At 60.8% G+C, this 56611-nt stretch carries 54 protein-coding genes and 1 riboswitch (1 of these 55 cut by a window edge); of the genes, 22 read left to right on the forward strand and 32 right to left on the reverse strand.

Annotated features, from left to right (window positions below; genetic code table 11):
- The 11 genes from ugpC to A6U98_RS25780 all read right to left on the reverse strand — a co-directional run.
- Positions 1–720, reverse strand: the 5' portion of a protein-coding gene (gene ugpC / locus A6U98_RS25730; RefSeq protein ID WP_064653832.1) for a sn-glycerol-3-phosphate ABC transporter ATP-binding protein UgpC. Its footprint begins 369 nt before the window's first position; only the first 720 of its 1089 coding nucleotides appear in the window; its start codon is at positions 718–720; its stop codon lies off the left edge, out of view.
- Positions 721–941: 221 nt separating this feature from the next.
- Positions 942–2396, reverse strand: coding sequence for an extracellular solute-binding protein (locus tag A6U98_RS25735; protein WP_064653833.1), 1455 nt, complete (start codon positions 2394–2396; stop codon positions 942–944).
- 44 nt (positions 2397–2440) lie between these two features.
- A complete protein-coding gene (locus A6U98_RS25740) occupies positions 2441–3469 on the reverse strand; it encodes a carbohydrate ABC transporter permease (protein WP_064653834.1) in 1029 nt (342 codons plus the stop codon).
- Positions 3466–4341 (reverse strand): sugar ABC transporter permease, encoded by an 876-nt coding sequence (locus A6U98_RS25745; protein WP_064653835.1) that lies wholly within the window; start codon positions 4339–4341, stop codon positions 3466–3468. The genes A6U98_RS25740 and A6U98_RS25745 overlap by 4 nt, the downstream gene beginning before the upstream one ends.
- On the reverse strand, positions 4338–5270 hold the full coding sequence (gene rbsK, locus A6U98_RS25750; RefSeq protein WP_064653836.1) for a ribokinase: 933 nt from the start codon (positions 5268–5270) through the stop codon (positions 4338–4340). The genes A6U98_RS25745 and rbsK overlap by 4 nt, the downstream gene beginning before the upstream one ends.
- 11 nt (positions 5271–5281) lie before the next feature.
- The gene (locus tag A6U98_RS25755; RefSeq protein WP_064653837.1) at positions 5282–5737 is read right to left on the reverse strand and encodes an RbsD/FucU family protein; all 456 of its coding nucleotides are present in this window, start codon (positions 5735–5737) and stop codon (positions 5282–5284) included.
- A 159-nt stretch (positions 5738–5896) separates the two neighbouring features.
- Positions 5897–8284 carry an aldehyde dehydrogenase family protein gene (locus A6U98_RS25760; protein ID WP_064653838.1) on the reverse strand — a complete coding sequence of 796 codons (2388 nt, stop codon included), beginning with the start codon at positions 8282–8284 and terminating at the stop codon, positions 5897–5899.
- Between the two features lie 5 nt (positions 8285–8289).
- Positions 8290–9318 carry a deoxyribose-phosphate aldolase gene (gene deoC / locus A6U98_RS25765; protein WP_064653839.1) on the reverse strand — a complete coding sequence of 343 codons (1029 nt, stop codon included), beginning with the start codon at positions 9316–9318 and terminating at the stop codon, positions 8290–8292.
- Positions 9319–9476: 158 nt separating this feature from the next.
- Positions 9477–10199 carry a DeoR family transcriptional regulator gene (locus A6U98_RS25770; RefSeq protein ID WP_064653840.1) on the reverse strand — a complete coding sequence of 241 codons (723 nt, stop codon included), beginning with the start codon at positions 10197–10199 and terminating at the stop codon, positions 9477–9479.
- Positions 10200–10581: 382 nt separating this feature from the next.
- Positions 10582–11340 (reverse strand): alpha/beta hydrolase, encoded by a 759-nt coding sequence (locus A6U98_RS25775; RefSeq protein WP_064653841.1) that lies wholly within the window; start codon positions 11338–11340, stop codon positions 10582–10584.
- 54 nt (positions 11341–11394) lie between these two features.
- Positions 11395–13170: a cytochrome c biogenesis protein DipZ gene (locus tag A6U98_RS25780; RefSeq protein WP_064653842.1), complete on the reverse strand. Its 1776-nt coding sequence runs from the start codon at positions 13168–13170 to the stop codon at positions 11395–11397.
- 350 nt (positions 13171–13520) lie between these two features.
- Between A6U98_RS25780 and A6U98_RS25785 the strand changes: the two genes are divergently transcribed.
- The 5 genes from A6U98_RS25785 (at position 13521) to maiA (ending at position 18247) form a co-directional block, all read left to right on the forward strand.
- Complete coding sequence (locus tag A6U98_RS25785; RefSeq protein ID WP_064653843.1) at positions 13521–14570, forward strand: alpha/beta hydrolase; 1050 nt, start codon at positions 13521–13523, stop codon at positions 14568–14570.
- Between the two features lie 126 nt (positions 14571–14696).
- Positions 14697–15437, forward strand: coding sequence for a response regulator (locus A6U98_RS25790; RefSeq protein ID WP_064653844.1), 741 nt, complete (start codon positions 14697–14699; stop codon positions 15435–15437).
- Positions 15434–16756, forward strand: a complete 1323-nt coding sequence (locus A6U98_RS25795) for a HAMP domain-containing sensor histidine kinase (RefSeq protein WP_064653845.1) — start codon at positions 15434–15436, stop codon at positions 16754–16756. Before A6U98_RS25790 ends, A6U98_RS25795 begins: the two co-directional genes overlap by 4 nt.
- 189 nt (positions 16757–16945) lie before the next feature.
- Complete coding sequence (locus tag A6U98_RS25800; protein WP_064653846.1) at positions 16946–17362, forward strand: organic hydroperoxide resistance protein; 417 nt, start codon at positions 16946–16948, stop codon at positions 17360–17362.
- A gap of 249 nt (positions 17363–17611) precedes the next feature.
- Positions 17612–18247 (forward strand): maleylacetoacetate isomerase, encoded by a 636-nt coding sequence (maiA, locus tag A6U98_RS25805; RefSeq protein WP_064653847.1) that lies wholly within the window; start codon positions 17612–17614, stop codon positions 18245–18247.
- A 92-nt stretch (positions 18248–18339) separates the two neighbouring features.
- Here the strand turns inward: maiA and A6U98_RS25810 are convergent, their stop codons facing one another.
- The gene (locus tag A6U98_RS25810; protein WP_064653848.1) at positions 18340–19329 is read right to left on the reverse strand and encodes an aldo/keto reductase; all 990 of its coding nucleotides are present in this window, start codon (positions 19327–19329) and stop codon (positions 18340–18342) included.
- 14 nt (positions 19330–19343) lie between these two features.
- On the reverse strand, positions 19344–19739 hold the full coding sequence (locus A6U98_RS25815) for a cupin domain-containing protein (RefSeq protein ID WP_064653849.1): 396 nt from the start codon (positions 19737–19739) through the stop codon (positions 19344–19346).
- A gap of 134 nt (positions 19740–19873) precedes the next feature.
- Here A6U98_RS25815 and A6U98_RS25820 point away from each other — a divergent pair, with 134 nt between their 5' ends.
- The 3 genes from A6U98_RS25820 (at position 19874) to A6U98_RS25830 (ending at position 24564) form a co-directional block, all read left to right on the forward strand.
- Positions 19874–20767 (forward strand): LysR family transcriptional regulator, encoded by an 894-nt coding sequence (locus tag A6U98_RS25820; RefSeq protein WP_064653850.1) that lies wholly within the window; start codon positions 19874–19876, stop codon positions 20765–20767.
- Positions 20768–20912: 145 nt separating this feature from the next.
- A complete protein-coding gene (locus A6U98_RS25825; protein ID WP_064653851.1) occupies positions 20913–22424 on the forward strand; it encodes an ATPase domain-containing protein in 1512 nt (503 codons plus the stop codon).
- A complete protein-coding gene (locus A6U98_RS25830; protein WP_082933989.1) occupies positions 22399–24564 on the forward strand; it encodes an ATP-binding protein in 2166 nt (721 codons plus the stop codon). The genes A6U98_RS25825 and A6U98_RS25830 overlap by 26 nt, the downstream gene beginning before the upstream one ends.
- On the opposite strand, the gene mobB is transcribed toward A6U98_RS25830, so the two are convergent.
- The 4 genes from mobB to A6U98_RS36935 form a co-directional block, all read right to left on the reverse strand.
- On the reverse strand, positions 24496–25017 hold the full coding sequence (mobB, locus tag A6U98_RS25835; protein ID WP_064653852.1) for a molybdopterin-guanine dinucleotide biosynthesis protein B: 522 nt from the start codon (positions 25015–25017) through the stop codon (positions 24496–24498). The two genes, A6U98_RS25830 and mobB, sit on opposite strands and share 69 nt — an antisense overlap.
- Positions 25014–25643 (reverse strand): molybdenum cofactor guanylyltransferase MobA, encoded by a 630-nt coding sequence (gene mobA / locus A6U98_RS25840; protein ID WP_064653853.1) that lies wholly within the window; start codon positions 25641–25643, stop codon positions 25014–25016. Before mobA ends, mobB begins: the two co-directional genes overlap by 4 nt.
- A 26-nt stretch (positions 25644–25669) precedes the next feature.
- Positions 25670–26578: a DMT family transporter gene (locus A6U98_RS25845; protein WP_064653854.1), complete on the reverse strand. Its 909-nt coding sequence runs from the start codon at positions 26576–26578 to the stop codon at positions 25670–25672.
- A gap of 67 nt (positions 26579–26645) precedes the next feature.
- Positions 26646–26870, reverse strand: coding sequence for a hypothetical protein (locus A6U98_RS36935; protein WP_156667897.1), 225 nt, complete (start codon positions 26868–26870; stop codon positions 26646–26648).
- Between the two features lie 33 nt (positions 26871–26903).
- Here A6U98_RS36935 and A6U98_RS25850 point away from each other — a divergent pair, with 33 nt between their 5' ends.
- Positions 26904–27671: an SDR family oxidoreductase gene (locus A6U98_RS25850; protein ID WP_064653883.1), complete on the forward strand. Its 768-nt coding sequence runs from the start codon at positions 26904–26906 to the stop codon at positions 27669–27671.
- A gap of 84 nt (positions 27672–27755) precedes the next feature.
- Here A6U98_RS25850 and ribB read toward each other — a convergent pair whose 3' ends face one another.
- The 7 genes from ribB to A6U98_RS25880 all read right to left on the reverse strand — a co-directional run bounded on the left by ribB (position 27756) and on the right by A6U98_RS25880 (position 34317).
- Positions 27756–28391 (reverse strand): 3,4-dihydroxy-2-butanone-4-phosphate synthase, encoded by a 636-nt coding sequence (gene ribB, locus A6U98_RS25855; RefSeq protein ID WP_064653855.1) that lies wholly within the window; start codon positions 28389–28391, stop codon positions 27756–27758.
- A gap of 126 nt (positions 28392–28517) precedes the next feature.
- Positions 28518–28717, reverse strand: a riboswitch (FMN riboswitch).
- 192 nt (positions 28718–28909) lie between these two features.
- Complete coding sequence (locus tag A6U98_RS25860) at positions 28910–29692, reverse strand: glucose 1-dehydrogenase (RefSeq protein WP_018242301.1); 783 nt, start codon at positions 29690–29692, stop codon at positions 28910–28912.
- Positions 29693–29796: 104 nt separating this feature from the next.
- Positions 29797–29937, reverse strand: coding sequence for a hypothetical protein (locus A6U98_RS37305; RefSeq protein WP_245304574.1), 141 nt, complete (start codon positions 29935–29937; stop codon positions 29797–29799).
- 34 nt (positions 29938–29971) lie between these two features.
- The gene (locus A6U98_RS25865) at positions 29972–30760 is read right to left on the reverse strand and encodes an SDR family oxidoreductase (RefSeq protein ID WP_064653856.1); all 789 of its coding nucleotides are present in this window, start codon (positions 30758–30760) and stop codon (positions 29972–29974) included.
- A 22-nt stretch (positions 30761–30782) separates the two neighbouring features.
- Positions 30783–32261 carry a sugar ABC transporter ATP-binding protein gene (locus tag A6U98_RS25870; protein ID WP_064653857.1) on the reverse strand — a complete coding sequence of 493 codons (1479 nt, stop codon included), beginning with the start codon at positions 32259–32261 and terminating at the stop codon, positions 30783–30785.
- 28 nt (positions 32262–32289) lie between these two features.
- Entirely contained in the window at positions 32290–33219 is a 930-nt protein-coding gene (locus A6U98_RS25875; RefSeq protein ID WP_003540275.1) for a sugar ABC transporter substrate-binding protein, read from the reverse strand.
- 117 nt (positions 33220–33336) lie between these two features.
- The gene (locus tag A6U98_RS25880; RefSeq protein WP_064653858.1) at positions 33337–34317 is read right to left on the reverse strand and encodes an ABC transporter permease; all 981 of its coding nucleotides are present in this window, start codon (positions 34315–34317) and stop codon (positions 33337–33339) included.
- Positions 34318–34523: 206 nt separating this feature from the next.
- Here A6U98_RS25880 and A6U98_RS25885 point away from each other — a divergent pair, with 206 nt between their 5' ends.
- From A6U98_RS25885 to A6U98_RS25900, 4 genes are all read left to right on the forward strand, one after another.
- Complete coding sequence (locus A6U98_RS25885) at positions 34524–35333, forward strand: transketolase (RefSeq protein ID WP_027684440.1); 810 nt, start codon at positions 34524–34526, stop codon at positions 35331–35333.
- Positions 35333–36289 carry a transketolase family protein gene (locus A6U98_RS25890; protein WP_033182315.1) on the forward strand — a complete coding sequence of 319 codons (957 nt, stop codon included), beginning with the start codon at positions 35333–35335 and terminating at the stop codon, positions 36287–36289. The genes A6U98_RS25885 and A6U98_RS25890 overlap by 1 nt, the downstream gene beginning before the upstream one ends.
- Positions 36290–36357: 68 nt before the next feature.
- Positions 36358–37824: an FGGY-family carbohydrate kinase gene (locus A6U98_RS25895; RefSeq protein WP_064653859.1), complete on the forward strand. Its 1467-nt coding sequence runs from the start codon at positions 36358–36360 to the stop codon at positions 37822–37824.
- 21 nt (positions 37825–37845) lie between these two features.
- The gene (locus A6U98_RS25900) at positions 37846–38796 is read left to right on the forward strand and encodes a sugar-binding transcriptional regulator (RefSeq protein WP_064653860.1); all 951 of its coding nucleotides are present in this window, start codon (positions 37846–37848) and stop codon (positions 38794–38796) included.
- A 21-nt stretch (positions 38797–38817) separates the two neighbouring features.
- On the opposite strand, the gene A6U98_RS25905 is transcribed toward A6U98_RS25900, so the two are convergent.
- Genes A6U98_RS25905 through A6U98_RS25915 form a run of 3 tightly spaced genes read right to left on the reverse strand, consistent with a single transcriptional unit; the run spans position 38818 to position 41777 of the window.
- Positions 38818–39570 carry an ABC transporter ATP-binding protein gene (locus A6U98_RS25905; RefSeq protein WP_064653861.1) on the reverse strand — a complete coding sequence of 251 codons (753 nt, stop codon included), beginning with the start codon at positions 39568–39570 and terminating at the stop codon, positions 38818–38820.
- On the reverse strand, positions 39564–40634 hold the full coding sequence (locus A6U98_RS25910; protein WP_064653862.1) for an iron ABC transporter permease: 1071 nt from the start codon (positions 40632–40634) through the stop codon (positions 39564–39566). The genes A6U98_RS25905 and A6U98_RS25910 overlap by 7 nt, the downstream gene beginning before the upstream one ends.
- 6 nt (positions 40635–40640) lie before the next feature.
- Positions 40641–41777: an ABC transporter substrate-binding protein gene (locus A6U98_RS25915; protein WP_064653863.1), complete on the reverse strand. Its 1137-nt coding sequence runs from the start codon at positions 41775–41777 to the stop codon at positions 40641–40643.
- 115 nt (positions 41778–41892) lie between these two features.
- Here A6U98_RS25915 and A6U98_RS25920 point away from each other — a divergent pair, with 115 nt between their 5' ends.
- A complete protein-coding gene (locus A6U98_RS25920; RefSeq protein ID WP_064653864.1) occupies positions 41893–42678 on the forward strand; it encodes a methyltransferase domain-containing protein in 786 nt (261 codons plus the stop codon).
- Positions 42679–43037: 359 nt separating this feature from the next.
- Here A6U98_RS25920 and moaA read toward each other — a convergent pair whose 3' ends face one another.
- Positions 43038–44084, reverse strand: a complete 1047-nt coding sequence (gene moaA / locus A6U98_RS25925; RefSeq protein WP_064653865.1) for a GTP 3',8-cyclase MoaA — start codon at positions 44082–44084, stop codon at positions 43038–43040.
- Between the two features lie 136 nt (positions 44085–44220).
- On the opposite strand from moaA, the gene A6U98_RS25930 reads away from it, so the two are divergent.
- Both A6U98_RS25930 and A6U98_RS25935 read left to right on the forward strand, forming a co-directional pair.
- Positions 44221–44595, forward strand: a complete 375-nt coding sequence (locus tag A6U98_RS25930) for a DUF971 domain-containing protein (RefSeq protein WP_064653884.1) — start codon at positions 44221–44223, stop codon at positions 44593–44595.
- Positions 44596–44657: 62 nt separating this feature from the next.
- Complete coding sequence (locus tag A6U98_RS25935) at positions 44658–45827, forward strand: low temperature requirement protein A (protein ID WP_064653866.1); 1170 nt, start codon at positions 44658–44660, stop codon at positions 45825–45827.
- A 24-nt stretch (positions 45828–45851) separates the two neighbouring features.
- Here the strand turns inward: A6U98_RS25935 and A6U98_RS25940 are convergent, their stop codons facing one another.
- Positions 45852–46319, reverse strand: a complete 468-nt coding sequence (locus tag A6U98_RS25940; RefSeq protein WP_064653867.1) for a MarR family transcriptional regulator — start codon at positions 46317–46319, stop codon at positions 45852–45854.
- A gap of 47 nt (positions 46320–46366) precedes the next feature.
- Between A6U98_RS25940 and A6U98_RS25945 the strand changes: the two genes are divergently transcribed.
- Both A6U98_RS25945 and A6U98_RS25950 read left to right on the forward strand, forming a co-directional pair.
- On the forward strand, positions 46367–47347 hold the full coding sequence (locus A6U98_RS25945) for an alpha/beta fold hydrolase (RefSeq protein ID WP_064653868.1): 981 nt from the start codon (positions 46367–46369) through the stop codon (positions 47345–47347).
- 37 nt (positions 47348–47384) lie between these two features.
- Complete coding sequence (locus tag A6U98_RS25950; protein ID WP_064653869.1) at positions 47385–47996, forward strand: pyridoxamine 5'-phosphate oxidase family protein; 612 nt, start codon at positions 47385–47387, stop codon at positions 47994–47996.
- 239 nt (positions 47997–48235) lie between these two features.
- Here the strand turns inward: A6U98_RS25950 and A6U98_RS25955 are convergent, their stop codons facing one another.
- Positions 48236–49303, reverse strand: coding sequence for a GGDEF domain-containing protein (locus A6U98_RS25955; RefSeq protein WP_027684452.1), 1068 nt, complete (start codon positions 49301–49303; stop codon positions 48236–48238).
- Between the two features lie 347 nt (positions 49304–49650).
- Here A6U98_RS25955 and A6U98_RS25960 point away from each other — a divergent pair, with 347 nt between their 5' ends.
- A complete protein-coding gene (locus tag A6U98_RS25960) occupies positions 49651–49857 on the forward strand; it encodes a hypothetical protein (protein ID WP_064653885.1) in 207 nt (68 codons plus the stop codon).
- Between the two features lie 26 nt (positions 49858–49883).
- Here the strand turns inward: A6U98_RS25960 and A6U98_RS25965 are convergent, their stop codons facing one another.
- On the reverse strand, positions 49884–51491 hold the full coding sequence (locus A6U98_RS25965) for a fumarate hydratase (RefSeq protein ID WP_064653870.1): 1608 nt from the start codon (positions 51489–51491) through the stop codon (positions 49884–49886).
- Positions 51492–51684: 193 nt separating this feature from the next.
- Here A6U98_RS25965 and A6U98_RS25970 point away from each other — a divergent pair, with 193 nt between their 5' ends.
- Positions 51685–52518 (forward strand): VCBS domain-containing protein, encoded by an 834-nt coding sequence (locus tag A6U98_RS25970; RefSeq protein ID WP_064653871.1) that lies wholly within the window; start codon positions 51685–51687, stop codon positions 52516–52518.
- A gap of 132 nt (positions 52519–52650) precedes the next feature.
- Here A6U98_RS25970 and fumC read toward each other — a convergent pair whose 3' ends face one another.
- Positions 52651–54042 (reverse strand): class II fumarate hydratase, encoded by a 1392-nt coding sequence (gene fumC, locus A6U98_RS25975; protein ID WP_064653872.1) that lies wholly within the window; start codon positions 54040–54042, stop codon positions 52651–52653.
- Positions 54043–54103: 61 nt separating this feature from the next.
- Here fumC and A6U98_RS36940 point away from each other — a divergent pair, with 61 nt between their 5' ends.
- Positions 54104–54370: a hypothetical protein gene (locus tag A6U98_RS36940; protein WP_156667898.1), complete on the forward strand. Its 267-nt coding sequence runs from the start codon at positions 54104–54106 to the stop codon at positions 54368–54370.
- A 94-nt stretch (positions 54371–54464) separates the two neighbouring features.
- Positions 54465–56378, forward strand: a complete 1914-nt coding sequence (locus A6U98_RS25980; RefSeq protein ID WP_064653873.1) for a murein L,D-transpeptidase — start codon at positions 54465–54467, stop codon at positions 56376–56378.
- Positions 56379–56611: the final 233 nt, after the last annotated feature.

Here is a 56611-nt window from a genome sequence, read left to right on the forward strand (position 1 = left end):
ATTCATGCTTGGCGAGCCGATGAAGGCAGCGACAAACAGATTCTTCGGGGATTCATAAAGGGTGATCGGATCAGCGGCCTGCTCGATCCGCCCTTGATTCATAACCACGACCCGATCTGCCATCGTCATCGCCTCTACCTGATCGTGTGTAACGTACACGATCGTGGTTTTGAGCCTGCGGTGTAACAGCTTGATTTCTGTTCGCATTTCAATGCGCAATTTAGCGTCGAGGTTGGACAGTGGTTCGTCGAACAGGAACACATCCGGCTGACGAACGATCGCCCGGCCAATCGCCACACGTTGGCGTTGGCCACCTGAGAGCGCATTCGGCTTGCGTTTCAAATAGGCACCGAGATTGAGAATGCGCGCCGCATTTGCAACGGCGGCATCGATGTCCTGCTTCGGCGTTCCGCGCACCTTCATGCCGTAGCCGATGTTTTCGGCGACTGTCATATGCGGATAGAGCGCGTAATTCTGAAACACCATCGAGCAGTTGCGCAAACCCGGGCGCAGCGTAGTTACGTCCCGCTCGCCGATACGGATTTCCCCTGATGTCGTCTGTTCCAGACCCGCGATCATCCGCAGGGTGGTTGTCTTCCCGCAGCCGGAAGGCCCGACAAGAACCACGAATTCCTTGTCGGCAATTGCCAAATCGAGCGGAGGAATGACCTCAACGCTACCAAAGGATTTGGTGACCTGATCCAAACGCACCTGGGACATGCTGTAACCTTTTCATGAGAATTCCATCGCCTGGCCCAGCGCATCGGCCCGAAAATCGGAATCGAATTTTCGGAAAACACGATGCGTAGATTCAAAGTGTTAGAGCGTCCTTTGTGCGTCCGAAAGGATGCATGGCGCTCTAAGCGGCGATGGTTTGCTTCTTCTTCGAACGATGTCTAATCCCATCCCGGCACCGCCGGGATGGGATGTTGAGGACAGGTTTACTTCGCAGGCAAACCCATCGACGAACGATAGGCTGCCAGTTGCTTGTCGCGGCCGAACTCGTCCGTCAGCTTGTTCCATCCGGCAGCCACGGTATCCAGCGCCTGCTGCGGCGTCACCTCTCCAGCCAATGCCTTGGAAAGCTCGATTTCGAGAATTTCCGTATAGGAGAAATAGCCCGGCAGGCGCATGTCGAGCGCCGTGTTCTTGGCGGTCACCGCGTCCTTCTGGCTTCCAAGATATTCCTTGGCCTCACGCTCGGAAAAGATCTTCGACCACAACGCTGTATTTGTCGTATGCGAAAGACGATAAGGATTGACGCCTGTGCCGCCGGTGATCGCCGCCTGACCGGAAACCGCCGGGCTGGTCAGGAACTGGATATAGTTCCAGGCCGCCTCCTGGTTCTTGGAAGACGACGGAACAGCCGCCTGCCAACCGCCGAAGGCCATGAAGGAAGTCTGGACGACCTCGGGCTGCTTGTCCCATTTTTTGGTCTTGTAGTTCCAGATCTCATCCGAGCCCGGCAGCGATGCCGAACCGACATTGCCGGCGACCTTGGACTGCTTCGGGTCGGCAGCGATGACGCCGGTATCGCCCCAGCCGATCGATTCCGCGACCTGGCCACCGGCAAAGGCCGCGTTCACTTCGCCGAACGAGAAGTTCAGCGCATTTGGCGGTGCGAGCTTGGAGGCGCGGATATATTCCTCAAGGCCGCGCACCCAGCCCGGATTGTTGACCTGCGCATCCATCGTATCCGGATCGAAGAACATGCCGCCCGGATTGTCGGGATGGCTGGTGTAGCCGGCAACATGGCTGAACAGGAACCAGAATTGCTGGCCACCACGGCGGAAGGCTTCCGCCGTGCCCCAGAGGCCCTTGTCCGGCTGCTGGAAGAATTCAGCGATGTCGAGATACTGCTTCCATGTCTTCGGCGGGGCCAGATCGTAGCCATACTTCGCCTTGAAGGCGCTCTGGTTTTCCGCGTTTTCAAACAGATCAATGCGGTAGGTATAGGTGTGGGCATCACCGTCCATGGTCTGCGACAGGACCTTGCCGTTCCAGACCATCAGTTGCTCGCGGTAAACCGGGGCGATGTCCTCCCAGTCGGCACCCGATTGCATATTCTTCGGCATTTCCGAAAGAAAGTCGGTGAAGTCCGGTGCCCAGGCTGGTGCGAAGGCGACCACGTCGAACGTGTCTTCGCCCGAGGTCAGCGAGGTTACGATCTTGGGATAGAGTTCCGACCACGGAAATTCCACCACATTCACCTTGCCGCAGGTCTTTTCCTCCCAGCCCTTGGCCGCGAGTTGCAGCGCAGAAGCGATGTAAGGCCCCGTCTGCGTCGTGGCAGTGAGCGTGACACCGGTGTAATCAGGTTCGCACGCGAGCGCCGATGTGACGCCCGCCGCAGCAAGCAGTCCTGCGGCCGTTGAACTCAATAGCAATCTTCTCATGTTTTCCTCCCCGGAATTGAACAATGACTAGGCTTGTCGAACGGTCACTTTATTGCTCCTAAAAGCAGGCCAGACCGCATCAGCCTGCTCAAAATGCCCGCCATGACGACCATGGGTATGATCGCGACCAGGGCGGCTGCCGATATCGACCACCACTCGTCGCCGCGCTGGCTGTTTTGGCCTGCGACGAGAATGGGAAGGGTCTGCCATTTGGAACTGGTCAGGAAGAGTGCGAACAGGAACTCGTTCCAGACGAAGGCGAGCGTGATCATGAATGTCGCGATCAAGCCCGGCTTGGACATGGGCAGGACGATACCGAAGAAAATTCTCCACGACGGCACATTGTCGACCATCGCCGCCTCTTCGACTTCAACCGGCAGTGCCGCAAAGAAATCGCGCATCAGCCAGATCACGATCGGCAGCGAGAAGGCGACATAGGCGAAGGTGAGGCCTGTATAGGTGTCAACCAGCTTGAACCCCAACTTGCCCATTTCCGAATACATCAGGAACAAGGCAAAGGCGGCGACGATCGGCGGAAACATGCGCTGGCTCACAAACCAGAATACGATATCGTCATTGCCGAGGAGTGGCCCTGGAAGCTTCATTCGGCTGGAGCCGATGGCGAGCGCAAGCGCTGCAACAAAGGCAAAGATCAGCGAAATAGCCTGCCCGTAGCCCAGCACATGACGGCCGAGCAGATATCCGCCGAAGGCAACAACGACGAAAATCACACCGGACAGCAACTTGACCTCGAAGGTGAAGCGCACCAGCGCATAGGCTGCCATGGATCCAATGAAGGTGGCCAGCACCGATGCGGAAAGCCCGATGATCGTCGAGGCGATGAAGGTGTTGTAGAACTGGCCGCGCGCGCCCGACAGAAGCTCGCTCCAGGCTGTCAGCGTCGGGTCGAAGTCGACAAATGGAATATAGGTCGGCCCGCCGACGACCCCAAGCGGCGACTTGAACGAGGTGATCGCGACCCAGTAAAGCGGAAAGAAGGTGAAGGCCAGCCAGAGCAGGCAGCCTGCGAGCGCCCACCAGCGGCCGGATCCTTTGAGGTCACGCACGCTCATTTGTGCTTCTCCAGATAGGGCTTCAGGATGGCGAGATAGACGAGCCCGATCACGGTGATGACGATCAAGAACAGGAAGGATAGGGCGGAGGTGTAGCCAAGGTTGAACTTCTTGAAGCCCTCCTGATACGCGAACAAGGTGAGCGTTTCGGTCGAAATGCCAGGCCCTCCGCCTGTCATGACGAACACCGTGTCGATGATCTTGTAGCTCTCGATGAGGCGGATGAAGACCACAGCCACCGAAATCGGAAGCATCATCGGGAAAGTGATCCCCCAGAACTGCTGCCAGGGGCTGGCATTTTCAAGCGCGGCAGCCTCGTAGACGTCCTCCGGCAGGGTTTGCAGCCCGGCAAGGAGCATCAGGATGACGAAGGGTGTCCACTGCCACACTTCGACAGAAATGATGGCGCCGATAGCCCATCTGGTCTGCGTCAGAAACGGCAGATTGGGAAAGCCGAAGGCGGTCATCAACTCATTGAGCGGGCCCATCGTCGGATTGAGGATCTGGCGGGCAATAAGTGCAACGGCCACGGGCGCCACTAGCATTGGCACCAGGAAGCTGACCCGGAACAAACCTTCGCCGGGCACCCGACGGCTGAGCGCCAGCGCCACGGAAAAACCGATGACATACTGCAGCGTCACTGCGACAAAAGCGATGATCGTCGTCGTCCAGGTGACACTCCAGAAGCGCGGATTCTGAAGCAATTCCGTATAGTTGCCGAAGCCGACGAAATGCGCGGGGATCGGCGGGACGAGCCGCAGGCTCATGAAGCTGGTGGTCAGCGAATAGATCAGCGGGAAGATCGAGATCACCAGCACGATCAGCAAGGCCGGCCAGATGAAGAAATGTTTGATCGGATCGTTGCGGGTCATGCCGCGCCTCCTTTCTGCAGAAGCGCCTCGATTTCCTCGATCTTCGGCATTGCGGGCGCGGTACCCCGCCGCGTCACCGCAATACCGGCGGTGGCGCAGCCGAAACGTACCGCCTCGACCGGACTAGCGCCCCGCGAGAGCGCTGCCGAGAAGCCACCGACAAATGCGTCGCCGGCGCCGGTGGTATCGATGACCGCTCCCGACGAGACCGCCGGAACATGAACCGATTGCCCGGCCGTATGATAGAGCACACCGCGACCACCCAGTGTGATCAGCGCGGCTTTCACGCCCTTGGCAAGAAAGGCGTCGCCAGCCCGTCTGGCGTCGTCAAGCGTGTCGAGCGGAAAACCGACGATGGCCGCCGCTTCGGTCTCATTTGGCACGATATAGTCGCAGAGCGGATAGATCGTCTCCGGAAACGGCTCGGCCGGCGCTGGATTGAAAACAGTGGTGACGCCGGCCGCATGGGCGATTTCGAGGGCGCGCTGCGCCGCTTCAGCCGGTTGCTCGAGCTGGGTCACGAAAACGGCCGATTGCTCGATGGTTTCGCGTGCCGCCTCAACATCACCAACCCCGATGGTGCCTGCGGCACCTGGATAGACGATAATCGCATTGTCGCCATTACCGTCATTGACGTAAATGAAGGCGGCGCCGGTCGGCATATCGTCCATCTGTACAACCTTCGGCGTCACGCCTGCTTCCGCATAGGTCTTCAGCGCCATGTCGCCGAACGTGTCGCGGCCGATCTTCGAGATGAAGGAGACTGTTCCACCGGCGCGGGCAGCAGCGACAGCCTGGTTGGATCCCTTGCCGCCCGGGCCCACTGCAAAACCGGTCCCGGTGATGGTCTCGCCAACGTTTGGCATGCGCTTGGCCAGATAGGCCGTGTCGGCGACGAAAATCCCGAGGATCGAAACACCCACCTTCATTTCGTTTCCCCTCAAACGGTTTCCGGCGGAATCACGCCTTTGGTGAACAGGAAGCAGCCGTAAAAGCGGTTTTCGCCGGTGGTGATGACGCAATAGGCCTTTTTGGCCTCCTCATAGAAGGCGAAACGCTCGATGCCATACAGCGGCGCCGGCTTGCCCTCGGCGCCGTCGACAACGGCCTGGACTTCCTGCTGCACGGGAGGGATCTCGTCCGGCGCGCCCATGATTTCCATTCGCCCGGCAGACGGCTGCAGCGGCGTATCCAGCGGCATTACCGAAAGAATAGCTTCGATGGCGCGGGCAGAGGACACATTGTCGATCCGCAACAGCTTGCCGAGCACCGTTTGCCGGGCAATCGAATCCGAAGGAAAATTGGTGTCGGAAACGACGACCGTGTCGCCATGTCCCATGGACCGGAGCGCGTGCAGCACATCCGCATTCAGCGCCGGATCGATATTCTTCAGCATGGAAATCCTCCCTTAGTTGCACCATTTCACAGCACCTCGTGCCGCAAAACAGAGCCCGATAACCGCAGCTCCGTTACAGCTCTGCGATTCCCTCAAATTCCGTTGTTCTCGCCTGCCGGTGCGGTTCTCCTCCCGCCCGGATGACCAGAGTTGGAGCCCTTATTCTCCGTAGGGGATCCAGATATTCTTCACATCCACAGCGCGGCGAAGGTATAGCGCGCCTTCGCCAGCGGCTCTGTCCATCCAGTCCGTCGCCTTGCCATTGTCCACGAAGGTTCGCTTGAGATTGCCCGAAGACAGCTTCTCCACCGTCGTCGAAAGTTCCGTCGAGCCAAAGGCCCACAACGCATCAACATCATTGTGCGCGGCAAGGATCTTTGCCAGTTCGATCGCCGACCCGGTGACGATATTGACGACACCGGCAGGCAGATCCGACGTTTCAAGGACGGAATAGAAATCCGTGGCCGAAAGCGGGAAGGGCTCACTCGGCACCACGACGACACGATTGCCGGTGGCAATCAACGGCGCAGCCATACTGATAAAGCCGAGCAGCGGCGCTTCCGGCGGGCAAATGACGCCAACAACGCCGATGGCTTCCGGCATGGCCAGGGCAACGCCGCGAAGCGGCGGCTGGTGAATGCCGCCTTCATACTTGTCCGCCCAGGCTGCGTAGGTGAAGAGACGGGAAATCGCGGCGTCGACCTCGGCATTTGCATTGGCTGCGGAAGCTCCGGTCATCGCTGTTATCCGCGAGGCGAACTCGTCGGCGCGGCCACTGAGGTTTTCGGCGATGTAATAGAGAATCTGGGCGCGGTTATGCGTGGTCGCATTCGACCAGGCGGAGGCCGCCTGTGCGGCAACCACAGCATTGCGGATGTCCTTGCGGTTGCCTTCGCCGACCTCGCCGATCGCCTTGCCCTTGGGTGAGGCGATGACACGGGAATAATTGCCGTCCGGGCGCGCCTGCTTGCCGCCGATGAAGAGCTTTGCCGTCCGGTCGATGCTTGGCAGGGCAAAATCGCCGGCAACCGGCTTTACTTGCGAAAATGCGGGCATTGCTGCGCGCGCCTTGCGACCGACCCAAGCCTTCGGTTTCAGATATTCGTAGCAACCTTCGCGTCCGCCTTCGCGGCCGAATCCGGATTCGCGCTTGCCGCCAAAACCGACGGCGGCGTCGAAGAGATTGGTGGCATTCACCCAGACCACGCCGGCTGCGAGCTTTGCCGCAACGTTCAGCGCCAAGCCGATCGTCTCGCTCCAGACGCTGGCGGCGAGGCCGTAGCGGGTGTGATTGGCAAGCTGGATAGCTTCTTCCGGTGTGCGGAAAGTCATGGAGACCGCAACCGGCCCGAAGATTTCCTCGGTCGCGACGATCGATGTCGGCTGCACGCCGCTGAGAAGCGTCGGCGGGTAGAAGCTGCCGCCCTTCGGCAGGTCGATCTTGGCCTGATGCAGTGTCGCGCCTTCTGAAACTCCCTTTTTCACCAGCGCTTCGATACGCGTCAACTGCACGGGCGCGATGATCGCACCCATATCGATGCACTTGTCCAAAGGCTGACCGACCCGCAATGTCTCCATCCGGCGCTTCAGCCGCTCGTGGAAAAGATCGGCAATGCCTTCCTGGACCAGAAGCCGCGAACCGGCGCAGCAGACCTGTCCCTGGTTGAACCAGATCGCGTCGACCACGCCTTCCACGGCGCCGTCGATATCGGCGTCGTCAAAAACCACGAAAGGTGACTTGCCGCCGAGTTCCAGCGTCAACGATTTGCCGCTACCTGCGGTACGCTCGCGAATAACGCGTCCGACTTCGGTCGATCCGGTAAAGGCAATTTTGTCGATATCCTCATGCCCGACGAGCAGTGCGCCTGTTTCGCCTTCTCCCGTCACGATATTGAGCACGCCCGGCGGAAGGCCCGCCGCGGATGCCAGTTCGGCAAAGAGAAGCGCCGTCAGCGAGGTGAATTCGGCAGGCTTCAGGATGACGGTGTTGCCGAGCGCCAAAGCCGGCGCCACTTTCCAGGCCAGCATCAGGAAGGGGAAATTCCACGGGATGATCTGGCCGACGACGCCGACCGGCACATGATCGGCAAATTCCGTGTCCTGGATTTGCGCCCATCCGGCGTGATGATAGAAATGACGGGCCGCCAGTGGCACGTCGAGATCGCGGGTTTCGCGAATCGGCTTGCCGTTGTCGATAGCCTCGACCACTGCAATCAGACGCGCATGGCGCTGGATCATCCGGGCAAGCGCATAGAGATGGCGCGCCCGCGCGTGGCCCGGCAGTCGCGCCCATGACGCCTGTGCCTTGCGGGCCGCAGCAACTGCGTTGTCCACATCCGCCGCGCCGCCGTTCGCGAGCTTCGCCAGGACCTTGCCTGTGGCCGGCTCGAACGTGTCGAAGTGCTTTCCCGACGCGGAGGGCACGAATGCGCCATTGATGAAGTGGCCGAAACCGGAAGCGTGGCGCGCCAGCCAGTCGCGAGCTTCGATATCGGATTCAGGGGCAGGGCCGTAGGACATTTCGTCGAAATACTTTGCAACAGTCATCTGGATCATCCAATCGGGTGTCTGGTGAGGGCCGAATAGGCACCGGTGACGTGATGCTCCAACTGCCGCTCGATATCCGCAAGCAAGCTTGATGCACCGATGCGGAAGAGATCGGACTCCAGCCACTCGCGCCCCAGTTCGTCTTTCATCAGGAACTGGTAGTTCAACACATCCTTCGCCGCGGAAATGCCACCGGCCGGCTTGTAGCCGATCTTGACACCGGTGCGCTCCTGATAGGCGCGGATCGCCCGCAGCATGGTCAATGTCACGGCCAGCGTCGCATTGACCCCCTCCTTGCCGGTCGAGGTCTTGATGAAGTCGGCTCCCGCCATCATGCAGACCAGCGAGGCCCTGGTGACATTGCGGAGCGTCTTCAGGTCGCCGGTCGCCAGAATGGCTTTGACATGCGCATCACCGCAGGCGGCGCGATATTCTTTCATTTCCTCGTAGAGTGCTGTCCAGTTGCCGGTCAGCACATGCTCGCGGGTAATGACGATGTCGATTTCCTTCGCGCCATCGGCAACCGACGCCTCGATTTCCTTGACCTTGAGGTGGTGCGGGCTGAGGCCGGCGGGGAAACCGGTCGAAACCGCGGCGACCGGAATGCCGGAATCCCCGAGCGCCTCGACGGCCGTTGCAACAAAACGATGATAGACGCAGATGGCGCCGGTGGTGATCGAACGGCCGCTCATGCCAAGCGAATCCAGAATGTCGGCGCGTATCGGATTCATCGCCTTCGCGCATAACCGCTTGACGCGCTCGGGAGTATCGTCGCCGTTCAGCGTGGTCAGGTCGATGCAGGTCACCGCCTTCAGGAGCCAAGCCGCCTGTGCGTCTTTCTTGACAGTCCGGCGTCCGGGAAGCGAGGCTACGCGGCGCTCGGTGGCAGAGAGGTTGACCCGGGTGTCAAGCACCCACGACAGATCGAGTTCCATACCGGTATTGCGCGGCCGGTTATGGGTGCCGTCCGGCAATCGCGAAGGGCCTCCATGATGCGCCGCGTTTGCCGCATTGTGAACAGCAACGGTTTCCAAATAGAATCCTCCCGGTCAGAGAGTGAAGGTCCTTTTGCACGCAACAGAAGGTTCACTACTGGCTCAATGTGATTTTTTTTTCATTGTTTGTGAGGTTTGCATCACTGTGCAGCCGCGTCAAGTTTAGATTTCGACAGACGGAGAAAAAAGCGGTTTTCTCAGTCAAAATCGTTCATACCGTTTTCGGTGATGACCACATCGAACGACTTCATGTCGCTGAAAAAGGCTGGCTTCAGCTTGCCGATTTTGCTGGTGTCGGCGAGAAGAATATTCTTTCGTGCGCGGGACATTGCCTTTTTCTTGATCTCCGCTTCGTGAAAATGCGCGCAGGTCGCGCCACGCCGGGCATCGACACCGGCTGCAGAAAGAAATGCCACGTTGATCACAAGCTGATCGAGCATTTCCAACCCCGAGGCACCGGAAAAGCTCGCCGATGCCGGGTGGTAAAGACCACCGAGCATAACAAGGCGAACGTTGGGTTTTCGCGTCAGACGATCGGCGACATTCATGGCGTAACAGATCGCCGTTATGTGAATCTGGTCTGGGAGAAGATCGACCAGATAGGGCAAGGTGGTGCCGCAATCGAAAAACACCGTATCGTCATGATGAATGTAATCAATGGCTTGTGTGCAAACTTGCCGTTTTGCAGCGGCATGACTGTCGGCTGCCTTGGAAATTTCATAGGGATCGTTTTCCGCTTCGACAGCCGCAACGATGTGGCCGCCGAGAAATGCGAACTGGCCTGCATTGGCGCTGACATCACGCCGAACCGTCATCTCCGAGACGCCCAGGATCTCGGCAGCATTCTTGATATGCAGAATGCGATGTTGTGAAAGGGCCTCGGATAAGACTGCGATGCGCCGGCCCCTGCGACTATCCATATCGCATGTCTCCCTTATCGTTCACACTGGAATAGTGTTCTGATGAAAATTTAACAAGGGACTGCCTTTCCCATCCAGTTTGTCCCTCGAACTACGAGTCGGCATTTGCGCCGAGCTACAGATTCTGCACCAGGCGGTTGCGCGCAACATGGCATATCGTCTCAATTTTATCGAGAAACCCCACAATTTGAAATGAGAATTTGTGATTGATTTTCCATTTTCTGATGGAATAGTCACAAAACAGTATAGATGGTGCCCGACTTCGGCTGCGGGGAAGCGGGGGACGACGAGGTCGACAGCGGCCGGCAGGGGCGACTTGGTAACGCCTCTGGTCGGGTGGCCTTCCGACCAGAGGCTTCATCCTCGCGACTGGCTGCGCGCGTTATTCGCCGGCTTTCCTTGCCGCCGTTTCGATTGCATCGGCAACCTTTTCCGGTTGGGAGGCGAAGACGGCGTGGCTGGCCTTGATCTCGGTCACTTCGCTTCCGGCGCGTTTTGCCATGTCACGCTCCAGTTCGGGGTTGATGGAGCGATCCTCAGTAGCGACGATCGACCAGCTTTTCTTCGTCCGCCATGCCGGCTGAGTGATCTTGGCGGAGAATGCCTGCTTCGAGGCGAAGACCTGTGATTTTGCCATGAAGTCGGCTTCAGCTTGCGGAAGGTCGGCTGCGAAATCCGCGGCGAAGGCGCCTGGATCGAGATAGAGATATTTGCCGTCCTTCGTTTCCTTTATATCCATGCTGCCGGCGGGCATCGAGCTGGCGAGGCTGAGCAGGCTTTCGCCCTTGTCGGGCTGGAATGCCGCGACATAGACCAGGCCCGCGACCGCGGGATCGTTGCCGGCTTCGGTGATGACCATGCCGCCGTAGCTGTGGCCGACGAGCAGGACCGGGCCGTCCTGAAGGTCGAGAACGCGCTTGGTCGCCGCCACATCGTCGTCGAGCGAGGTGATGGGCTGCTGGACGATGGTGACGTTGAACCCGCGCTTCTCGAGAATGTCCGTCGCCTTTCGCCATCCCGAGCCGTCGGCCAGCGCGCCGTGGACGATCACGATGTTCCTGACCGCGGCAGCCTCTGCTGCGAATGCGATGGCGGTGGTGGCAAATGCAAGTGCTGCAGTGAAAAGAAGACGTTTGTTCATGACTATCACTCCTTTGGTCGTTGTTGATGATCGGGATATTGATGCGTTTCAGGTTCAGCCGAATGTGAAGGCGTAAGCCTGCACGCCGGGATCTAGGAAGCGGATCTCGAAGTTGCGGGCGGCGACCGTGCCAGACTGGCGGACGAGTTGATAAAGCCTAGTCGCGGTGACCGTGCCATTGCCATCGGCATCGATGTCGGAGCCGTGGTCAGGCCCCGGCGCCTTGCCGTCGATCTTCACCTGGAAGCGGATCGGCTTGCCTGTGGCACCAGGCCCAAGAACGAGATGCAGATCGCGGGCGCTGAAGCGATAGGTGATGCCGCCGTCCGGCTGATCAAGCGTCGCCTGATCCCGGCCGACGATCCAGGTCCCGGACAGACCCCATCCATTGAGACCGGGTTCGGCGATCGAATAGTTGCGCGCCGTGTCGGCCTGCAGCCCTTCGGGGGAGGCGAAGTTTGCCGCCTGTTCGTAGCCGAGATAGGTTTCGCCGGAGCGGATATTGCCGAGATCAGGACCTGCTTCCACGCCCTTGGCATCCGGCACGACCGGCGCACTTTCCGTCGTTTGGCTGCCGGCTTCGCGCAGCAGGTCCTGAATGGCCTTTTCGGTCCTGTTGTAATTGCCTTCGCCAAAATGGTGGTAGCGGATCTGGCCTTTGGCATCGATCAGATAGGCGGCAGGCCAGTAGCTGTTTTCGAAGGCGCGCCAGATGCTGTAATCATTGTCGATCGCAACGGGATAGCCGATCTGGAAGTCGCCGACCGCCTTCTTGACGTTGTCGATCTTCTTCTCGAAGGCAAATTCCGGGGCGTGGACGCCGATGACGACCAGACCCTGGTCCGCATATTTTTCGGCCCAGGCCCTGACATAGGGGATGGTACGAATGCAGTTGATGCAGGAATAGGTCCAGAAGTCGACAAGCACGACCTTGCCTCGCAGCTGTTCTGTGGTGAGAGGCTTAGAGTTCAGCCATTCTACCGCGCCGTCGAGCGAAGGGGCGCGGCCTTCGACGGGCAAGTCGCTGCGGAAGGGTTTCTTCGCATCAGCTGCGGCGATCATCACCTCGTTGCTCACCAACTCGGAAGATGAGCCGCCCGAGGGCCTCGCATGCAGCCTGTCAAGTACGGCCTGTTCCAGGGACGCGGTGCTGGCATAGGAAATCCGCGCCAGCAGGCTGGTATCCAGTCCAAGCGCGATGACGGCGACACCCGCCAACACGGCAGCGCCGAGCACCTGGCGAATCCGATCGCCAAACCCGAGCGAACGCTTCATGGCGGCGAAGATCTTTCCGCCGACAAGCAGGGCGACGGCAAGCGAACTCGCAGCACCCGCGGCATAGGCGACCAGCAGGAAGGTCGTCTGCAGATTGGCGCCCTGCAATGCAGCCCCCGTCAGAACGAGGCCGAGGATCGGCCCGGCGCAGGGTGCCCAGAGCAGGCCCGTGGCGACGCCGAGAAGAAGCGCGCTCCTCACTGTCGTGGTGCCGCGCCCGCCGCCGGAGGCGTTCAGGAGATTGTTGCCGAGGTCGACGACCGGCCGGGCAAGCGTGCTTGCGATGCGCGGCGAAAGCAGGCTTGCGCCGAACATTGCAAGCAGCACGATCGCTGCAAGGCGGCCATATTCATTGGCGCGAATGGCCCAGCTGCCGCCGACTGCGGCAAGTGTGGCGACCAGCGCGAAGGTGGCGGCCATGCCCGCCAGCATCGGCAGCGTGCTTCTGACGAAGGGCTGTCCGGCGCGGGCGAAGACGAAGGGGAGGATGGGCAGGATACACGGACTGAGGATCGTCAGCGCGCCTCCGAGATAGGCAATGATCAGAAGTGTCATCATCGTTTCCTTTGAAACCGATTGATCGGGCTCTGGGCGGCGATGGGGCCTGAACCAGCAACGGCGGGGATATGGCCGGTGTGAAGTATCCCCGATGTGTCCGGCTTTGCGGGAAAATGTACCGAAGTGTCGGGGTAGGGCGGCGGCGATACAAAGCGATACAAACTGCCGCAGTGGCGAGGAAACGGCTGCGGCCAATGCGACCACTTGCTGAGGCAGCGCGATTGTATCGGAATGTATCCAGGCAGCCGGAAGCTACATCCGCATTCAAAAAACGGTTGCTTACGACATATCGGGGATACAAGTAGGGCGCCTTTTCGCGACCGTGATCCATTCGACAGGAGAGACCGATGTCAGAGCAAATCAACCATAACCGCCGCCGTTTCTTCGGCATGACGGCAATCGCCCTTGCGGCCGTCGAATTCGGCGTGGCCGGCACGGCCGCCGCCCAGTCGTCTGCGACTGCCGCATCGGTGCCAGCTATAAAGCCCGGAACCAACACGTCTTTCGAGGCGCTGAAGCAGGTCAAGGCAGGCGTGCTCGACATCGGTTATGCCGAAGCGGGAAAGGCGGATGCCCCCGTTGTATTGCTGCTACACGGCTGGCCCTATGACATCTATAGTTTCGTCGATGTCGCGCCGCTGCTTGCCGCGGCGGGTTACAGGGTGATTGTGCCTTATCTACGTGGTTACGGGACGACCCGCTTCCTGGATGACCAGACGCCTCGCAACGGCCAGCCGTCAGCGCTCGCCGCCGATATGATCGCGCTGCTCGATGCGCTGGATATCGAGGAGGCCGTCATTGCCGGCTACGACTGGGGCGGGCGGACCGCCAATATCATGGCGGCGCTCTGGCCCGAGCGCTGCAAGGCGATGGTCTCTGTAAGCGGCTACCTGATCGGTAGCCAGGAGGCCAACAAGAAGCCGCTTCCACCGAAAGCCGAACTCGCCTGGTGGTACCAGTTCTATTTCGCCACTGAACGCGGTCGTCAGGGATACGAGAGCAACACGCATGATTTCGCAAAGCTTATCTGGCAGACGGCGTCTCCGAAGTGGAACTTCGACGATGCGACATTCGACAGATCGGCCGCTGCCTTCGACAATCCTGACCATGTCGCGATCGTCATTCACAATTATCGCTGGCGCCTGGGGCTTGTCGAAGGCGAGGCCAAGTACGATGCCTATGAGACGACTCTCGCCGCAACGCCTGTCATTTCGGTGCCGACCATCACCATGGAAGGTGATGCAAACGGTGCGCCGCATCCACAGCCTTCCGCTTACGCCGGAAAATTCTCCGGCAAATACGAGCATCGGACGATCGGTGGCGGCATTGGCCACAACCTGCCTCAGGAAGCGCCGCAGGCTTTTGCGCAGGCGGTCATAGACGTCGATCGTTTCTAGGTCGACGATGCCGGTTGCAGCGCCTCGTTGCTCCGGCCAGCGGAATGTGCGTAGGTCGCGTCTGTCGCTTCGGTCAGGAACGAAGCGACAGACGCGACCGCTTCTATCGATAAGGAACAGGGAAATATGGATCATGTCGATCACATCCTGATCGTCGATGACGATCGCGAAATCCGCGAGCTGGTATCGGGCTATCTGCAAAAGAACGGCTTGCGCACGAGCGTTGCTGCCGACGGGCGCCAGATGCGCAGCTTTGTCGAAGCCAATGCCGTCGACCTGATCGTGCTTGATGTGATGATGCCTGGTGACGACGGGCTGGTGCTCTGCCGCGAACTGCGCGCCGGCCGGCATAAGGCGATCCCGATCCTGATGCTGACGGCCCGCACCGACGAGATGGACAGGATCCTCGGGCTGGAGATGGGTGCCGACGACTATCTTCCCAAGCCCTTCGCTGCGCGGGAACTGCTCGCCCGCATCAAGGCGGTGCTGCGGCGGACGCGGATGTTGCCGCCCAACCTGCAGATCAGCGAGGCGGGACAATTGCTGACCTTCGGCGACTGGCGGCTCGATACGGTGGCCCGGCACCTTCTCGACAAGGAGGGGACCGCGATTGCGCTCAGCGGCGCCGAATACCGCCTGCTTCGCGTGTTCATCGACCATTCGCAGCGGGTGCTCAATCGCGACCAGCTTTTGAGCCTGACACAGGGGCGCGACGCCGATCTTTTCGATCGCTCGATCGATCTTCTGGTCAGCCGCCTTCGCCAGCGGTTGGGCGACGATGCGCGCGAACCGACCTATATCAAGACGGTGCGCAGCGAAGGCTATGTGTTTTCGGTTCCGGTCGAGATATCGGAGGCGCGCCAATGAAGGCGGCAATCCCCTTGCGTTCGGGCCTGACGTGGCCGAGCACGTTGCGGTCGCGGATCTTCCTGATCCTGCTGATCGGACTGGCCTTCGCCTACGGTCTGTCCTTCAGTGTGCTCTATATGGAGCGGTACATGTCGGCCAAGGCCGTGATGCTCGGCACGCTGGAAAACGACGTTGCAACGTCGATTGCCGTTCTCGATCGGCTTCCGCCAGGCGAACGCGGCGATCTGCTCGACCGGCTGAGCCGCGGCAACTATCGTTTCGTGCTCGGGCCTGGCCTTCCCGGCGTGTCTGACACGTCAAGCAAAGGGGCGGAAATCTCAGGAAAGATCGAGGAGGCCATCGGGCACCGCTTTCCGATCCGGATCGAACGGATTCCTGGCGATGTGAACCGGCTGCAGGCGCATCTGACGCTCAGCGACGGAAGCCCGTTGACGATCGACGTCACGCCGAAAGGCGTCATGCCGATTGCCGCATGGCTGCCTTATGTCTTCGTCATCCAGATGGCGCTGCTCATCCTCTGTACCTGGTTTGCGGTTCGCCAGGCGATCCGCCCGCTCGGCGAGCTTGCTGCCGCCGCCGATGCTCTTGACCCGAACAAGGACGGCCCGGCTTTGAGCGAGGCGGGGCCAAGGGAGGTCGCGCATGCGGCACGGGCGTTCAATGCGATGCGGGAGAGGATTGCCCATTATCTCGAAGAGCGCGTCCAGATACTGGCGGCCATCTCGCATGACCTGCAGACGCCGATCACCCGCATGCGGCTGCGTGCCGACATGGCGGAGGATTCGCCGGAGAAAGACAAGCTCGTGCATGATCTCGGCGAGATCCAGCGTCTCGTTCAGGACGGCATTGCCTACGCACGCAGCGCGCATGGCAATGGCGAGAAGAACGCCCGCATTGATCTCGCCTCGTTCATCGACAGCATAGCCTACGACTATCAGGACATTGGAAAGGCCGTCACCGTCGTCGGCCTGGTTCAGGGTGCCGCCTTTACCAAGCCGCATGCTCTTCGTCGCATCCTGTCGAATTTCATCGACAATGCGCTGAAGTTTGCCGGCGCCGCCGAGATCAATGTCGAGCGAAGCGCCGAGAACGGTATCGTCATTTCAGTCATGGACCGCGGGCCTGGAATTCCCGACGATATGCTCGAGGCTGCCATGCAGCCTTTCTTCCGGCTGGAGCAATCCCGCAACCGGGAGACCGGCGGCACCGGTCTCGGTCTCGCGATCGCCCAGCAGCTGACGGCCAAGATCGGCGGATCACTCCGGCTCTACAATCGCGCCGGCGGTGGTCTGGCGGCAGAAGTCACCATTCGTTGACGTCGGCAGCCACCGCAAAATTTCGAGATGTTTGTATGTAAAGATGTCTTCGATATCGGATGCTACGTTTTGTGACATTTTGGGCGATTTCGGAAACATGGCGGATATATCAGTCGGTCAAACCACACTCCGTCAACCCGGCCGCGCAGCGGCCAGTCGCTTGCAGCGACGCAACACAAGGAGTGTTCCATGACAAAGATCGACAAGGTTCTCTATACCGGCAAGACCCACACGACGGGTGGGCGCGACGGCGCGTCGCACAGCGACGACGGCCAGCTTGATATCAAGCTTTCGCCTCCGGGCAGCAACCGCGCCGGCACCAATCCCGAACAGCTTTTCGCTGCCGGCTGGTCTGCCTGCTTCATCGGCGCGATCGGCATTGCTGCCGGCAAGCTGAAAGTCAGGCTTCCTGCAGATGCCGCCGTCAACGCCGAGGTCGATCTCGGGGCGACGGACGGCGACTATTTCCTCCAGGCTCGCCTCAAGGTCAGCCTGCCGGGCATCGAAGTGGATCTGGCAAGGGCGCTCGTGGATGAAGCGCACCGGACCTGCCCCTATTCGAAGGCAACCCGCGGCAATATCAACGTCGAATTGAGCATTGCCTGACGGATGGGATCGATCGCGAAAAGGAAACATGACGAGGCCGATCGGGCCTCGTCGATGGGAGGAGCCAATGAGACTGATGATGATCTGCATTCTGGGGGCGACGATTTTCGCAGCGCCCTGCATCTACGATGTAAGCTCACAGGAGCCGTCGCCGCTTGTGGGCCTCGTGACGGCGGCATCCGCAGCTTCATCCTCAGGGGAGCGGCCACCGCTCCAGCCGCTCTTTTAGTTCACCAAAGGAGAAAGACCGTGAAGCTCTATCAGAATGAAATTTCCTCGGCGACATCTCGCGTCCGCATCGCGCTCGCCTTGAAGGGGCTGACGGCCGAAGCGCTGCCGGTCACCATCCTCGGCGAAGATTCCGAGAGCCGCCAGGCCGGATATCGCAGCGTCAATCCGCAGGGGCTCGTGCCCGCCTTGCTGACGGATAGCGGCGTTCTCCTCACCCAGTCACTGGCGATCGTCGAATATCTCGATGAGCTTCAGCCTGAACCGCAATTGCTACCTGACACGGCAGAAGATAGGGCGCAGGCGCGGTCGATCGCGCTTGCGATCGCAGCCGAGATCCATGCGCTGCTGCCGCCGCGGATCGGCCTGCATCTCGGCAAGGTCTTCCAGGCGGATGCCGATGCCGTTACTGCCTGGAATCGTCATTGGGTCGGCGAGGGAATGGCCGCGGTCGAGACGATGATCGCCGGCCGCCGGCAAGGGGCCTTCGCCGTCGGCGATCGCCCGAGCATTGCCGATATCTTCCTCTTCCCGCAGTCGATCGGCGCCCGTCGCCTCGGCTTCGATCTCACCCGATGGCCCAATATCGCTGAGATTGTCGCCCGGCTGGAGGCCATACCGGCTTTCCGGGATAACGCGCCCGCACCGAGACGATAATTCGATCGATGAAGAAACGGCCGCAGGTGACTGTGGCCGCTTCACTTCTCCTGTTCGGACCAGGCATCGCCTTGACCGCCCGTCGGCCGCTTTCAGCGATTGACCCTTGCCTGCAGATGCGCGGGATAGCGATCGCCTTCCACCTTGATCGTGGCGAGCGCGCTTTCGATGCTATGGAGGTCCTCGGCCGTTAGTTCAACCTCGGCGGCCTGGATGTTCTCCTCGAGGCGATGCAGCTTGGTGGTGCCGGGGATCGGCACGATCCAGGGCTTCTGCGCCAGCAGCCATGCGAGAGCCACCTGGGCGGAGGTTGCCTTCTTACGGGCGGCGATTTCTCCGAGACGATCGACGAGCGCCTGATTGGCCTTTCGCGCCTCCTGAGAAAAGCGCGGCACGACGTTGCGGAAATCCTTGCTGTCGAAGGTGGTCGTTTCGCTGATCGCGCCCGTCAGGAAGCCCTTACCAAGCGGGCTGAAGGGCACGAAACCGATGCCGAGCTCTTCCAGCGTCGGCAGGATTTCCTGCTCGGGTTCACGCCACCACAGCGAATATTCGCTCTGCAATACCGCCACTGGCTGGACGGCATTGGCGCGGCGGATCGTCTGGGCGCCCGCTTCCGAGAGGCCGAAATGCCTGACCTTGCCTTCCGCGATCAACGCCTTGACCGTGCCGGCGACATCCTCGATCGGAACATCGGGATCGACGCGATGCTGGTAGAAGAGATCGATGACATCAGTCTTCAAACGCTTCAGCGCCTGGTCGGCCACCGCGCGGATCTGTTCCGGCCGGCTGTTCATGCCGCTCTGGCCACCATTGGCATCGAAGTTGAAACCGAATTTCGTGGCGATCACCACCTCGTCGCGAAAGGGGGCGAGCGCCTCTCCCAGAAGCTCTTCGTTCTTATACGGGCCATAGGCCTCGGCCGTGTCGAAGAAGGTCACGCCGCGTTCGAATGCCCGCCGGATCAGTGCGGTCGCTTCCTGAAGATCTGTTGCCGGGCCATAACCGTAACTCAGCCCCATGCAGCCGAGACCGATGGCCGAGACATGAAGTCCGCTCTTTCCAAGCTCACGTTTCCGCATAGAAGTTTCCTTTTCTAACCTTGGTATTGCGTATCTGTGACATGCTCCAGCCAGTCGACGACCTTGCCGTCGAGCTGTTCCTGGATGGCGATATGGGTCATCGCCGTCGTCGGCGATGCGCCGTGCCAATGGCGTTCACCCGGTGCGAACCAGACGACGTCGCCGGCGCGGATCTCCTCGACGGGGCCGCCCTCGCGCTGCACGCGACCGCAGCCTGACGTGACGATCAGCGTCTGGCCGAGCGGATGGGTGTGCCATGCGGTGCGGGCTCCGGGCTCGAAGGTGACGCAGGCGCCGGCCGCGCGTGCGGGGCTGGTCACGGCAAACAGCGGGTCGACACGCACGCTGCCGGCAAACCAATCGGCTGGTCCCTTGGCCGAAGGTTGCGAACCGCTTCGCTTGATATCCATCCTTGTCTTCCTTTCGATGTCGGGCTTTCGATGTCGGGGTGGACATGTCCACTCGAGTGACACGGTATTTAGGGCGTGCGCCTGGTCGCGATTAGATGGTATAAACGGCAAGAACCCATGAGAAAGTTTCATAAATGCCGCGCCCCGCCGTCAACGACCTCATCGCTTTCCTCGCCGTTGCACGCGCACAGAGCTTCACAAAGGCGGCGGGTAAGCTGGGTGTGTCGCAATCGGCACTCAGCCACACCATCCGCGGGCTCGAGGAGCGACTTGGACTGCGATTGCTGACCCGCACGACCCGCAGCGTCGCGCCGACAGAGGCCGGCGAACGCCTGCTCGTCTCCATCGGACCGCGGCTCGACGAGATCGAGAGCGAGCTGGCCGCCTTGAGCGCGTTCCGGGAGAAGCCGGCAGGCACCATTCGCATCAATGCCGGCGAGCATGCGGCCGATGCCATCCTCTGGCCAGCCTTGGAAAAGCTCCTGCCTGATTATCCCGATATCAATGTCGAGATCATTGTCGACTACGGTCTGACGGACATCGTCGCCGAACGTTACGATGCGGGGGTGCGGCTTGGAGAACAGGTGGCGAAGGACATGATTGCGGTGCGCATCGGCCCCGACATGCGCATGGCCGTGGTCGGCGCTCCCGCCTATTTCGACAACAGGCCGAAGCCGCTGACGCCGCAGGATCTTACGGATCACAATTGCATCAATCTGCGCCTGCCGACCTATGGCAGCGTTTATGCATGGGAGTTCGAAAAGGACGGGCGCGAGCTCAGAGTTCGGGTCGAAGGGCAATTGGTTTTCAACAATATAGCGCTGCGGCTGAACGCAGTACTGGCTGGTCTGGGGCTGGCATACATGCCGGAGAACTTGGTCGAGGCGCATCTAGCCGATGGACGACTGGTGCGCGTCCTCGAGGATTGGTGCCTGCCGTTTTCCGGCTACCATCTCTACTATCCGAGCCGCCGGCATACGTCGCCGGCATTTGCCCTCGTCGTCGATGCACTTCGCTATCGAGCATAAGCGCTCGCCGTTTCGCACCGCCCGGACAGGCATATATCCGAACCACTGGTGATCGGCTCTTGCCGGAAGCGAAATCATGCCTGCCAGTGATTTGACATTCCTTCGTTCGCCGCTAATTCACACTTGAAATTGAAGGAAACAGTGAATGAATACTGCGGCACCTGCCACGAAAGCCCGGACCGGGGTGTCCGGTTTGGATACAGTTCTGGCCGGGGGCCTTTCGCCGGGGCACGTTTTCCTCCTGGAGGGAAATCCGGGAGCTGGCAAAACGACGATTGCGCTGCAGTTCCTGATCGAAGGTGCACGGCTCGGCGAGCAGGGGCTCTACATCACCCTTTCGGAAACCGAGAGCGAACTTCGGGCCGGTGCCGCATCTCACGGCATGGTGATCGATGGCAATATCGAGGTCTTCGAGGTCGTGCCTCCGGAAAGCCTGCTGGATGCCGACCAGCAGCAGAGCCTGCTTTATTCGTCGGATCTTGAACTCGGAGAGACGACAAAGGAAATCTTTGCCGCTTTCGAGCGGATCAAGCCGCGTCGCGTGGTTCTCGACAGTCTGTCGGAGATAAGGCTGCTCGCGCAAAGTTCGCTGCGCTACCGCCGGCAGATCCTGGCGCTCAAACATTATTTTGCCCGACAAGGAGCGACAGTGCTTCTGCTCGATGATCTGACGTCCGAGGTGCTCGACAAGACGGTGCACAGCGTCGTGCACGGTGTCATCCATCTCGAAGAGATGGCGCCGAGCTACGGCTCCGAGCGCCGACGTCTGAGAGTCATAAAATATCGCGGGCAGGCCTTCCGCGGCGGCTATCACGATTTCATCATCCAGACTGGTGGCGTGATCGTCTTTCCGCGACTCGTCGCCGCCGAACACAGGTCGAGTTACGCCCGTGATCAGATTTCCTGCAATATTCCAGAACTGGACCTTCTTTTAGGAGGTGGCCTTGAGCGAGGTTCCAGTACGCTCATCCTTGGTCCTGCCGGCACCGGCAAAAGCACGTTTTCGTTTCAATTCCTGATGGCTGCGGTTGCGCGCGGCGAGAAAGTGGCGGCCTTCATTTTTGACGAGGAGCTGGGCCTTCTCTTCACGCGGCTGAAGGCGCTCGGAATGGATCTCGAGGCCATGCGAAACGCGGGTGATATTCACATCGAACAGCTCGATGCCGCCGAACTGTCGCCGGGCGAATTCGCCCACCGCGTGCGCAACTTCGTCGACAAGTCGGATGCGAAAACCGTCATCATCGACAGCATCAACGGTTATCAGGCTTCCATGCCGGATGAGAATTCTTTGATTCTTCATATGCATGAGTTGCTGCAATATTTGAACAGGCAAGGCGCCAACACCTTCCTCACCGTTGCCCAGCACGGGCTGGTCGGTGACATGAAGGCGCCTGTCGACGTCACCTATCTCGCCGACACCGTCATTCTGCTGCGCTACTTCGAGGCTGCGGGAAAGGTGCGGCGTGCAGTCTCGGTGATCAAGAAGAGGACCGGCTTTCACGAGGATACCATCCGGGAGTATCGTATCGACGGTTCCGGCTTGAAGTTCGGCGATCCTCTCGTCGGGTTCCAGGGCGTGCTTCGCGGCGTTCCCGAATTTGTCACGACCTCAGCGCCGCTCCTCGCGACCGATGGCGGGGATAGCGGCAATTCTTAATTCCGGCAAACCGAAAGCATTGATCTACACGCCTGCCGGTCGCGATGCCTGGGTGGCGAGATCGTTGGTCGATGAGGCCGGATTGGCATCTATTGCTGCCACCGACCTGCCTATGTTCGCGTCATCGCTCGGCGATGACATTGCGCTTGGCGTCCTGACGGAAGAGGCCGTTCGCTCGAGCGATCTCAAGCCGATTGCCGCCTGGGTTTCGGCCCAGCCGAGCTGGTCTGACCTGCCGTTCATCGTCCTCACCCAACGCGGCGGAGGACCTGAGCGAAATCCCGCCGCTGCCAGGCTTTCCGAGGTTCTTGGCAACGTCACATTCCTGGAAAGGCCGTTCCATGCGACCTCCTTCATCAGCGTTGCCCGGACCGCATTAAAGGGGCGTCTGCGCCAATATGAAGCGCGAGCCCGGCTCGAGGCTCTGGGCGAGGGAGAGCGACGGTTGCAGACGGCGCTTGCCGCCGGTCGTCTCGGGGCGTGGGAGCTGGAGCTGTCCTCGATGGCCCTGTCTGCCTCGGCGACCTGCAAAGCGGTCTTCGGCCGAGGGCCGGATGACGATGTCACGCGCGACGATCTGATCGCAAGCATCCACCCCGACGACCGGGATAGTGTGCTGGCACGCCTGCGCGAGACGATCGATACTGGACGCGACTATTCGATCGAGCACAGGACGATCTGGCCGGATGGATCGCTGCATTGGACCGAGGTCCACGCGCAGCTCTATTCCGACAGATATGGTTCCGCCAGGAAACTCGTCGGCGTCTGCTCCGATACCACCGTCCGCAAGACCATCGAGGAAAATCTGAGACGGCTCAACGAGAACCTCGAAGAGCGTGTGAGAGAACGGACCAAAGAGGTCAACGCCGCTCACCAGACCCTGCTCGAGGAAGTCGCCCAGCGTGAAAGAGCCGAGGAGCAGCTTCGTCAATCGCAGAAGATGGAGGCGATTGGCCAACTGACCGGCGGCGTCGCCCACGATTTCAACAATCTGCTGATGGTCGTTCTCGGAAATCTGGAGCTGCTTGGTAAGCACGTTGTCGGAGATGCCAAGGCGACGCGTCTGGTCGACGGGGCGATTCAGGGCGCGCGGCGCGGGGCGGCGCTGACGCAGCGGCTGCTGGCTTTTGCCAGACAGCAGGATCTGCAGGTCAAGCCCGTCGATCTGGCCGAGCTGGTCTCCGGCATGAACGACCTGTTGCGGCGTTCGGTCGGATCGTCGATCAGCATCGAAACCAGCCTGCCGGCGACGCTGCCGCCGGCGCTGGTCGATGCGAACCAGCTCGAATTGGCGCTGCTCAACCTTGCGGTCAATGCCCGCGATGCGATGCCGGATGGCGGGACGCTGTCCATATCGCTGCGTGATGCGCAGGTGGCCGGCGATGACGGCACTCTCGACAAGGGCGCCTATCTTGTGTTGGCGGTGGCCGACAGCGGCACTGGCATGGACGCGGAGACGTTGAAGAAGGCAATAGATCCGTTTTTCTCGACCAAGGAACTCGGAAAGGGCACGGGCCTCGGCTTATCGATGATCCACGGACTTGCCGTTCAGCTCAATGGCGCACTTCGTCTGACAAGCGAACGGGGGGTCGGGACGACCGCTGAATTGTGGCTTCCGGCGACCGAACGGCGCCCCGAGCGGGCGATCGAAGCGGAACTGCCCGTTCCCCAAGCTGCATCCAGACTGAAGATCCTGCTCGTCGATGACGATGCCTTGATCGCCATGAGTTCGGTCGACATGCTTGAAGATCTCGGCCACGATGTCGTCGAAGCAAACTCCGGCGCGCAGGCGCTGGAATTGATCAGCAGCGGTCAGCATTTCGACCTTGTCATAACCGACTATTCGATGCCCGGTATGACCGGCGCCCAGCTTGCCCGGGCCGCACGGGACATTCATCCGGCATTGCCGATCGTGCTGGCGACAGGTTACGCCGATCTTCCTGCCGGCACCGATATCGGTCTTCCGAGATTGGCAAAGCCCTATGACCAGGCTCAGCTCGCCAAGGAAATCGCCAAGGCGATGGCAAGCGAAACGGCTCCGTTTCTTAGATCCGGCGGCGACGCAGGTGGTTCAAAGCTTCGCCTGTCCAAGGTCAACGATGTCAAGGATGAAATCGGCGATGGCGCCTGTATCGTCTAGATCGAAGACCGGCAGGGCCGTATCCGTGACCGCATGATCGGCGGCGATGGCGCAGATATGGGGATCGCTCGGCGCCAACGGTTCACGATTCGCCGCTTCCAGGCGGCGGGCCTCGATCTTCGGGATCGGCTCGCGTTTGTAGCCTTCGATCAGCACGAGGTCGCAGGGGGCGAGGCGGGCGAGGATCTCCTCGAACTCGGGTTCCGGCGCACCGCGTAGCTCGTGCATGATGGCGTAGCGGGTGCCGGAAACGATGGTGACCTCATGGGCGCCAGCCTGGCGGTGGCGGTAGCTGTCGGCCCCGACTTTGTCGATATCGAAATCATGATGGGCGTGCTTGATCGTCGAGATCCTGTAGCCACGGCGGGTGAACTCCGTCACCAGTCGGACGGCGAGACCCGTCTTGCCCGAGTTTTTCCAGCCGGCGATGCCGAAGATTTTCGGTGCAGTCATCCGCGAAGGGCCTCCAGCCAGCGTTCCGCCTCGACGAGATCGTCTGGCGTGTTGATGTTGAAGAAGGGATCGAGCAGGCTGGCACGGGTCGGATGCAGCGGGAACGCCACTTGCGTGACGTCATGCCGTAACAGGAAGTCGCGCACACGGCGCTTCTCGTCGGTGGCGATCCAGGCTTCGAGATCGGCGGCCAGCGCCACCGGCCAGAGCCCGAAGACGGGATGGCTGCGGCCCTCGGAGGCGGCAATGGCGATCTGCGACGGGTGCTCGATCGCTGCCGCCAGCCGGGCGACAAGATCGGCCGGGAAGAACGGGCAATCCACCGAGACGGTGACGACATGGGTGATCGAGGGCAGGCCGGCGGCATAGACCATGGCTGCATGGATGCCGGCCATCGGCCCGGCCTTGCCGCGAAAACGGTCGGGAACGACAGGCACGCTCTCGGCGGCGGCATCGGCATTGACGGCAACAAGCGGGGCCTGCTGCGAGAGGCGGCTCAGCACATGGCGGAGCAGGCTCTCGGCCCCAAGCATTACGCCTGCCTTGTCGCGGCCCATGCGCTGCGAGCGGCCGCCGGCCAATACGACGCCTGCTACGTGAGATTTATCCAACGAGAATTCAGCCATCAGCCTTACTCAGCCATCATCTTGCTTCAGACGGGCGCGCGCGGCGCGGATTCCTGCGCGATCGGCGACGCGCGGCGCTTCGCCTCACGATAGAACGTATAGAGGCCGGAGGCGATGACGATCGCAGCTCCTACGAGCGTCCAGCTGTCAGGCACTTCGGCGAAGAAGAGGAAGCCGAGTAGGGAGGAAAAGATCAGGCTGGTATAACGGAACGGCGCGACGAAGGAGATTTCGCCGGTACGCATGGCGAGGATGACCGACTGGTAGCCGACGAGCACCAGCACCGAGGCGAGTGCGAGATGCCCAAGGGCGGTGGCGCTGACCGGCTGCCAGCCGCCGAGCACCGGAATGAGCAGCGCACCGAAGAAGGAGGCTGAGATGGCGGTTATGACGGTTATCATCAGCGAGGGAATTTCCGGGCTGATGCTCCGGGTGGCGAGATCGCGGCCGGCCGTCGTCAGCACCGCGGCGACGCAGAGCAGGGCGGCGGCGGTGAATCCTTCCGGGCCGGGGCGGATGATGATCATCACGCCGACGAGGCCGACGAGGATCGCCGACCAGCGCCGCCACCCGACCGGCTCACTGAAGAACAGCGCGGCCCCGAAGGTGACGACCAAGGGCAGCGACTGCAGGATCGCCGAGGCATTGGCGATCGGCATCATGCCGAGCGCGGTAATATAGGTGACGGCGGAGAGCGTCTCGCAGATGATCCTGAAGATGATCATCGGCTGCAGCATGACGCGCCAGGAACGCAGCGCGCCCATTTTCCAGGCGATCAGATAGACCAGCAGGCTGGTGAAGAGGCCGCGCAGGAACATGATCTCGCCGGCGTTCATATAGGCGATCACCGATTTGGATAGGGCGTCGCTTGCAGAAAAGCCGGCCATCGCCATGCTCATATAGATGGCGCCCTCAGTATTGCGTGACCGCGGCATGAAGAGATTCCCGTTACCTGTGCGCCCCTTTTAGTCGCGAAGATGCATGAAGGGAATCGGATGAATGTCACACCAGCCATAAATCGATGACGCGGTGCACAATGGCAATGAGCCAATGCAGGCGTGTGTCGAAAGTCTCGGCAAATCCCCGTTTTATAAAGTGAATTCCGATGGTTCCGACGCTGTCATCAAGGCGTCGACGGGAAACGCCGTCGCGCCTGCCGGTTCGGCATCGGCGTTTTTCTCGTGCTGCGCGGGAAACGGGTGGCTGCATCGCCTGATGTTTGAGCAACTGAAATCTCGCAACAACCCAGGAGAGACCGACATGACACTTCTCAACGACAAGATCGCAATCATCACCGGCGCAAACTCCGGCATCGGCCGCGCGGCGGCGAAACTCTTTGCGCGGGAAGGCGCCAAGCTCGTGGTCACCGGCCGGCGGCAGGACGCGCTCGATGCCGTCATCGCGGAAATCGAGGCGGAGGGTGGTCAGGCCGTCGCCATATCCGGCGATGTCAGGGACGAGGCTCTGCAGGTAAGGCTCGTCGAGACGGCAGTCTCGCGTTTCGGCCGGCTCGACATCGCCTTCAACAATGCCGGCATCATCGGTGAGATGGGGCCGGTTGCCGGGCTGTCGCTGGAGGGCTGGCGCGAGACGATCGAGACCAATCTCACCGCCGCCTTTCTCGGCGCCAAACACCAGTCGGCGGCGATGGGAAAAGGCGGTGGATCGCTGATTTTCACCTCGACTTTCGTCGGCCACACCGTCGGCATGCCTGGCATGGCCGCCTATGCGGCGAGCAAGGCGGGGTTGATCGGCTTCGTGCAGGTCCTCGCCGCTGAACTCGGAGCGCAGCAGATCCGCGTCAACGCACTGCTTCCCGGCGGCACCGACACGCCCGCCAGCATCACCAACGCTCCTGATGCCACGCCGGAGGTGCTCGCCTTCGTGGAGGGGCTGCATGCGCTGAAACGCATGGCGCAACCCGAAGAGATCGCCAATGCGGCGCTTTTCCTGGCCTCCGACATGTCGAGCTTCGTCACCGGCACGGCGATGCTGGCGGATGGTGGGGTTTCGATCAGCCGGACATAGGGCGGGTCAGGGAGGTGCCGTCAGGATGTCACTGCGGCACGTTCTTTGTTGCGGCGGGCTATGCCGCCGCAACAAAGGCATCGATCAGGCGACTTCGCGTATGTCTTTTGCTGCTTGGTGGTCGAGATAGGCGACCAAGTCCTCGATGGTGACGAGGGGCAGGTTGTGGCGTTCGGCGAAGACCGTGAGTTCGGGCAGGCGGGACATGGTGCCGTCGTCATTGGCGACTTCGCAGATGACGCCGGCGGGGATCCTTCCGGCGAGGCGGGCGAGATCAACGGCGGCTTCGGTGTGGCCGGGGCGGCCGAGCACGCCGCGGGGGTTGGCGCGCAGCGGAAAGATGTGGCCGGGGCGAGCGAAGTCGGCGGGCTTTGCGCGATCGTCGACCAGTGCGCTGACGGTGGCGGCACGGTCCGCCGCAGAAATGCCTGTCGTCGTGCCCTTGAGATAATCGACCGAGACCGTGAAGGCAGTTTTGTGCGATTCCGTGTTGTTGGGCACCATCAGCGGAATATCGAGCGCATCGAGGCGCTCGCCTTCCATGGCGATGCAGACAAGGCCGCGGGCGTGGGTCATCATGAAGGCGATTGCCTCAGGGGTGACGGCATCGGCCGCGACCACGATATCGCCTTCGTTTTCCCGGTTCTGGTCGTCGACGACGACGACCATCTGACCGTTGGCAATGGCTGATATGGCATTTTCAATTGTTGCAATAGTCATGCTGTCTGGCCTTTCAAGGGTTATGTCAGCGGGCTGACATGGTCTGCTCGGCTCAATCTGTGAGCGAGCCTTCTGCCCTTGGGCGAACAAACGTCAGCCGACTCCGGGATGGAGTGCGACTGCCCGTGTTGTCCTCTTCCATCCGGACTATACCGTCGGCTCCGGCATCTCACCGGATCTGCTGACCTTCCAGCAATTCAAAGTGCTACAGCGTCCCTTGCGCGTCTAAAAAGACGCGCGGCGCTGTAGTGCCGGAAGCGCTCGCGGGCTCCAGGATAGCTCCTGATACCGCCGGTGGGGAATTACACCCCGCCCTGAGAACATTTCAAAGATAGGATCAAAAACAGGGGGATGGCAAGGTCACTCGACCCGGCAAAAATGCAAAGCTGCCCTGCCTGAGATAAACACACTGTTCACACGAGGCGACGACCGTGTCGCCTTCCGTGCCTCGTTGGTGGTTTGATCATTCCATGCATGTCGTTGTCCCAAAACCGCTGTGCACTTTTGGGCGACATGCATCAGGACATGATCAGGCCGCCGTCGACATTGATCGTCTGGCCGGTGATATAGGCGGCGTCATCGCTGGCGAGGAAGGTCACTAGGCCGGCGACGTCTTCGCCGGAACCGGCCCGTTTCATCGGGATGCCCTCGACCCATTCCTTCATCAATTCGCCGGGGGCGTAGTTGCCGAGCAGCTTGCCCCAGGCCTGGTCGTTATAGGCCCACATGTCGGTCTCGATGATGCCGGGGCAGAAGGCGTTGACGGTGATCTTCTCGGTCGCGACTTCCTTGGCCAGGCTCTGGGTGATGCCGACGACGCCCATTTTCGAGGCGGCGTAGTGCGGCGTGTAGATGAAGCCGTCGCGGGCCTGGCCGGAGGCGGTGTTGATGATGCGGCCGCCGCGCTTGTGCTTGCGCATTCTTGATATCGCCTCCTGGGCGCAGAGGAAGACGCCCTTGGTGTTGACGGCCATGACCTTGTCCCACTCGTTTTCAGTCAGATCCTCGACGCGGGCGATGGTGATGACGCCGGCATTCTGGATCGAGACGTCGACCGCGCCGAATTCCTTCTCGGCGGCATCGTAGAGGGCGGTGACGCTCGCCTTGTCAGTGACGTCGCCGATGAAGGAGACGGCCTTGCCGCCTTCGGCCCGGATCTGTTCGGCAACGCCGTGAACCAGGTCCTCGTTGGCCGAGACGACGAGATTGGCGCCTTCGCGCGCAAAGCGCCTGGCGATGGCAGCGCCGATGCCGCGGCTGCCTCCCGTGATCACGACCGTCTTATCTTCGAAGCGTTTCATGCTCTTTCCTTCCCGGTATCCGTCGGTAAACAGCAAATCTGGGCGTAACCTACCCTGCGATCATTATTGGAGCTCGAGCGGTTGCCGAGATAATCTTGGCGAATTCAGGCAGTCTTGGGCGCCGTCGGTTGGACAGCCCGTTCGATCGGCGCGAAGGGCGGGCAGACGACGATATCGCACGCCGTCTTGCCCGTTATTCCCTTCAGCGCCTCGATCTCAGCTAGGGAGGAAGCGAGACCGTTCATTATCCAGTTGCCGGCAATGAGCTTCGCTGCGCCATCACCAGCAGCAGAAACCGCCGTCGACGAGAAGATCGACGCCGGTCACGAAGCTTGCCGCATTGGACAGCAAGAACACTGCCGGGCCGACCATCTCGTCCACCGCTGCCATTCGCTGCATTGGCGTTTGCTCTTCGAAGAGCTTGGTCTGATGGACCATCTCGGGACGGGTGTTCATAGGCGTTGCCGTGTATCCGGGGGAGATGGTGTTGACGCGAATGCCGCGGTCGACCCATTCCATCGCCATAGACTTCGACATATGGATCACGCCCGCCTTGGAGGCGTTATAATGCGCTTGGCTCAGCCCCCGGTTTACGATCACACCCGACATGGAAGCGATGTTGACGATGGAGCCGCGTCCATTCTTCAGCATGGCGCGAGCCTCGGCCTGGCAGGAAAGAAAGACGCCTTTGAGGTTGATATCCATCAACGTCTGATATTGGTCCTCCTCCATCTCTTCCGCCGGGTTCGCGTTGGCGATGCCCGCCGCGTTGACTGCAAGCGTCAGCGTGCCGAGATCCGCTTCGGTACGTGCTACGGCATCTCCCAGGGAAGGTTTGCTCGTGACGTCCGCCGCGATCTGGATCGAACGGCGGCCAGCGGCGCGAATGTGTTCAGCCGTCCTGGCCAGCCCGTCGTCGGTTCGACGGTCGAGCAGCGCCACGTCGGCGCCGCATTGCGCAAGGCCGATGGCAATGCGCTGCCCAATGCCGCTGCCGGCTCCGGTAACGATGGCAACCTGGCCGCTGAGATCGAAAAGCTTCGGGGCGTTCAGAGTGATGTCGGACACCGCTCTTCCTTTCTCTGTCTGTTTAGATGGTGGCTAGCTCCATGACCGAAACGTCATTTGCCTCGTCACGATTGAGAATGCCTGCCTGTTTGCCTTGTGCAAGCACGAGAATGCGATTGGAGACTCCGAGAACTTCCTCGAGGTCCGAGCTTACGACGATGACCGCCACGCCCCGTTTGGCAAGATTGACGATGATGTCGTAGATGCCGGCTCGGGCGCCGACGTCGATGCCTCTCGTCGGTTCGTCGAGCACGACGACCTTAGGATCGCGCATCAGCCATTTCGCGATGACCACCTTCTGCTGGTTGCCGCCGGACAGGTCCGAGGCATATTGCTCCGCACGGCCCTTCACGCCGAACTTGGCAACTGCCTTCTCCGCAAACGAGCGCTTGACGCTCGGCGTAATCCAACGCCCGCCCAGCTTGTCGAGATTAGCGTAGATAATGTTCTCGCCGATCCGGTGCCCGACAACCAGGCCTTGCTCCTTGCGGTCTTCCGGAACCATCACGATGCCCTTGGCGATCGCGTCCGCCGGATCGCGCAGCCTGAGTTCTTTGCCTTCGAGTTTGATCGAACCTGCACTGATTGGGTCCGCGCCCGAAATGGCGCGGACAAGTTCGGTGCGGCCGGCGCCGACCAGTCCGGCGATTCCCAGAATTTCCCCGGCGCGCACATCGAAGGTAACGTCACGGAATGAGTTGTCCGGCGAGCTCAGCCCCGACACCTGGAGTACTGGATGGTCTGTCGGAACCGGCAGGGCAGGGAACAAGCGGTCAAGCGGGCGTCCGACCATGCTCTCGACGATCGTTCGCACCGGTGTCGCGCTGTCGGAGAATTCCTGCACGCGCTCGCCATCGCGAAGAACGACGATCCGGTCGGTTATTCGCTTGATCTCTTCCATGCGGTGGGAAATGTAGACGATGCCGACTCCCTCCGACCGAAGCTTTCTAACCTGTTCGAAAAGAGCTTCCGTCTCCGCGCCGCCAAGGGCGGCTGTCGGCTCATCGAGGATCAGGAGCTTGGCGTTGAGAGCCAGCGCCTTGGCGATCTCGATAAGTTGCTGATTTGCCGTGGAAAGGCCGGCGACCGTCCGCGTTGCGGGGATGTGAAGGTTCAAGCGAGCGAGCTGGTCCTGGGCCCGGCGAACCATCTGGGCGCGGTCGACGACGCCGTTCTTCATCGGCCAGCGTCCGATGAAGACGTTTTCCGCGATCGACAGCTGCGGCAAAAGCTGCAGTTCCTGATGGATCAGCACAACGCCCTTGTCGATCGCTTCCCTTGGGGTGGCCGGGGCATAAGGCTGCCCCAGCCAGGTCATTGATCCTTCGGACGGTGTGCGGGACCCGGCGATGATGCCCGATAGCGTTGACTTGCCCGCTCCGTTTTCACCGAGAAGTGCAACCACTTCGCCCGAATAGACGTCCAAGCTGACATTCTTCAGAACCTGGAGCGGCCCATACCACTTGGATATGCCCCTCAGGGAAAGAACTGGATCAGTCATCGCACACCTCCTCAAGACCTCGACTTCATTACGGATGGTTGGCGATGAAGCCTGCGACATTTTCCTTGGTTGTCAGCGTGGCATCCAGGAGCTGGACCGGCGGCACCTTTTCTCCGGCGACAAGCTTGGCAGCGTTTTCAACCGCGTCGCGGCCCATCTTCTGCGTCTGCTGGGTCGCCGTTACGTTGAAGACGCCCTTGCTGAGTGCTTCGAGAGCTGCGGTGTCACCATCGAAGCCGCCAACCACGATCTTCTGGGAAGGATTGGCGACCTTGATCGCCTGCGCGGCGCCAAGTGCGAGGCCGTCGGCCTGGGCGAACACGATCGAAACGTCCGGATTTGCCTGCAGCATATTCTGCATGATCTGAAAGCCTTCGTCCTGGCTCCAGATGTTCGAGAACTGTTCGGCGACAACCTTGACATCAGGATATGCCTTGAGAGATTCAGCGCAGCCCTTCGAACGATCGACTTCCGGCGTCGTGCCCTTCTGGCCGTGGATGATGACCATCTTCCCCTTGCCGCCGGCTTCCTTCAGGATGTAGTCGCACACGGCCTTGGCAGACGCGACGGAATCCGTTGCAAGGAAGGTATCGCCGGGTGCTCCCTCGGCGTTGCGGTCGACGTTCACGACCGGAATACCAGCGCTCTTCGCGAGTTTGACCGGAACGGTCGCAGCCGCCGCACCTGCCGGAATGTAGATCAGCGCGTCGATCTTCTGGGTCAGAAGATCCTGGATCTGGTTGACCTGCGTCGGCCCGTCGCCCTTCGCGTCGACCGTGATGACTTCGATGCCGCGCTTCTTGGCTTCGGCCTCGACGGATTGTTTGATCTGGTTGAAGAAGTTTGCCTGAAGGTTGGCAACGGCCAAGCCGAGCTTCTTCAGTTCCGCCGCATGTACGGGGCCGAGCATGAGACCGAGCAGTGCAGCAGACGCGAGCATGGTGCGCGCTATTTTCATTGTATTTCCTCCGTTGTTAGATGGAACCCTCGGGTATGTCCTCCCCCTCGGGGTATTGATCCGCCCCAAATTTTTGGGGCGGAATTCCAGGCCCGCCAACGCGGCGGACCGCGCTCGTCAGGCGCGACGCCGACGAATGGTCTCCGCGCCGACCGCGAGCACGATGACGATGCCGATGATCACCTGCTGCAGGAACGGCGAGACGTTGAGAAGGTTGAGACCGTTGCGAAGGACGCCGATGATGAGAACACCGATAAGTGTTCCTCCGATACCGCCCGCGCCCCCCGAGAGCGAAGTCCCGCCGATGACCACCGCGGCAATGGTGTCCAACTCATAGCCCAGACCGCTGGACGGCTGGACGGAATCCAGCCGGGCGGCGAGTACGATGCCCGCGAGCCCCGCAAGGACTGAACTCGCGACGTAGACGCCAATCGTCACGAGCGGGACGTTGATGCCGGCCAGCCGCGCGACTTCCGGATTTCCTCCCACCGCGTAGAGCATGCGACCTTCGGACCGGAAGTGCAGGAAAAGCCACGCCGCAAGAACAACCGCAAGCATGAGAAACACAGTGGCTGTCAACACGCCGAAATGGCGATCGATTGCCAGCATCATGAACCAGTCGGGGAATCCGACGATCTGCTGGCCGTCCGTGATCATATTTGCAACGCCGCGAGCCGCGGACATCATCGCAAGAGTGGCAATAAACGCTGGAACCCTGAACTGCGTTACCAGAAGTCCGACGATCAGCCCCGAAACGCCCGATGCGACCAGAGCAAACGCGATCCCGACCGGCAGCGGTAGGCCGGCGACATTCGCAGTCCAGCCCATGACCATCATCGCGAGAGCGAGTGCCGAGCCGACGGAGAGATCGATGCCGCCGATCAGAATGACAAAGGTCATACCGACGGCCATGATGCCGAGGACAGTGATCTGATCGAGGATGTTGAGGCCGTTCCGAACCGAAAGAAACGTGTCGGTGCTAAGGCTCAGAAAGACGCAAAGCGCGAGCAGCCCCACGAGTGGGCCGGTGGCGCCCTTGAGCTTGCTCAACCAGGCGCCGGACGAAAGCCCGTGTTCATTGATATCGAGCGCCACCATTGTTCCTCCCTATGCCTAGGCTATTCGCTAATTCACTGGACGAATAAATATTCACTGATGCTGGAAAATTCATTAACAAGTTGCCTCCGAGCTGTCAATAGGATTTGATAGACTTGCAACTGCCGACGCATTGCTTAAAGGGCTTGACTAATCGGCGTCTTGTGCAAAAATATTGATAACTGAATATTTATGCATGAGAGGAATCCATGAATACGACAGAACTCGAGCGGGTCGCTCGCGAGATCCGATTGCGCGATCTCCAGGCGGTCTTTGAAGCGGGCGCCGGCCATATTGGCGGGGAGATGTCGGTCATCGACATTTTGACTGCCCTCTATTTTCGTGTGCTGAATGTTTGGCCCGATCAGCCGAAGCACCCCGACCGCGACAGGTTCGTTCTTTCGAAGGGACATACTGCATGCGCTCTGTATGTGACGCTCGCAAAACGCGGCTTCATCCCGGAGGAAGAGATTTCCACCTTCTTGCAGCCGCATTCGAGGCTGAACGGGCATCCAAATTGCAACAAGGTTCCTGGCGTCGAAACGAATACCGGGCCGCTCGGCCACGGTCTTCCAGTCGCAATAGGAATGGCAAAAGCCGCCAAGCTCTCTGGCGCGAAATATCACACCTATGTCGTCACCGGCGACGGTGAGATGCAGGAGGGCTCAAACTGGGAAGCGATCATGGCGGCCGCGCAGTTCAAGCTCGACAACTTGACGCTGGTCATCGACCACAACAGGTTCCAGCAGGGCGCCGCCCTGGCGGAAACCAACGATCTCGCCCCGCTTCGTCCGAAGCTTGAAGCTTTCGATTGGGAAGTCACCGAGATCAACGGGAACGATATGAGCGAAGTCGTTTCAGCCCTCGAATACCGGGGATCGAGACCGCATTGCATCGTGGCCCACACCAACAAGGGGCATGGAATCTCGTTCATGCAAGACCGAGTCGACTGGCACCACAAGGTGCCGAGCAAGGAACAATACGAAATCGCATTGGCAGAATTGTCGGAGGCACTGTAATGAACGCGCCAATAAACGCACCCAAGCTCTACGATTGCCGCGACGCATTCGCCTCTACGCTTGAGCGGCTGGCAGCCGAAAACGAAACGATCGTTGCCGTCTGCAACGACTCCGTGGGTTCCTCCAAGCTCGGCGGCTTCAAGGCGAAGTTTGGAGAGCGCCTCGTCAATGTCGGTATCGCCGAACAGAACATGGTGGGGGTTGGAGCAGGCCTCGCCAATGGCGGACGCCTTCCGTTCGTGTGCGCCGCCGCTCCGTTTCTAACGGGACGGTCGCTGGAGCAGATCAAGGCAGATATTTCGTATTCGAATGCCAACGTCAAGCTGGTCGGCATTTCTTCTGGAATGGCGTATGGCGAACTCGGCCCGACCCATCACTCGATCGAGGACTTCGCCTGGACGCGGGTTCTGCCCAATCTTCCGGTCATTGCGCCTTGTGACCGCATCGAAACAGCTGCTGCGGTTGAATGGGCCGCGGCCTATAACGGCCCCTGTTTCCTGCGGCTGTCTCGCGTCGGTGTGCCTGATCTCCTTCCGGAGGGTCACAAGTTCGAACTTGGCAAGGCAAACCTCCTTCGCCAGGGTTCCGACCTCACCCTTATCGCAAACGGCACTTTGACTCATCGAATCCTAAAGGCTGCCGAGATTCTCGCAGAACGCGGCATCAACGCCAGAGTGCTCAACCTTGCAACGGTTCGTCCGATCGACGAGGACGCCATCATCGCCGCGGCGAAGGAAACCGGAGCGATCGTCACAGCCGAAGAGCATTCGATTTTTGGCGGGCTCGGTTCCGCGGTCGCCGAAGTGGTGGTCGACAATGCTCCAGTCCCGATGAAACGTCTCGGCGTTCCCGGCGTCTACGCTCCGACCGGTTCGGCAGAGTTCCTGCTCGACGAATTCGGGATGGCGCCGTCCGCAATCGCCGACGCGGCGCAGTCGCTGATCAGGCGCAAGTAACTGGGATCACGTGTTCAGCCCGGACGTTTTTTGTCGTCCCGGCTGCCGTCTGATCTGGGGAGGATAGAATGCGGGCAATTCTGGCAATTGACCAGGGCACGACCAATTCAAAGGCAGTTCTGGTTTCCGAAAAGGGAGAAATTGTTGGCAGAGGTTCGGCTCCGGTCGGCGTCACCTATCCGAAACCAGGCTGGGTCGAACAAGACCCACGCCGGCTCTACGCATCCGTCTGCGAGGCGATCGACGCCTGCCTGAAGGCCGCCCCCGACGTCATTGTCGAGGCCGTGGCGATTTCCAATCAGCGCGAGTCAGTCACTGCTTGGGATGCCGAAACGGGAGAGGCACTTGGACCGGTGGTAAGCTGGCAGTGCCGTCGAACGGCACAGGATTGCGAACGTCTCATTGCTGAAGGCCACCTTGACCGTGTGCAGGCGCTCACAGGCCTGCCACTGGATCCGATGTTCCCGGGTTCGAAATTCCGATGGCTGCTCGACCGTATTCCGGCCGGGCGATCGGTGCGGCTGGGAACGGTCGACAGTTGGCTCGTCCACTGCCTGACAGGCGGGCGCCGGCATGCCTGCGATGCTTCCAATGCCGCCAGGAGTCAGTTGTTCGATCTCCAGGAGCAGAGATGGAGCGGGGAACTTGGCGAGATTTTCGGGGTGGATATCGCGCTTCTCCCCGAGGTGCTCGACAGCTCTGCCGACTTCGGCAGGACGCAAGGGTTGCCAGGCGTGCCGGATGGAACTCCGATAATGGCCGTGATCGGAGACAGTCATGCTGCGCTGTTCGGTCATGGAGCATTCAAGCCGGGTGATGGCAAGGTAACCTTCGGAACCGGCTCGTCGGTGATGACGACGCTTCCGCGATTTATTCCCCCACGCAACGGCGTCACGACGACCGTCGCATGGCGTCTCAAAGGAAAGCCGACTTTCGCTTTCGAAGGCAATATTTTGGTTTGCGCCGCCAGTCTCCCCTGGATGGCAGGCATTCTCGGCCTTTCGGACGTGGCGGCCCTTGTCGAACTTGCGGCGAGCGCCGAACCGGGCGGACCGGGCTTCGTGCCAGCATTCGTGGGACTGGGCGCACCCTATTGGAACTCCGACGCCCGTGCCCTGTTCTCCCAGATCAACTTCAATACGACGCGTGCGCAAATGGCGCGGTCGGTCACCGACTCGATCGCCTTCCAGGTGCACGACGTGATCGCCGCCATGCGAGCACAAAGCGGCGGCGAGCTCGGGGCGCTCTATGTAGACGGCGGACCGAGCCAGAACCGCTTTCTGATGCAGTGTGTCTCGAACCTTATCGAACATCCCGTGATCCAATGCGAAGCACCCGAGGCGTCGGCTTTGGGGGCCGCATATCTCGCGGGTCTCTCACTTGGCCTGTGGAGCGATCTTCAGGTTATCGCAGAGCTGCCTCGAAACTCGCATATCATTGACCCGGAACCCGTGGATCGAGCGGTGCTTCTGGATACCTGGAATGATGCACTTGCCCGCTCGACGGCACGCGAAACAACGGCTAATGATGAATAAAAATTCACTCTAGGATTAGCGATGACTCGCCTCAATGAACTCCGCCTCATCTCGAGGGTCGCCCAGATGTACCACTTGGAGGGACGGCGACAGGCGGAGATCGCACAGCACCTTCGCCTGTCGCAGGCGACGGTGTCGCGCATGCTCAAGCGTGCCGAGGCGGAAGATATTGTGCGAACCAGCGTGACCCCCCCGGTTGGCACCTACAGCGAGCTTGAGAGCGCGCTTCGCGAGAAATATGATTTGCCAGAGGCGATCGTCGTTGAGTGTACGGAAGATCGGGACGGAGCCATCATGGCCCGTATCGGCGAGGCAGCGGCTCATCTCTTGGAGGTGACGCTTGCGCCAGGGGAGATCATCGGCGTTTCGAGTTGGAGCCAGACCATCTCCAAGATGGTCGAGAACATTCATCCGCTGAAGAGCGCTCAGGCGAAATACGTCGTCCAAACCCTCGGAGGCATGGGCGATCCTTCAGTGCAGACGCATGCGACGCAGCTCACCACGCGGCTTGCTCGGCTGACCGGCGCTGAGCCAAAACTGCTCGCTGTGCAGGGCGTTACGACGTCCAGAGAGGCAAAATTTCTTATGCAGGCCGATCCATACGTTCGGGAGACGATGGACTTGTTCGGCAGCATAACGCTTGCGATTGTCGGAATCGGAGCAGTCGAACCGTCCGAACTTCTCGCACGGTCAGGCAACATCTTTTCGTCTCGCGAACTGTCTGATCTCGCGGAAGCGGGAGCCGTCGGCGATATCTCGCTTCGCTTCTTCGATAAAAACGGCAAGCCGGTCAAGACACCCCTGGACGACCGGGTCATAGGGCTTCCACTCGAGGATCTCGAACGGGTGGACCGGGTCATTGCTCTTGCCGGCGGGTCCAAAAAGACCGACGCAATCGCAGGGGCGCTCCGCGTGGGGGTCATCCACATGCTTGTTACGGACAAGTTTACCGCGCAGCGACTGATCGACTGACGAAGCAGACTGTTGCCAACCTCAATGCGCCGTCCCATCCACGATCACATGATCGTGGTCCAGCGAGCATTTCTCCACCCGGGCCTCGACCCTGTAGATCTCCCGCAGCATTTCGGCGGTGACGACGTCGCGGGGGGTGCCGCAGGCGTGCATGCGGCCGTTGGCGATGACGAGGACCTTGTCGGCGAAGCGAAGGGCCTGGTTGAGGTCGTGGATGGCGATCAGCACGATCATGCCCTTAGCGCGGGCCTGGCGACGCATGAAGTCGAGAACCTCGACCTGGCGGTGCAGGTCGAGAGCGCTTGTTGGTTCGTCCATCAGCATGATCTCGGGCTCGCGGACAAGCGCCTGGGCGATCGAGACGAGTTGGCGCTGGCCGCCGGAAAGCGCGCCGAGATCGCGGAAGGCGATGGCGGTGATATCAAGGGCCTTCATGATCTCGTCGATGAAGCGCAGGTCGCTGTCGCCGACGGCCCAGGACTGGCCCTGCTTGCGGGCAAGCAGGATGGATTCGTAGACCGTCAGCACCGCGTTGGCCGAGGTATCCTGCGGCATGTAGCTGATGGCGTTTTTGGTCTTCGAGCCTTCGACGACGACATGGCCCGGCCCTTTGAGGAGGCCGGTGATGCGCTTGAAGAGGGTCGACTTACCGGCGGCGTTTGGGCCGATCACCGCCACGACCTCGCCTGATTTCATCACCGGCGTCGTCACGTCTTCGACGAAAAGCTTACGGCCGTGATAGGCGCCGACCGACTGCAACTGAAGCGCTACCACGACCGGCTCCTGTTCGAGAGGATGAGCGAGAAGAAGAAGGGCACCCCGACCAGCGCGGTGATGATGCCGATCGGAAAGACGACACCCGGAATGATCGACTTCGAGACGATCGAGGTCAGCGACAAGAGCAGCGCGCCCGACAGGACCGAGCCCGGCAGGAAGAAGCGCTGATCCTCGCCGAGGATCATGCGCGCGATATGTGGCCCGACGAGGCCCACGAAACCGATCGTACCGACAAAGCTGACGGGGACTGCGGCAAGCAGCGAGACCACAAGCATGGTCTCCAGCCGGATGCGGCGGACATTGACGCCGAAGCTTGCAGCCTTGTCCTCGCCGAGGCGGATGGCCGTCAGCGCCCAGGCGTTGCGGGCAAAGAGCGGCAGGGCGATCAGGAGAACGGCGAGCGTCACCCAGATCTTCGGCCACGTGGCCTTGGTGAGGCTGCCCATCGTCCAGAAGACGACAGCCGAAAGCGCCTGTTCGGAGGCGAGATATTGCAGGAAGGCGAGCAAGGCATTGAAGGTGAAGACCAGCGCGATGCCGAGCAACACCACGGTCTGCACCGAGACGCCGCGAGCCTGCGAGACGAAATGGATGAAGAGCGTGGCGATCAGCGCCATGATGAAGGCATTGACCGGCACCAGCAGCCCGGCTGCAACCGGCAGAAGCGGAACGCTGGTGACGATCGCCAGTGCGGCGCCAAAACTTGCCGCCGCCGAAATGCCGAGCGTGAAGGGGCTGGCGAGCGGATTGGCGAGGATCGTCTGCATCTGCGCGCCGGCAACGGAGAGCGAGGCGCCGACCACGATCGCCATCACCGCAACCGGCATGCGGATGCCCCAGACGACGGCCCGCACCTGGTCGGAGACGGAGGAGGGGTCGAGAAGAGCGGAGACGACCTCGGTAAGACTGTAGCGGGCCGGCCCCCAGGCGAGATCGACGGCAAAGGACAGGCAGAGCGCCGCCGTCATGGCGGCGAGGATCAGCAGCTTGCGCCGGGCGAGGGCGCGGTAGCGCTCCCTCCCGGCTTCGGCATCAATCGATATGGCGGCGATCTCGGCCATTTTGGATTACTGGCCCGCCTTGGCGTCGACCCAGTAACCCGGCTGATAGGCGACCGGCAGGAATTTTTCGTGGAATTCCTTGAAGGTGGCGTCGGGATCGAGATCGGCAAAGAGGTTCGGATGGAACCACTTGGCCAGTTGCTGGACGGCGACGAACTGGTAGGGGCTGGTATAGAACTGGTGCCAGATCGCGTGGACATGGCCGCCGGCAACCGCCCTGGAGCCGGTGAAGGCAGGGTTTTCCATCAGCGTGGTCAGCGCCTTGCGGCTGTCGTCGAAGGTGGCGGCGGCATTCGGGCCGACATTCACAAAGTCCTTGGCGTTCTTGGTCTGGCTCCAGTTGGAGCCGGTGACGACGATGACGTCAGGATTGGAGGCGACGACCTGCTCGGCATTGATCGAGCCGGTATAGCCCGGCAGGAAATCGGAGCCGAGATTGTGGCCGCCCGCCCAATCGACCATCAGGCCGAAATTGTCGGGACCGAAAGTGCCGCAGCATTCGACCAGGCCTGCGGCGCGGTACATGAAGACATTTGGCTTCGGAGGATTGGCGGCCTTCAGCTTGTCGGTGACTCGGGCCATCTGCTCGTTCCAGAAGCTGGCGACGGCTTCGGCGCGGTCTTCATGGCCCAAGATCTGGCCGAGGATCTTCAGGCTCGGCTCGGTGTTGGCGAGGATATGCTCGCGGAAATCGATATAAACGATCTTCACGCCGATGCCGTTCAGCATGTCTTCGAGCTTCACCTCGTCAGCGGCCGCCTTGTTGCCGATCGGCAGCAGCAGCACATCGGGATGAAGCCTGACGACCGTCTCGGTCTGCAGCGTGCCATCGGTCAGGTTGCCCAGGAAGGGCAGGTCCTTGCCCTTCGGAAACTTCTCGACATAGGCGTTGAAGCCGTCCTTGTCGGTGGTCCAGAGATCGTTACGCCAGCCGACGATCTTGGCGAAGGGATCTTCCTTCTCGATCGGTGCGACGGCATAGAGCATGCGGCCTTCCCCAAGGATCACACGTTCGACCGGTTTGTCGAAGGTCACTTCGCGGCCCGCGACATCCTTGACGGTGAAGGATTGCGCCCAGGCCGAAAGCGGCATCAAGCTCGCAAGCGCAGTAGCGGAGACTGCGAGCATTTTCACGAAATTCATCTGGAAATTCCCCCGGTGTCTGAATAATGTCCGCAGGCATAAGAAATATGACTTTGTGAATCAAGTTATATGTTTTAGAGCGTTTCCAGACTGATCCGATGCCGGGGTGCCTCAGATGAATTCCATGAACACGAACTACTCGATCCGCGACGAAATTCGCGACTTCTGGTCGGAACGGGCGGCGACTTTCGACCAGAGCGTCGGCCATGAAATCTTTTCGGAAGCGGAGCGCAAAGGCTGGCAGCGGCTGATCAGAAAACATCTGGGCGAGGGCCAAGGGCGCGCGGCGCTCGATCTCGCCTGTGGCACCGCCGTCATCTCGCACCTGATGCATGGCGCCGGCTTTGCAGTCACCGGCCTCGACTGGTCGGATGCGATGCTGGCGCAGGCGCGCGCCAAGGCGAAGAAGCGCGGCACCGATATCCGTTTCGTTTCCGGCGACGCCGAAAACACCATGGAGCCCAAGAACAGCTACGACGTCATCACCAACCGCCATCTCGTCTGGACGCTGGTCGACCCGGCTTCGGCGTTTAAGGAATGGTTCTCGGTATTGAAGCCGGGTGGCAAGGTGCTGATCCTCGACGGCAATATGGGCAAGGAAACCTGGGTCAAGGGCCTGCAGAAGCTCTGGGCGAAGGTAACAGGCAAACCGCCGGCGAGCCACATGTCGCCGGAGATGATGGCACGGCACCAGAAGATCCGCTCACGCGTGCATTTCTCCAGCCAGATGCCGGCCGAAGCAGTGGTCGATCTTCTACGCCAAGCCGGTTTTACGGACATCGTCGTCGACCGCAAACTCGCTGACATCCATTGGGCGCAGGCCCGCAAGATGCCGTTCCTGCGCGGGCTTGAGCGGATGGTGCAGGAGCGGTTTGCGATCTGTGCGCGCAAGCCTGGGTGATGGGGTTTCCCCTTCTCCCCAGCGGGGAGAAGGTGGCCCGCAGGGTCGGATGAGGGGGCCACACGGCACATCATTCATTGCCCTTCGCTTGCCCTCAGGGCATTCGCGGCTTTGCCGCTCACCCCCTCATCGCCTCGCTATCGCTCCGGCACTTCTCCCCGCTGGGGAGAAGAGGTATGCGGCGGCGCCGCGGTTCCTTTCCTTCCAGATGCCTGAGGATGATGCCCTCTTGGGGGTTGGTGCGGCCGCTGTGTTTAGGGAGTCTGCCGCACCGTATCCCGGCCCTTCGCGGGGCTCAGGGCGTTCGGCGCTGCGATCGATTCACTGGATCGATCGCTCCCGCTTTGCGGGACCGCGCCTCACCCTCCGGTGACACTCATATGCCGCGCGACTGCTGGGCGATTATGCGTGCGGTCGATGATGAAGTCGTGGCCTTTTGGTTTGCGGGTTATGGCCTCGTCGATGGCGGCGTGGAGGAGGGCGTCGTCTTCGGTGGCGCGGAGTGCGGCGCGGAGATCGGCTGCGTCGTTCTGGCCGAGGCACATGTAGAGCGTGCCGGTGCAGGTGAGGCGCACGCGGTTGCAGCTCTCGCAGAAATTATGCGTCATCGGTGTGATGAAGCCGAGGCGGCCGCCGGTTTCTTCGACCCTGACGTAACGCGCCGGGCCGCCGGTCTGGTAATCGATGTCCGCAAGCGTGAACTGCTCTTCGAGATCGGCGCGCAGCTTTGAAAGCGGCAGATACTGGTCGGTGCGGTCTTCTTCGATCTCGCCCATCGGCATGGTTTCGATGACGGTCAAATCCATGCCGCGGCCATGGGCGAAGCGCAGAAGGTCCGGCATCTCGGCATCGTTGAAATCCTTCAGCGCCACGGCGTTGAGCTTGATCTTCAGACCGGCTTTCTGAGCGGCGTCGATGCCTTGCATGACTTTGGCGAAATCACCCCAGCGGGTGATCTTGCGGAATTTGTCGGGATCGAGCGTATCCAGCGAGACGTTGATCCGGCGCACGCCGCAATCATAGAGCTCCTCGACATGGCGCGAAAGTTGCGAGCCGTTGGTGGTCAGCGTCAACTCGTCGAGGCCGGAACCGATCTTCTGGCCGAGCTGGCGCACCAGATACATGATGTTCTTGCGCACCAAGGGCTCGCCGCCGGTCAGCCTGATCTTGCTGACACCCTTGGCGATGAAGGCGGAACAGAGCCGGTCGAGCTCTTCCAGCGTCAAGAGATCCTTCTTTGGCAGGAAGGTCATATTCTCCGCCATGCAATAGGTGCAGCGGAAATCGCAGCGGTCGGTGACGGAGACGCGGAGATAGGTCACCGCCCGCCCGAAGGGGTCGATCATCGGATGTGCATCCGCTACCAGCGGCGATGCATTGCCTATCGTTCCAACTCTGGTGTTCACCTGTGTCTCCGTACCTCTCATCAATGTGGGCATATGCTATTGTCGCGTCAAGGGAAACAGCCGCGCGAGCATGCCAATTTCAGCTTGCGCTGAAAAAGATCAACGCCTACTCCTCGCATGAGAAGAGGACAAAATGATGAGCGATATCTGGCCGAGCGAACTTCGCGTTTCGAAAGACAGGCAGCGGCTGGCGGTGACTTTCAATGACGGCCAGAGCTTCGATCTGTCGGCCGAGCTCTTGCGCGTGATGTCGCCCTCGGCCGAGGTCCAAGGCCATGGGCCGGGCCAGAAGGTGACGGTGCCGGGCAAACGCAATGTCGCGATCATCTCGATGATGCCGACCGGCAATTACGCAGTCCGGATCGGCTTCGACGACATGCACGATACCGGCATTTACACCTGGACCTATCTGCGCGAGCTCGGCGAACGGGGCGCGGAGCTGTTTTCGACCTACGAGAACGAGCTCAGCGAAAAGGGCATGAACCGCGATACGGCGGAGAAGCCGCGCTGACGCTCACGAGAGCGCCGCTATCAGTTTCAACAGACTCATAATTCCAGCCATCGGGGGGCCATATGGCGAAAACGAACGGAAAGAACTGGCTGCGCGCCAAGGGCAGCGCCAGCGGCAACAAGGTGACCTTCCTCGAACTGTTCTTCGACCTGGTCTTCGTCTTTTCGATCTCGCAGCTCTCGCATGCGCTCGCCGCCCACTACACGCCACTCGGTGCGGCCGAAGCGGCGCTGATGACCTTCGCCGTCTGGTGGGTGTGGATCTTCACCGCCTGGGTGACGAACTGGCTCGATCCGGACAAGATGCCGGTGCGCGGGATGCTGGTGGCACTGATGATGCTCGGGCTGCTGCTGTCTGCCTCCATCCCCGAGGCTTTCGGCGACAAGGGGCTGCTGTTTGCCGGCGCTTATGTGGCGATGCAGGTCGGGCGCTCGCTGTTTACGACCTATGCGATGACGCGCGTCGACCGCGCCAATACGCTGAATTTCGTCCGCATCACCGCCTGGCTTGTGGCCGCCGGGGTCTTCTGGATCGCTGGCGGGCTGCTCGAGCATGAAGCCCGGCTGATCGCCTGGGTGATAGCGCTTGCGATCGAATATGCCGGGCCGGCCGCGGGCTTTGCCGTGCCGGGGCTCGGCCGCTCGACGGCGCGGGACTGGGACGTTTCCGGCGCGCACATGGCGGAGCGCTGTGCACTCTTCGTCATCATCTGCCTCGGCGAAGCGATCCTCGTTTCCGGCCGCACCTTTGCGGAGCTGCCGTTCTCAGGACTGACCAGCGTCGTCTTCGTCACCGCCTTCATCGGCACGGTCGCCATGTGGTGGCTCTATTTCCGCTTCGGACACGGTCGCGCCGCCCACCGCATCGAGCATGAAGAGACGCCGGGGAGCTTGGCGCGGCAGGCCTTCACCTATGGGCATATCCCTATCCTCGCCGGCATCATCGTCCATGCGGTCGCGGTCGAATTCATGTTCTCGCATCCGCACGAGACCGGCGATCTCGGTATTGCCGCGGCCGTGCTCGGCGGCTCCGGCCTGTTTTTGATCGGCAATCTCTGGTTCAAGGGCGCGACCAGCGGCCGGATGCCGCTGTCGCATCTCGCCGGCCTGGTGTTTTTGATCCTGCTTGCCTTTGTCGCGCCCTTCATCGAGGTCTATCTGATGGGCATTCTGGCGACGCTGGTGCTGATCGTCGTTGCCGCCTGGGAATACCGCTCGCTGACCGGTACGTAGGCGGCGCCGACGCTGCATTGAACATCAGTCCTCGTCGCGCAGATCTTTCAGCAGCATGGTGATGATCCGCTCCATCGAATCGGCGGTCGCCATGCATTGCTCTATCGGCTCGTCCGACAGCACGCGATCGATGAGGCCGGTCTGGATGACCATGGCTTCCTCACTCAGCTTTCGACCCTCTGGCGTCAAATAGAGGCGCAGCACGCGCTTGTCGCGCTCGTCATCGCGGCGAAGGATCAGACCGCGCTTTTCCATCTGCGGCAGCAGCATGCTCATATTGGAGCGGCCGACCAGCAGTTTGCGCGCCAGTTCCTGCTGCGAGATGCCTTCGAATCGATAGAGATTGACCAGGATATCGAGGTGCGGCGGCTTGATGTCGAGATCGGCAAGCGAGCGGGACAGGGATTGTTGCATGAGCTGGCAGGCGCGAGCCACCGCGATCCAGCTGCGAAAACGCGGATGATCCCAGGGAAGGGATTGATTTTTGTTCATCGTTGTACTTTATTGTTCAGTGTTGAACAGTCTTTTGGAATCCCACTATGGCAAACTTTGCGCTTAACGTCACCCGCCTCGGGTTTTCGGCTCTACAGGCCGTTTCTCCTGATCTGGCGGCCAAAGCGGCGTTCCAGCTGTTCTGCCGGACGCCATCAGCAAGACCCAAGGGCACAAAGTCGAAGCTGGCGCATGCGGCGGGTGCGGCCCGGCTTGCCGGTGCCGAACGCTTCACCCTCCGGCTCGCCGGCGGGCGCCAAGCGCATGCCTATCGGCTGAACGGCGGGGCGAGGGGCAAACGCAAGCGCTATCTGGTGACGCATGGCTGGGGATCGAGCGCGGCATATATGGCCGAACTCGTCTCGATGCTTGCGGCAACGGGCGCGGAGGTCGTGGCACTCGATTTTCCCGGCCACGGCCGTTCCGGCGGGCGCTTCCTGCATATGGGGCTTGCGGTCGAGACGATCGCGGCGGCCGAGGCGCGCTTCGGCGCATTCGATGCGGCGATCGGCCATTCCTTTGGCGGCGCGGCGCTGATGGTCTCGGCGGCGGGCCTGCTGCCCGGCGTGGCGCCTGTTGGCGGCGACCGCCTGGTCCTGATCGGCGCGCCGAGCGAGATGGGCTGGCTGTTTACCGATTTCGGCCGGATGGTCGGTCTTCGCCCTGCGGCGCAAGCGGCACTGGAGAATGAGGTCCATCGCGTCACCGGGCGGAGACTTGAGGATTTCGACGCCGGCGCGGCGGCGGGCGAGATCGGCCGGCCGGTGCTCGTCATCCACGCCGAAGATGACAAGGAGGTGTCGTCTCTCCATGCTAAGCGTTATGGCGCGGCGGGAAAGGGCGTTCGGCTGTTCTGGGCGAACGGCTTCGGGCATCGGCGCATCATTGGCGCCGCGCCGGTTCTTGCCGCGATCGCCGCGTTTCTCGACGGCGATCGGGGCGTGGGTGAAGCGCCTGATGAAAGCATCAAAAAAGATGCGGAGATCATTCCGTTTTTTGAGCTTCCGGCAAAGCGCGCGGCATTGTAGCGTCCGTCGCGAAGATCAAGCCGCGGCGGGACGCCTCATGAAAATCATCAGCAGCATCGAAGAGCTCAACACGATATATGGCGCCGGGCTTTCGCCGGCCTCCGTCACCAAGGTGACGAAGCAATTGACCCCGCTCTATCGTGAGATGATCGAGATCTCACCGTTTGCGGCGCTTGCGACCGTCGGGCCGGAAGGGCTCGACTGTTCGCCGCGCGGCGATCTTGGCGGCGTGGTGCGCGTCGCCGACGACGAGACGCTGCATCTGCCGGATTGGCGTGGCAACAACCGGGTCGATTCGCTCTCCAACATTGTGCGCGATCCGAGGCTGGCGCTGATGTTCCTGATCCCCGGCTCGAGCACGACGATGCGTATCAACGGCCGAGGTGTCGTCTCCAACGATGAGGCGCTGCTTTCGAGCTTCGAGATGGACGGCAAACATCCGCGCACCGTCGTCGTCATTTCGATCGACGAGGTCTATTTCCAATGCGCGCGCGCCGTGATGCGGGCCGAGCTCTGGAACGCCGAGCACTTCACCGATCCGGCAAGCTTGCCGACGCCGGGGCAGATGCTGAAGGCCGCAACCGGCGATTTCGAACAGGAAACCTACGACCGGGAATGGCCGGGGCGGGCGGCGAAGACGATGTGGTAGGGTGTGCTGCCGAGAAGCGGACACCCACCTCTCCTCTTTCATGCAAGTCAGTTCAGCCGGTGGCCGGCATTGCGGTTTCACCGGCGGACTAACCCAACACTCCGTCATGCTCGGCCTTGAGCCGAGCATCCACGTGGCATCCACCAGCAGCCTGGGCATGGATCCCAGGCTCGAGGCCTGGGATGACGGAGAGTGGGGTTGGCGTTCTAGCCAAACTCGCCGCCGGCGCGGCACTACACTCACGTCTTATAAATCAGCCAGCTCTTGGTGAAATCCTTTTGCATGCCGTCCTGATAGAGGATGGTGCAGTTGCGGCCGGCATTCTTGGCGCCGTAAAGGGCGATGTCGGTTTTGCTGTAGAGTTCGCCGGCATCCCCGGCGCTGGAGGCCATGCAGATGCCGATCGAGACAGTGACCGGACCGTAATTCACCCGCGTACGGGAGTTCTTGAACGGCGTCGTCTCCAGCGTGCGACGAATGCGCTCGGCGATCGCGGTCACTTCCTCGGGCGTGTTGCCATCGACGATGAGGGCGAACTCCTCGCCGCCGGTGCGGGCAACGAAGATGTCACGGCGGACATTGCTGCGGATGACGGAGGCAACTGTTGCGAGCACCTTGTCGCCGACCGGATGGCCGTAAGTGTCGTTGATCTTCTTGAAATTGTCGATGTCGCAGAGCAGCAGCGCCGTCACCGGCCGCATGCTCGAATTGTCGAAAATGGCGGCGAGGCGGTCGTCGAAGGCGCGGCGGTTGGAAAGGCGCGTCAGCGAGTCGGTGTTGGCGATGCGCTTGTATTCGTCGAGTTCCTTGCGGACCTGATCCATCTCCTGCGAGCGCTGGACGACATCCTCGACCGTACGTTCGCCATGCGCCATGGTGTCGCCGGTCGCCTGGCTCAGCAGATCGATGGCGTTTTCGATCAGTTCGACGCTGGCATTGCTCTTCGAGGTGATCCGCTTGTGGGTCTCGCCGAGCAGTCTGGTGTAACTTTCCAGCGAACTCTGCTCCTGTCTGAGAATGCGCAGCAGGCCATCGAGCTCGCCGGCAATGCGCGTATGGGCATCGTCGAAGACACGGGCCGGGCTGTGGGTGAAGTGCTGCGCGCCGAGCGCATCGAGTTCGGCCTGGGTCACCTGGCCGCCGAGGGCCGCGAGCTCGCGGGTGAGGGCTGGATTGGAGCCGATATAGGCCTCGTAGAAGAGTTGGTAATTGCGCGGTATCGGCGCGACGCCCATGGAGCGCATGGCATAGGTGATCTGACCCGCAACGTCGGGAACCGGCACCTTGGGCGCGACAGCCGTATTCATCCGGCAAACTCCTCATATATTCAAAGGCAATATTCTATTTGTTAGCTTAAATTTCTTGGGAAAAGATTAAAGCGATATATACCAAAGATTACATACGACAAATGCCCCACGGGGTAATACTTCGATCAGGCCTATGATTCTCCATGGAAAAACGTATCTTTAGTGAGACAGTGCATACTCGCTGGGCGGGTACAGTGTCTGAAAAACTTACAGTTCTTCTCTGCCGGAGACCGTATTCATCTTGTCGACAGCTGGTTTTGGCCGTTTCGTATTGCAGTTCCGGTATTTCGGCGTGATATTTCTTGGTCGCAAAACCGATCGTAGCCTGCAAGCCAGGGCGTGAGATCGTGGAAACCTCCCGTCATATTTCTTTCACCATCCTCGCCTTCACCGTCCTCGCCGCCGGCACCTTGCTGCTGGAGCACACTGGATTCTTCGCCGGCGCTTTCCGCACGGAGATCCTGGCAAGGGTCGATGTCGGGGATGTGGTGAGCGTGGGCGAGGCGGTCACGGCACAGAACACAAGCGCCTCGGATAAGGCTTCGCCGCGGTAGAGCTGGCGGCAACGCAGCCCGCCCACTCACCCCAAATTCAGTTCCTGGAAAAAATCATTCCCCTTGTCGTCGATGACGATAAAGGCCGGGAAGTCTTCGACTTCGATCTTCCAGACCGCTTCCATGCCGAGTTCGGGATATTCGAAGACCTCGACCTTGCGGATACAGTCCTGGGCAAGACGGGCGGCGGGGCCGCCGATCGAGCCGAGATAGAAGCCGCCGTGCTTCTTGCAGGCCTCGCGCACGGCGCGCGAGCGGTTGCCCTTGGCGAGCATCACCATCGAGCCGCCGAAGGACTGGAATTGGTCGACGTAACTGTCCATGCGCCCGGCCGTCGTCGGGCCGAAGGAGCCGGAGGCGTAGCCGACCGGCGTCTTGGCCGGGCCGGCGTAATAGACCGGGTGGTTTTTCAGGTAATCGGGCATGCCTTCGCCCTTTTCCAGCCGTTCGCGGATCTTGGCGTGCGCCAGGTCGCGGGCAACGATGATGGTGCCGGTCAAGGACAGCCGCGTCTTGACGGGGTGCCTGGACAGTTCGGCCAGCACCTCGGCCATCGGCCGGTTGAGATCAATGCGCACCGTCGATTCCGACAGTTTCGCCTCATCGATTTCGGGCATGTATTTCGACGGATCGGTTTCGAGCTGTTCGACGAAGATGCCGTCGCGGGTGATGCGGCCCTTGGCCTGGCGGTCGGCGGAACAGGAGACGCCGAGGCCGATCGGCAGCGAGGCGCCGTGGCGGGGCAGGCGGATGACACGCACGTCATGACAGAAATACTTGCCGCCGAACTGAGCGCCGACGCCCATCTGCTGCGTCAGTTTGTGGATTTCCTTCTCCATCTCGATGTCGCGAAAAGCGTGGCCGCTCTCGGAACCTTCGGTCGGCAGTTCGTCGAGATAGCGGGTGGAGGCGAGCTTGACGGTTTTCAGGTTCATCTCGGCCGAGGTGCCGCCGATGACGATCGCCAGATGGTAGGGAGGACAGGCTGCCGTCCCTAACGTCAGGATCTTCTCCTTAAGGAAGTCGATCATCCGATCATGGGTCAAGAGCGAGGGGGTACCCTGGTAAAGGAAGGTCTTGTTGGCCGAGCCGCCGCCTTTGGCGACGAAGAGGAATTCGTAGGCGTCGGTACCTTCCTCGTAAATGTCGATCTGGGCCGGCAGGTTGTTTCTGGTATTCTTCTCCTCGAACATTTTGACCGGCGCGAGCTGCGAGTAACGCAGGTTCTTCTTCTCGTAGGCATCCATGACGCCGCGGGCGAGCGCCGCCGTATCCTCGCCCTCGGTCCAGACCCTGCGGCCCTTCTTGCCCATGATGATTGCCGTGCCGGTGTCCTGGCACATGGGCAACACGCCGCCGGCGGCGATATTGGCGTTCTTCAAGAGATCATAGGCAACGAAACGATCATTGTCCGTCGCCTCGGGGTCATCGAGGATCGAGGCGAGCTGCTTCAGATGGCCGGGGCGCAGCAGGTGGTTGATATCGGCAAAGGCGGTTTCGGCCAGCAGGCGAATGCCTTCCGGCTCGACGGTGAGGATCTCCTGGCCCTTGAAAGTGTCGACCGAGACATGGTCGCCACTGAGCTTGCGATAGGGGGTGGTATCCTTGCCGAGGGGGAAGAGATCGTCAGCCATCGAAGTGACCTTTCTGGTAGGGCGTCGCTAGATTGGAACCGGTCTAAATCCGCAGCGGGGCAAAAGCAATCAGGACCACGCGCGGCGGATGAGGCGAACCGTCGAAATCGGTCCGACAAAAAGACGACTTCAAGTTGCCTTCTGTTCGAGGCCAGTACATATTCCCGGCAGCGTTAACCTGCCGGGGCTTCAAATGACAAATGCAAAGCCAACTGCTGTCGACGACCTTCTCGTTTTTTTCGAAGACAATTGGATCCGCGGGAATCTGCTCCGCCTCTCCAGCGATCCCGAGGGAGCGGACATGTATGTTCGCTTCGTCAATGGCGTGCGCATCGACGCCAAACATGGGCCTGACCACGAAACGATCATAAGGGGCGAATACGGAACCTTCAGACTGAAACCTGACGGTCACTTCGAGTACGAGTTGGACTACACACTCGACGTCGTGAAAAATTTAACGAAATACGATCAGCTCATCGAGAAGTTGAGCTTCAAGATGTCCGATGGCTCAGGGGGCACGGACCTCGGCGTGCTGACGCTCGCGATCGACGGCGTCAACGAAGGCGACAAATACCACGAGGTCCTGAATTTCGACGATTTGGGCGTCTTGTCGAGGGCCGATAATTTCTCTTTGCCTGACTATCGCAACTTTGCGCTCTCGGTGAATGGCAGCCACGAGGTGACGCTTCTGAACGGCATCGTCTACGATACGATCCCGGGCGTCAACGCCATCACCGAGGACGGTTTCAGCGATACCGTTCTATCGCCGGGTTCTGCGCCCGTAAGCCTGAAAATGCTCGATGGCGGGGAATTCACCTTTCAGAGCGTTTCGATTGCCGAATTGTCGGCAGCGCCCTTTCACCTGACGCTCACCGCGCTGAACGACGGCCAGATCGTCTATCAGCAGGAGCTCGAGGTCACCGGCCCCACTCTCGAGGTCAATCTCGAAGACATCGAAGAAATCCGTTTCGACTTCATGGGCAATTCTGTCGTGATGGACAATTTTTCGGTGTTTGCCTTGCTATAGGCTGGGGAGTGTCGAGGCGTTGCGGCATATCACCTTCTCCCCGCGAGCGGGGGGGCGAAGGACGGGTCGAGACCCGTGGCTCGACCCCGGTTGGTGGCGGCAGCCGGATGGGGCTGTGCCTACGCGACCTTCCTACTTCGGCCCGATCATCGTTTCCGGGCGCACGATCTCGTCGTACTCTTCCGATGTCACCAAGCCGCTGGCGAGGGCCTCTTCCTTTAGCGTCGTGCCGTTCTTATGCGCTGTTTTGGCGATCTTGGCGGCTGCGTCGTAGCCGATCTTCGGGGCAAGCGCGGTGACCAGCATCAGCGAGCGTTCGAGGCCGGCCTTGATATTGTCCTCGCGCGCCTCGATGCCGACCACGCAATTGTCCGTGAAGGAGACGGCGGCGTCGGCGAGCAGCTGCACCGACTGCAGGAAATTATAGGCCATCATCGGATTGTAGACGTTGAGTTCGAAATGGCCCTGGCTGTCGGCGAAGGTCAGAGCCGCGTTGTTGCCGAAGATATGGATGCAGACCTGCGTCAGCGCCTCGCACTGGGTCGGATTGACCTTGCCGGGCATGATCGAAGAGCCGGGCTCGTTTTCCGGCAGCGCCAGCTCGCCGAGGCCGGCGCGTGGGCCGGAACCGAGCAGACGGATGTCGTTGGCGATCTTGAAGAGCGCTGCAGCGGCGGCATTGATGGCGCCATGGCTGAAAACCATGCTGTCATGCGAGGCCAGCGCCTCGAACTTGTTCGGCGCAGTGACGAAAGGCATGCCTGTGATGGCGGCGATCTCTTCGGCGACCTTTTCAGCAAAGCCCAGCGGCGCGTTGAGGCCGGTGCCGACGGCGGTGCCACCCTGGGCGAGCTCGCAAAGGCCGGGCAGGGTCATTTCAATGCGCTTGATGGCGGAGCCGACCTGGGCGGCGTAACCCGAAAATTCCTGGCCGAGCGTCAGCGGCGTCGCATCCTGGGTGTGGGTGCGGCCGATCTTGATGATGTGACTGAATTCGGTGACCTTCATGTCGAGGGCGGCATGCAGGTGCTTCAGGGCCGGCAGCAGGTGATGGGCGATCTGCTCGGCGCAGGCGATGTGCATGGCCGTCGGATAGGTGTCGTTCGACGACTGGCTCATGTTGACGTGATCGTTCGGATGCACCGGCTTCTTGGAACCCATGACGCCGCCGAGCATTTCTATCGCACGATTGGAGATCACTTCATTGGCGTTCATGTTCGACTGTGTGCCAGAACCGGTCTGCCAGACCACAAGCGGAAAATGGTCGTTCAACTTGCCGTCGATCACTTCCTGGGCAGCCTCGACGATCGCCTTGCCGAGGGCCGGGTCGAGCTGGTCGAGCGCCATGTTGGCGCGGGCGGCGGCCTGCTTGACGATGCCGAGCGCGCGCACGATCGACAGCGGCTGCTTTTCCCAGCCGATCTTGAAATTGCCGAGCGAACGCTCGGCCTGGGCGCCCCAATATCGGTCGGCAGCGACCTCGATCGGGCCAAAAGTATCGGTTTCGGTGCGGGTTGCGGTCATCAGCCTTGCCTTCCCTTTAGATGCTGTTTTCGGGCATTTTCGAAAGATGAGGTCTTATAGGTTGGAAAGTCCGACAAGAAAACTGGACGCCGCGCGAAATATTGAAATCGGCAGTCATGTTTGCGCGGGCTTTTCGGCGTGCCTTTTAAGCCACTTTGGAAATTTTATGCGTCCGGGCGTTTTCGCCGGACTGGTCTGGCGGCGAAAATTCGGTAAAAAATTAACTAATAATTTCATAATTTTGTGTGAACTGCTGGGCGGCGCCGTGCAGGATCTCCGTCACACAAAATTGAATCCGCCGGCGCTGGCGGCGCAGGCCTGTTTCTGATCAATGAGGCCCTACGCTGCTTGAGTTTCGCGGGATTTGAGCTTGAGCCTTGCGCTCGTGACAAGAACAGCATGACACCGGGACTGGAAGATATATGACGTTCGTTTTGAAAAGCGCGGCATCCGCATTGGCACTTTCCTGCGGCGTGGCAGTGATGAGTGCCGCACCCGCGCATGCTTATACACTGATGGACATGCTGCGCGGCGACAGGCAGCGGACCCAGAGCACCATCTTCATGGACCAGATGCCGCCCGGCCGTGTGGGCCAGCGCGGCGGCGCCGGTGGCTCGCTCGGCGGGCTCGATCCGGAAGCGCCGCTGCCGAAGGTGAGCGGTCCGCGTTATTATACCTACAAAACCGAGACGCTGCAGTTCGTCGATACCGGCAGGTTTGCCGATCCCGTCGTCACCGGCGCGGTCGCCGATGTTTCGGGCAGTGGTGATGCCAGCGCCGAGCCTGCCGTGCAGCGCCGCTTCCTGGCGCAGGCCAAGGTGCGCGCCAATGCTGACGTCGCGAAGGCGCTCGAAGCCTATTACGGCGACAGCCGCAATCCGCTCGTCTGGGTCGAGGGCAACCAGATCAACGACCGCGCCAAGTCGGCGATGCTGGTCCTTGCCGATGCGGCCGTCGTTGGCCTCGACCCGGCGGATTACGCTGTCCAGACGCCTGATATCGATCCGGCCAATCCCGATCCCGCCTTCCGTGACCGGGCGCTGACACAGTTCGAGCTCGATCTCTCCGCCAAGGTGCTCGCTTTCGTGCAGGACACGGTGCGCGGCCGCGTCGATCCGAACAAGATCTCCGGCTATCACGATTTCCAGCGTAAGGTGGTCAATCTGGCCCCGGTGCTGAAGCTTGCCCGCCTGAGCCCCGATGTCGGCGCATATATCGGCAGCCGCTCGCCTGATAGTCCGCAATTCCAGGCGCTGAAGGCGGAGCTTGCCAAGCTTCGCGCCGCCGACGGCGGCAACGAAGAGCGAATCGTCGTTTCGCTCGACAAGCTGCTGAGACCTGGCGAGAGCTCGCCCGAGATCGCCAATATCGTCAAGGCAATCGGCAAGCACGGTTCCGAAACGCTGAGGACCGATCATGCGGCAACGCTTGCTGCTTACGCCGGCAGCATCGACTATTCGCCCGACATCGTTTCGCTGGTCGAGGATTTTCAGAAAGAGCGGGGGCTGAAGCCCGATGGCGTCATCGGCCAGGCGACGGTGCGCGCCATGACCGGCGGCGATACCAATGCCTCGAAGATCGACAAGCTCGTCGTCGCCATGGAGCAGGCGCGCTGGCTGCCGGAGGATCTCGGTTCCCGCTACGTCATGATCAACCAGCCGGCCTACATGGTCTACTACCACAATGACGGCAAGGAGCAGCTGTCGATGCGCGTGGTGGTCGGCGGCAAGAACAACCAGACCTATTTCTTCGACGACGAAATCGAGACGGTCGAGTTCAACCCTTTCTGGGGCGTGCCGCAGTCGATCATCATCAACGAGATGCTGCCGAAGCTGCGCTCGGATCCGAACTATCTCGACCAGCTCGGTTATGAGGTCGAAGTGAACGGCCACGCCGTCGCCTCGTCGAGTGTCGACTGGTACGGCTCGACCAATAATGTTTCGGTGCGCCAGCCGCCGAGCAGCGACAATGCGCTCGGCGAACTGAAGATCCTGTTCCCGAACAGCCACGCGATCTACATGCACGACACGCCGTCGAAGAGCTTCTTCAAACGCGACATGCGGGCGCTGAGTCACGGTTGCGTGCGCCTTGCCAATCCGCGGGCGATGGCGGCCGCCGTACTCGGCACGACGGTCGACGACGTCGCCAAGCAGATCGCCAGCGGGCAAAACCATGCGGTGCGCGTGCCGCAGAAGATCCCGGTCTACGTCTCCTACTTCACCGCCTGGCCGAACAAGGACGGCGTGGTGGAATATTTCGACGACGTCTACGGCCGCGACGCCTATGTCGATAAGGCTTTCGACGCGACGACCAAGGCGCGTGGGGCGCAGATCTGATACTGGGATCTGATTAGTGATGCTGGCGGGCGGTCTTTGGGCCGCCCGGTTTGTTTTGGGGTGTCTGCGTGCAAGAAATAAGAGGAGAGGACGCGCCGTATGGCCCCCTCATCCGCCTGCCGGCACCTTTGTAACTTCCCTTTATCCGCTCCTGGCGCTGTAATGCCTCTTGCGGTGGCGGATGGAAGACCGATGCACCTTTGGGACACCAAGCCCGTGGGAGAGCCTGGGTC

It is taken from the genome of Rhizobium sp. WYCCWR10014, assembly GCF_001657485.1.
In the GTDB taxonomy this organism is placed as follows: domain Bacteria; phylum Pseudomonadota; class Alphaproteobacteria; order Rhizobiales; family Rhizobiaceae; genus Rhizobium.

Bases quoted from the DNA above. Each gene is read 5' to 3' on its own strand.
- A6U98_RS25735 (WP_064653833.1), bottom strand. From the start codon at position 2,396: ATGAGAAGATTGCTATTGAGTTCAACGGCCGCAGGACTGCTTGCTGCG.
- A6U98_RS25740 (WP_064653834.1), bottom strand. From the start codon at position 3,469: ATGAGCGTGCGTGACCTCAAAGGATCCGGCCGCTGGTGGGCGCTCGCA.
- A6U98_RS25745 (WP_064653835.1), bottom strand. From the start codon at position 4,341: ATGACCCGCAACGATCCGATCAAACATTTCTTCATCTGGCCGGCCTTG.
- rbsK (WP_064653836.1), bottom strand. From the start codon at position 5,270: ATGAAGGTGGGTGTTTCGATCCTCGGGATTTTCGTCGCCGACACGGCC.
- A6U98_RS25755 (WP_064653837.1), bottom strand. From the start codon at position 5,737: ATGCTGAAGAATATCGATCCGGCGCTGAATGCGGATGTGCTGCACGCG.
- A6U98_RS25760 (WP_064653838.1), bottom strand. From the start codon at position 8,284: ATGACTGTTGCAAAGTATTTCGACGAAATGTCCTACGGCCCTGCCCCT.
- A6U98_RS25770 (WP_064653840.1), bottom strand. From the start codon at position 10,199: ATGGATAGTCGCAGGGGCCGGCGCATCGCAGTCTTATCCGAGGCCCTT.
- A6U98_RS25775 (WP_064653841.1), bottom strand. From the start codon at position 11,340: ATGAACAAACGTCTTCTTTTCACTGCAGCACTTGCATTTGCCACCACC.
- A6U98_RS25780 (WP_064653842.1), bottom strand. From the start codon at position 13,170: ATGACACTTCTGATCATTGCCTATCTCGGAGGCGCGCTGACGATCCTC.
- A6U98_RS25785 (WP_064653843.1), top strand. From the start codon at position 13,521: ATGTCAGAGCAAATCAACCATAACCGCCGCCGTTTCTTCGGCATGACG.
- A6U98_RS25790 (WP_064653844.1), top strand. From the start codon at position 14,697: ATGGATCATGTCGATCACATCCTGATCGTCGATGACGATCGCGAAATC.
- A6U98_RS25795 (WP_064653845.1), top strand. From the start codon at position 15,434: ATGAAGGCGGCAATCCCCTTGCGTTCGGGCCTGACGTGGCCGAGCACG.
- A6U98_RS25800 (WP_064653846.1), top strand. From the start codon at position 16,946: ATGACAAAGATCGACAAGGTTCTCTATACCGGCAAGACCCACACGACG.
- A6U98_RS25810 (WP_064653848.1), bottom strand. From the start codon at position 19,329: ATGCGGAAACGTGAGCTTGGAAAGAGCGGACTTCATGTCTCGGCCATC.
- A6U98_RS25815 (WP_064653849.1), bottom strand. From the start codon at position 19,739: ATGGATATCAAGCGAAGCGGTTCGCAACCTTCGGCCAAGGGACCAGCC.
- A6U98_RS25820 (WP_064653850.1), top strand. From the start codon at position 19,874: ATGCCGCGCCCCGCCGTCAACGACCTCATCGCTTTCCTCGCCGTTGCA.
- A6U98_RS25825 (WP_064653851.1), top strand. From the start codon at position 20,913: ATGAATACTGCGGCACCTGCCACGAAAGCCCGGACCGGGGTGTCCGGT.
- A6U98_RS25830 (WP_082933989.1), top strand. From the start codon at position 22,399: ATGGCGGGGATAGCGGCAATTCTTAATTCCGGCAAACCGAAAGCATTG.
- mobB (WP_064653852.1), bottom strand. From the start codon at position 25,017: ATGACTGCACCGAAAATCTTCGGCATCGCCGGCTGGAAAAACTCGGGC.
- mobA (WP_064653853.1), bottom strand. From the start codon at position 25,643: ATGGCTGAATTCTCGTTGGATAAATCTCACGTAGCAGGCGTCGTATTG.
- A6U98_RS25845 (WP_064653854.1), bottom strand. From the start codon at position 26,578: ATGCCGCGGTCACGCAATACTGAGGGCGCCATCTATATGAGCATGGCG.
- A6U98_RS25850 (WP_064653883.1), top strand. From the start codon at position 26,904: ATGACACTTCTCAACGACAAGATCGCAATCATCACCGGCGCAAACTCC.
- ribB (WP_064653855.1), bottom strand. From the start codon at position 28,391: ATGACTATTGCAACAATTGAAAATGCCATATCAGCCATTGCCAACGGT.
- A6U98_RS25860 (WP_018242301.1), bottom strand. From the start codon at position 29,692: ATGAAACGCTTCGAAGATAAGACGGTCGTGATCACGGGAGGCAGCCGC.
- A6U98_RS37305 (WP_245304574.1), bottom strand. From the start codon at position 29,937: ATGAACGGTCTCGCTTCCTCCCTAGCTGAGATCGAGGCGCTGAAGGGA.
- A6U98_RS25870 (WP_064653857.1), bottom strand. From the start codon at position 32,261: ATGACTGATCCAGTTCTTTCCCTGAGGGGCATATCCAAGTGGTATGGG.
- A6U98_RS25875 (WP_003540275.1), bottom strand. From the start codon at position 33,219: ATGAAAATAGCGCGCACCATGCTCGCGTCTGCTGCACTGCTCGGTCTC.
- A6U98_RS25880 (WP_064653858.1), bottom strand. From the start codon at position 34,317: ATGGTGGCGCTCGATATCAATGAACACGGGCTTTCGTCCGGCGCCTGG.
- A6U98_RS25885 (WP_027684440.1), top strand. From the start codon at position 34,524: ATGAATACGACAGAACTCGAGCGGGTCGCTCGCGAGATCCGATTGCGC.
- A6U98_RS25890 (WP_033182315.1), top strand. From the start codon at position 35,333: ATGAACGCGCCAATAAACGCACCCAAGCTCTACGATTGCCGCGACGCA.
- A6U98_RS25895 (WP_064653859.1), top strand. From the start codon at position 36,358: ATGCGGGCAATTCTGGCAATTGACCAGGGCACGACCAATTCAAAGGCA.
- A6U98_RS25900 (WP_064653860.1), top strand. From the start codon at position 37,846: ATGACTCGCCTCAATGAACTCCGCCTCATCTCGAGGGTCGCCCAGATG.
- A6U98_RS25910 (WP_064653862.1), bottom strand. From the start codon at position 40,634: ATGGCCGAGATCGCCGCCATATCGATTGATGCCGAAGCCGGGAGGGAG.
- A6U98_RS25915 (WP_064653863.1), bottom strand. From the start codon at position 41,777: ATGAATTTCGTGAAAATGCTCGCAGTCTCCGCTACTGCGCTTGCGAGC.
- A6U98_RS25920 (WP_064653864.1), top strand. From the start codon at position 41,893: ATGAATTCCATGAACACGAACTACTCGATCCGCGACGAAATTCGCGAC.
- A6U98_RS25930 (WP_064653884.1), top strand. From the start codon at position 44,221: ATGAGCGATATCTGGCCGAGCGAACTTCGCGTTTCGAAAGACAGGCAG.
- A6U98_RS25935 (WP_064653866.1), top strand. From the start codon at position 44,658: ATGGCGAAAACGAACGGAAAGAACTGGCTGCGCGCCAAGGGCAGCGCC.
- A6U98_RS25940 (WP_064653867.1), bottom strand. From the start codon at position 46,319: ATGAACAAAAATCAATCCCTTCCCTGGGATCATCCGCGTTTTCGCAGC.
- A6U98_RS25945 (WP_064653868.1), top strand. From the start codon at position 46,367: ATGGCAAACTTTGCGCTTAACGTCACCCGCCTCGGGTTTTCGGCTCTA.
- A6U98_RS25950 (WP_064653869.1), top strand. From the start codon at position 47,385: ATGAAAATCATCAGCAGCATCGAAGAGCTCAACACGATATATGGCGCC.
- A6U98_RS25955 (WP_027684452.1), bottom strand. From the start codon at position 49,303: ATGAATACGGCTGTCGCGCCCAAGGTGCCGGTTCCCGACGTTGCGGGT.
- A6U98_RS25965 (WP_064653870.1), bottom strand. From the start codon at position 51,491: ATGGCTGACGATCTCTTCCCCCTCGGCAAGGATACCACCCCCTATCGC.
- A6U98_RS25970 (WP_064653871.1), top strand. From the start codon at position 51,685: ATGACAAATGCAAAGCCAACTGCTGTCGACGACCTTCTCGTTTTTTTC.
- fumC (WP_064653872.1), bottom strand. From the start codon at position 54,042: ATGACCGCAACCCGCACCGAAACCGATACTTTTGGCCCGATCGAGGTC.
- A6U98_RS25980 (WP_064653873.1), top strand. From the start codon at position 54,465: ATGACGTTCGTTTTGAAAAGCGCGGCATCCGCATTGGCACTTTCCTGC.